The sequence below is a fragment of the Actinomadura nitritigenes genome (genome assembly GCF_017573545.1).
GTDB classification, from domain to species: Bacteria; Actinomycetota; Actinomycetes; order Streptosporangiales; family Streptosporangiaceae; genus Spirillospora; species Spirillospora nitritigenes.
Genome location: NZ_JAGEOK010000021.1, coordinates 1 through 57132 on the forward strand (window position 1 = coordinate 1; position 57132 = coordinate 57132).

General features: G+C 72.4%; 51 protein-coding genes and 2 pseudogenes (1 of these 53 only partly in view). 27 read left to right on the forward strand and 26 right to left on the reverse strand.

Annotated elements, in window-relative coordinates; genetic code table 11:
- From J4557_RS29545 to J4557_RS29560, 4 genes are all read right to left on the reverse strand, one after another.
- Nucleotides 1-1281, reverse strand: a 1281-nt coding sequence (locus J4557_RS29545; protein WP_208270031.1) for an ABC transporter ATP-binding protein, incomplete at its 3' end; no start/stop codon positions are given.
- Nucleotides 1282-1301: 20 nt separating this feature from the next.
- Nucleotides 1302-2132 (reverse strand): carbohydrate ABC transporter permease, encoded by an 831-nt coding sequence (locus tag J4557_RS29550; RefSeq protein ID WP_208270032.1) that lies wholly within the window; start codon nt 2130-2132, stop codon nt 1302-1304.
- The gene (locus J4557_RS29555) at nt 2132-3085 is read right to left on the reverse strand and encodes a carbohydrate ABC transporter permease (RefSeq protein ID WP_208270033.1); all 954 of its coding nucleotides are present in this window, start codon (nt 3083-3085) and stop codon (nt 2132-2134) included. The genes J4557_RS29550 and J4557_RS29555 overlap by 1 nt, the downstream gene beginning before the upstream one ends.
- An 11-nt stretch (nt 3086-3096) precedes the next feature.
- A complete protein-coding gene (locus J4557_RS29560; protein WP_208270034.1) occupies nt 3097-4410 on the reverse strand; it encodes an extracellular solute-binding protein in 1314 nt (437 codons plus the stop codon).
- 236 nt (nt 4411-4646) lie between these two features.
- Here J4557_RS29560 and J4557_RS29565 point away from each other — a divergent pair, with 236 nt between their 5' ends.
- Nucleotides 4647-5960: an ammonium transporter gene (locus J4557_RS29565; RefSeq protein ID WP_307800280.1), complete on the forward strand. Its 1314-nt coding sequence runs from the start codon at nt 4647-4649 to the stop codon at nt 5958-5960.
- Nucleotides 5961-6071: 111 nt separating this feature from the next.
- Here the strand turns inward: J4557_RS29565 and J4557_RS29570 are convergent, their stop codons facing one another.
- Nucleotides 6072-7073, reverse strand: a complete 1002-nt coding sequence (locus J4557_RS29570; protein WP_208270035.1) for an SCO0930 family lipoprotein — start codon at nt 7071-7073, stop codon at nt 6072-6074.
- Between the two features lie 175 nt (nt 7074-7248).
- Here J4557_RS29570 and J4557_RS29575 point away from each other — a divergent pair, with 175 nt between their 5' ends.
- The 4 genes from J4557_RS29575 (at nt 7249) to J4557_RS29590 (ending at nt 11101) form a co-directional block, all read left to right on the forward strand.
- The gene (locus J4557_RS29575; protein ID WP_208270036.1) at nt 7249-8232 is read left to right on the forward strand and encodes a hypothetical protein; all 984 of its coding nucleotides are present in this window, start codon (nt 7249-7251) and stop codon (nt 8230-8232) included.
- Nucleotides 8233-8255: 23 nt separating this feature from the next.
- Nucleotides 8256-8597, forward strand: coding sequence for a PASTA domain-containing protein (locus J4557_RS29580; protein WP_208270037.1), 342 nt, complete (start codon nt 8256-8258; stop codon nt 8595-8597).
- Between the two features lie 59 nt (nt 8598-8656).
- Nucleotides 8657-9733: a quinone-dependent dihydroorotate dehydrogenase gene (locus J4557_RS29585; protein ID WP_208270038.1), complete on the forward strand. Its 1077-nt coding sequence runs from the start codon at nt 8657-8659 to the stop codon at nt 9731-9733.
- A 105-nt stretch (nt 9734-9838) separates the two neighbouring features.
- Nucleotides 9839-11101, forward strand: coding sequence for a calcium:cation antiporter family protein (locus tag J4557_RS29590; protein WP_208270039.1), 1263 nt, complete (start codon nt 9839-9841; stop codon nt 11099-11101).
- Nucleotides 11102-11110: 9 nt separating this feature from the next.
- On the opposite strand, the gene J4557_RS29595 is transcribed toward J4557_RS29590, so the two are convergent.
- Together J4557_RS29595 and J4557_RS29600 are read right to left on the reverse strand one after the other, a co-directional pair.
- Nucleotides 11111-12583 carry a DUF7059 domain-containing protein gene (locus J4557_RS29595; RefSeq protein ID WP_208270040.1) on the reverse strand — a complete coding sequence of 491 codons (1473 nt, stop codon included), beginning with the start codon at nt 12581-12583 and terminating at the stop codon, nt 11111-11113.
- A 200-nt stretch (nt 12584-12783) separates the two neighbouring features.
- Nucleotides 12784-13158, reverse strand: a complete 375-nt coding sequence (locus J4557_RS29600) for an ArsR/SmtB family transcription factor (RefSeq protein WP_208270041.1) — start codon at nt 13156-13158, stop codon at nt 12784-12786.
- Nucleotides 13159-13246: 88 nt separating this feature from the next.
- On the opposite strand from J4557_RS29600, the gene J4557_RS29605 reads away from it, so the two are divergent.
- The gene (locus tag J4557_RS29605) at nt 13247-14491 is read left to right on the forward strand and encodes an MFS transporter (RefSeq protein ID WP_208270042.1); all 1245 of its coding nucleotides are present in this window, start codon (nt 13247-13249) and stop codon (nt 14489-14491) included.
- Here the strand turns inward: J4557_RS29605 and J4557_RS29610 are convergent.
- The 3 genes from J4557_RS29610 to J4557_RS29620 all read right to left on the reverse strand — a co-directional run bounded on the left by J4557_RS29610 (nt 14479) and on the right by J4557_RS29620 (nt 17197).
- Nucleotides 14479-15321, reverse strand: a complete 843-nt coding sequence (locus J4557_RS29610) for an N-acetylmuramoyl-L-alanine amidase (protein ID WP_307800281.1) — start codon at nt 15319-15321, stop codon at nt 14479-14481. The genes J4557_RS29605 and J4557_RS29610 overlap by 13 nt on opposite strands.
- A gap of 169 nt (nt 15322-15490) precedes the next feature.
- Entirely contained in the window at nt 15491-15727 is a 237-nt protein-coding gene (locus J4557_RS29615) for a hypothetical protein (protein ID WP_151542608.1), read from the reverse strand.
- Between the two features lie 354 nt (nt 15728-16081).
- Complete coding sequence (locus J4557_RS29620; protein WP_243776556.1) at nt 16082-17197, reverse strand: LacI family DNA-binding transcriptional regulator; 1116 nt, start codon at nt 17195-17197, stop codon at nt 16082-16084.
- A 290-nt stretch (nt 17198-17487) separates the two neighbouring features.
- Between J4557_RS29620 and J4557_RS29625 the strand changes: the two genes are divergently transcribed.
- Nucleotides 17488-18177 (forward strand): TetR/AcrR family transcriptional regulator, encoded by a 690-nt coding sequence (locus J4557_RS29625; protein WP_307800282.1) that lies wholly within the window; start codon nt 17488-17490, stop codon nt 18175-18177.
- Nucleotides 18178-18638: 461 nt separating this feature from the next.
- Here the strand turns inward: J4557_RS29625 and bldC are convergent, their stop codons facing one another.
- A complete protein-coding gene (gene bldC / locus J4557_RS29630; RefSeq protein WP_012850682.1) occupies nt 18639-18842 on the reverse strand; it encodes a developmental transcriptional regulator BldC in 204 nt (67 codons plus the stop codon).
- A 273-nt stretch (nt 18843-19115) separates the two neighbouring features.
- Complete coding sequence (locus J4557_RS29635) at nt 19116-20036, reverse strand: DUF8083 family protein (protein ID WP_486303375.1); 921 nt, start codon at nt 20034-20036, stop codon at nt 19116-19118.
- Between the two features lie 92 nt (nt 20037-20128).
- Between J4557_RS29635 and J4557_RS29640 the strand changes: the two genes are divergently transcribed.
- Both J4557_RS29640 and J4557_RS29645 read left to right on the forward strand, forming a co-directional pair.
- Nucleotides 20129-21211 (forward strand): Leu/Phe/Val dehydrogenase, encoded by a 1083-nt coding sequence (locus J4557_RS29640; RefSeq protein ID WP_208270044.1) that lies wholly within the window; start codon nt 20129-20131, stop codon nt 21209-21211.
- Between the two features lie 316 nt (nt 21212-21527).
- Nucleotides 21528-21734, forward strand: a complete 207-nt coding sequence (locus J4557_RS29645) for a DUF3073 domain-containing protein (protein WP_208270045.1) — start codon at nt 21528-21530, stop codon at nt 21732-21734.
- A 273-nt stretch (nt 21735-22007) separates the two neighbouring features.
- Here J4557_RS29645 and purM read toward each other — a convergent pair whose 3' ends face one another.
- Nucleotides 22008-23033 (reverse strand): phosphoribosylformylglycinamidine cyclo-ligase, encoded by a 1026-nt coding sequence (gene purM / locus J4557_RS29650; protein ID WP_208270046.1) that lies wholly within the window; start codon nt 23031-23033, stop codon nt 22008-22010.
- The gene (gene purF / locus J4557_RS29655; protein WP_208270047.1) at nt 23030-24481 is read right to left on the reverse strand and encodes an amidophosphoribosyltransferase; all 1452 of its coding nucleotides are present in this window, start codon (nt 24479-24481) and stop codon (nt 23030-23032) included. The genes purM and purF overlap by 4 nt, the downstream gene beginning before the upstream one ends.
- 127 nt (nt 24482-24608) lie before the next feature.
- Here purF and J4557_RS29660 point away from each other — a divergent pair, with 127 nt between their 5' ends.
- Nucleotides 24609-24980, forward strand: coding sequence for a DUF4190 domain-containing protein (locus tag J4557_RS29660; RefSeq protein WP_208270048.1), 372 nt, complete (start codon nt 24609-24611; stop codon nt 24978-24980).
- A gap of 13 nt (nt 24981-24993) precedes the next feature.
- Here the strand turns inward: J4557_RS29660 and J4557_RS29665 are convergent, their stop codons facing one another.
- Nucleotides 24994-25632 (reverse strand): LamG domain-containing protein, encoded by a 639-nt coding sequence (locus J4557_RS29665; RefSeq protein ID WP_208270049.1) that lies wholly within the window; start codon nt 25630-25632, stop codon nt 24994-24996.
- A gap of 137 nt (nt 25633-25769) precedes the next feature.
- Nucleotides 25770-26222 carry a sterol carrier family protein gene (locus J4557_RS29670; protein ID WP_208270050.1) on the reverse strand — a complete coding sequence of 151 codons (453 nt, stop codon included), beginning with the start codon at nt 26220-26222 and terminating at the stop codon, nt 25770-25772.
- A 239-nt stretch (nt 26223-26461) separates the two neighbouring features.
- Between J4557_RS29670 and J4557_RS29675 the strand changes: the two genes are divergently transcribed.
- From J4557_RS29675 to J4557_RS29690, 4 genes are all read left to right on the forward strand, one after another.
- The gene (locus tag J4557_RS29675; RefSeq protein WP_208270051.1) at nt 26462-28621 is read left to right on the forward strand and encodes a serine/threonine protein kinase; all 2160 of its coding nucleotides are present in this window, start codon (nt 26462-26464) and stop codon (nt 28619-28621) included.
- 166 nt (nt 28622-28787) lie between these two features.
- On the forward strand, nt 28788-29954 hold the full coding sequence (locus tag J4557_RS29680) for a S8 family peptidase (protein WP_208270052.1): 1167 nt from the start codon (nt 28788-28790) through the stop codon (nt 29952-29954).
- 163 nt (nt 29955-30117) lie between these two features.
- Entirely contained in the window at nt 30118-31074 is a 957-nt protein-coding gene (locus tag J4557_RS29685; protein ID WP_208270053.1) for a coiled-coil domain-containing protein, read from the forward strand.
- 7 nt (nt 31075-31081) lie between these two features.
- Nucleotides 31082-31690 carry a hypothetical protein gene (locus J4557_RS29690; RefSeq protein WP_208270054.1) on the forward strand — a complete coding sequence of 203 codons (609 nt, stop codon included), beginning with the start codon at nt 31082-31084 and terminating at the stop codon, nt 31688-31690.
- Between the two features lie 12 nt (nt 31691-31702).
- Here J4557_RS29690 and J4557_RS29695 read toward each other — a convergent pair whose 3' ends face one another.
- The 6 genes and pseudogenes from J4557_RS29695 to purS form a co-directional block, all read right to left on the reverse strand.
- Nucleotides 31703-32224 (reverse strand): hypothetical protein, encoded by a 522-nt coding sequence (locus J4557_RS29695; protein ID WP_208270055.1) that lies wholly within the window; start codon nt 32222-32224, stop codon nt 31703-31705.
- The gene (locus J4557_RS29700) at nt 32221-32739 is read right to left on the reverse strand and encodes a GNAT family N-acetyltransferase (protein ID WP_208270056.1); all 519 of its coding nucleotides are present in this window, start codon (nt 32737-32739) and stop codon (nt 32221-32223) included. The genes J4557_RS29695 and J4557_RS29700 overlap by 4 nt, the downstream gene beginning before the upstream one ends.
- A gap of 58 nt (nt 32740-32797) precedes the next feature.
- Nucleotides 32798-35092 carry a phosphoribosylformylglycinamidine synthase subunit PurL gene (gene purL / locus J4557_RS29705; RefSeq protein WP_208270188.1) on the reverse strand — a complete coding sequence of 765 codons (2295 nt, stop codon included), beginning with the start codon at nt 35090-35092 and terminating at the stop codon, nt 32798-32800.
- A gap of 1013 nt (nt 35093-36105) precedes the next feature.
- Entirely contained in the window at nt 36106-36786 is a 681-nt protein-coding gene (gene purQ / locus J4557_RS29710; protein ID WP_173097141.1) for a phosphoribosylformylglycinamidine synthase subunit PurQ, read from the reverse strand.
- Between the two features lie 100 nt (nt 36787-36886).
- Entirely contained in the window at nt 36887-37327 is a 441-nt protein-coding gene (locus J4557_RS29715; protein WP_243776571.1) for an ATP-binding protein, read from the reverse strand.
- 251 nt (nt 37328-37578) lie between these two features.
- Nucleotides 37579-37815: pseudogene (purS, locus tag J4557_RS29720) on the reverse strand (phosphoribosylformylglycinamidine synthase subunit PurS); the annotation flags it as partial.
- A 120-nt stretch (nt 37816-37935) separates the two neighbouring features.
- On the opposite strand from purS, the gene J4557_RS29725 reads away from it, so the two are divergent.
- From J4557_RS29725 to J4557_RS29745, 5 genes are all read left to right on the forward strand, one after another.
- Nucleotides 37936-39555: a hypothetical protein gene (locus J4557_RS29725; RefSeq protein WP_208270058.1), complete on the forward strand. Its 1620-nt coding sequence runs from the start codon at nt 37936-37938 to the stop codon at nt 39553-39555.
- 212 nt (nt 39556-39767) lie between these two features.
- A complete protein-coding gene (gene pdhA, locus J4557_RS29730; protein WP_208270059.1) occupies nt 39768-40901 on the forward strand; it encodes a pyruvate dehydrogenase (acetyl-transferring) E1 component subunit alpha in 1134 nt (377 codons plus the stop codon).
- Nucleotides 40898-41887 (forward strand): alpha-ketoacid dehydrogenase subunit beta, encoded by a 990-nt coding sequence (locus J4557_RS29735; RefSeq protein ID WP_208270060.1) that lies wholly within the window; start codon nt 40898-40900, stop codon nt 41885-41887. The genes pdhA and J4557_RS29735 overlap by 4 nt, the downstream gene beginning before the upstream one ends.
- Nucleotides 41888-41892: 5 nt before the next feature.
- Nucleotides 41893-43338, forward strand: a complete 1446-nt coding sequence (locus tag J4557_RS29740) for a dihydrolipoamide acetyltransferase family protein (protein WP_307800284.1) — start codon at nt 41893-41895, stop codon at nt 43336-43338.
- A 188-nt stretch (nt 43339-43526) separates the two neighbouring features.
- Nucleotides 43527-43820 (forward strand): hypothetical protein, encoded by a 294-nt coding sequence (locus J4557_RS29745; RefSeq protein WP_208270062.1) that lies wholly within the window; start codon nt 43527-43529, stop codon nt 43818-43820.
- Between the two features lie 9 nt (nt 43821-43829).
- On the opposite strand, the gene J4557_RS29750 is transcribed toward J4557_RS29745, so the two are convergent.
- Nucleotides 43830-44117, reverse strand: coding sequence for a DUF6458 family protein (locus J4557_RS29750; protein ID WP_208270063.1), 288 nt, complete (start codon nt 44115-44117; stop codon nt 43830-43832).
- Between the two features lie 174 nt (nt 44118-44291).
- On the opposite strand from J4557_RS29750, the pseudogene J4557_RS29755 reads away from it, so the two are divergent.
- The 4 genes and pseudogenes from J4557_RS29755 to J4557_RS29770 form a co-directional block, all read left to right on the forward strand.
- Nucleotides 44292-44405, forward strand: a pseudogene (locus J4557_RS29755) (2-oxo acid dehydrogenase subunit E2); the annotation flags it as partial.
- A gap of 155 nt (nt 44406-44560) precedes the next feature.
- Entirely contained in the window at nt 44561-45907 is a 1347-nt protein-coding gene (locus J4557_RS29760) for a lipase family protein (protein WP_208270064.1), read from the forward strand.
- A gap of 202 nt (nt 45908-46109) precedes the next feature.
- Entirely contained in the window at nt 46110-46568 is a 459-nt protein-coding gene (locus tag J4557_RS29765; protein ID WP_208270065.1) for a nuclear transport factor 2 family protein, read from the forward strand.
- Nucleotides 46569-46634: 66 nt separating this feature from the next.
- Nucleotides 46635-47120: a GNAT family N-acetyltransferase gene (locus J4557_RS29770; protein WP_208270066.1), complete on the forward strand. Its 486-nt coding sequence runs from the start codon at nt 46635-46637 to the stop codon at nt 47118-47120.
- Between the two features lie 74 nt (nt 47121-47194).
- On the opposite strand, the gene J4557_RS29775 is transcribed toward J4557_RS29770, so the two are convergent.
- Complete coding sequence (locus tag J4557_RS29775) at nt 47195-48226, reverse strand: glycoside hydrolase family 113 protein (protein ID WP_208270067.1); 1032 nt, start codon at nt 48224-48226, stop codon at nt 47195-47197.
- Nucleotides 48227-48346: 120 nt separating this feature from the next.
- Here J4557_RS29775 and J4557_RS29780 point away from each other — a divergent pair, with 120 nt between their 5' ends.
- Nucleotides 48347-48934 carry a TetR/AcrR family transcriptional regulator gene (locus J4557_RS29780; protein ID WP_208270068.1) on the forward strand — a complete coding sequence of 196 codons (588 nt, stop codon included), beginning with the start codon at nt 48347-48349 and terminating at the stop codon, nt 48932-48934.
- A 239-nt stretch (nt 48935-49173) separates the two neighbouring features.
- Nucleotides 49174-51054 (forward strand): serine/threonine-protein kinase, encoded by a 1881-nt coding sequence (locus J4557_RS29785; protein ID WP_208270069.1) that lies wholly within the window; start codon nt 49174-49176, stop codon nt 51052-51054.
- A gap of 12 nt (nt 51055-51066) precedes the next feature.
- Here the strand turns inward: J4557_RS29785 and J4557_RS29790 are convergent, their stop codons facing one another.
- On the reverse strand, nt 51067-52500 hold the full coding sequence (locus J4557_RS29790; RefSeq protein WP_307800299.1) for an OmpA family protein: 1434 nt from the start codon (nt 52498-52500) through the stop codon (nt 51067-51069).
- Nucleotides 52501-52703: 203 nt separating this feature from the next.
- Nucleotides 52704-54539, reverse strand: coding sequence for an acyl-CoA dehydrogenase (locus tag J4557_RS29795; protein ID WP_208270071.1), 1836 nt, complete (start codon nt 54537-54539; stop codon nt 52704-52706).
- A 501-nt stretch (nt 54540-55040) separates the two neighbouring features.
- On the opposite strand from J4557_RS29795, the gene J4557_RS29800 reads away from it, so the two are divergent.
- Nucleotides 55041-56309, forward strand: a complete 1269-nt coding sequence (locus J4557_RS29800; RefSeq protein WP_208270072.1) for a glycosyltransferase family 2 protein — start codon at nt 55041-55043, stop codon at nt 56307-56309.
- A gap of 1 nt (nt 56310) precedes the next feature.
- Nucleotides 56311-57132: the 5' end (the start) of a right-handed parallel beta-helix repeat-containing protein gene (locus J4557_RS29805; RefSeq protein ID WP_208270073.1), read on the forward strand. 1410 nt of this gene lie beyond the right edge of the window; the window shows 822 of its 2232 coding nt (coding positions 1-822); the start codon lies at nt 56311-56313; the stop codon falls past the right edge of the window.

Genomic DNA, 57132 nt, shown 5'->3' on the forward strand with positions numbered 1-57132 from the left:
CGCGTGCGTTGTGGGGCGGCCGTCCGGTCTCGCGCCGGCGCCCTCGCCGGGGCGCTGCGCCCGGCGCTGGGCCTCGCGGGCGCGCTCGGCCACCCGCGCCAGCTCCGCGACCCGCGCCTCGTCGCGGGTGAGGTTCTCGCCGCTCGCCGGATCGAAGATGTGGATCTTCGAGGTGTCGATCCACAGCTCCGCCTCGTCGCCCGGCGCGATCCCGCTGGACGCGTCCAGCGCCACCACCGCCTGCGTGCGCAGCTGGTCGCTGTCCAGCTCGCGGGACAGGTCGCGGAGCTGCGCGGCGAGGTCGGCCGGCGCCTCGTACGGGACGTAGGCGTACAGCTCGTTGCCGAGCCACTCGGTGACGTCGACGCGCGCGCTGACCGTGCTGCCGCGCGCCTTCTTCTCGGCGCCGACCAGCGCGGCGTCCTCGAAGTGCTCGGGGCGGATGCCGACGAGCACGACGTCGCGGCCCTCCACCGCGGCGGCCTTGCGCGCGTCGCCGACCTCGAAGCGGCCGAGCGGGGTGTCGAGCGCCGTGCCGTCGACGGACGCGGGCAGGAAGTTCATCGACGGCGAGCCGATGAACCCGGCGACGAACAGGTTGACCGGCTCCTCGTACAGCTCGCGCGGGCTGCCGACCTGCTGCAGGACGCCCTTGCGCAGCACCGCGACGCGGTCGCCGAGCGTCATCGCCTCCGTCTGGTCGTGCGTGACGTACACGGTGGTGACGCCGAGCCGGCGCTGGAGCCGGGAGATCTCCGTGCGCATCTGCCCGCGCAGCTTGGCGTCCAGGTTCGACAGCGGCTCGTCGAACAGGAACGCGTTCGCCTGCCGGATGATCGCGCGGCCCATCGCGACGCGCTGCCGCTGCCCGCCGGACAGGTTCGCCGGCTTGCGGTCCAGATGCTCGGTCAGCTCGAGCAGCTCGGCGGTCTCGCGGACGCGCCGGTCGACCTCCTCGCGCGGCACCTTCGCCAGCCGCAGCGGGAACGCGATGTTCTCGAACACCGTGAGGTGCGGGTACAGGGCGTAGTTCTGGAACACCATCGACAGGTTCCGCTGCCGCGGCGCGATCGTGTTGACGACCCGCTCGCCGATGCGCATCTCACCGCCGGTGATGTCCTCCAGCCCGACGATCATCCGCAGCAGGGTGGACTTGCCGCAGCCGGACGGCCCGACCAGGATCATGAACTCGCCGTCCCGCACGTCCAGGGACACCTCGTTCACGGCCGGGAACCCGTCGCCGTACCGCTTGACGATGTTCTTCATGGTGATGGCGGCCATGCTTCAACCCCCTCGGGCCCTCAGCCCTTGACTGCGCCGGACGTCAGCCCGGCCACGATGCGGCGCTGGAACGCCAGGACGATGACGACGATCGGGACGGTCACCACGACCGCCGCCGCGCAGATGGCGGTCGTCGGCTGCTGGAACTCCGACGCGCCGGTGAAGAACGCGAGCGCGGCGGGCACGACCCGGGCCCGGTCCGACGACGTCAGCGAGATCCCGAAGACGAAGTCGTTCCAGCAGAAGAAGAAGGTGAGGATCGCGGCGGTGAACACGCCGGGCGCGGCCAGCGGGACGATCACCTTGCGGAACGCCTGCCAGGTCGTCGCGCCGTCCACCTGCGCGGCCTGCTCCATCTCCCACGGGATCTCGCGGAAGAACGCCGACAGCGTCCAGATCGCGAGAGGCAGGGCGAACGAGATGTACGGGATGATCAGCCCCGGCCAGGTGTCGTACAGGCCGACGTCGCGCCACAGGTCGAACAGCGGCCCGACCAGCGACACGACCGGGAACATCGCGATCGCGAGGGCGAACGACAGGATCGCCTTCTTGCCGGGGAACTCCAGCCGGGCGATCGCGTACGCGACGAGCGTGGCGAACACGACGCCGATCACGGTCGCGATCAGCGAGATGCCGATCGAGTTGATCAGCGCGGCGGTGAACAGGTCGGTCTTGAAGACCGTCCGGTAGTTGTCCCAGGTCCAGTGGTGCGGCAGGAAGCCCTTCTGGTTGCCGATCTCGCCGGGCTGCTTGAACGACAGCATCACGATCCACAGGATCGGGAACACCGTCCACACGAGGATCAGCAGGGACGCGGCGGCCCACAGCCATTTGGAACGGGCGGTCTCCATCACTTCTCGCCTCCCCCGCGCTCGCCGCGCGCCTGCGCCAGGTCGACGCGGAACCCCTTGATGAACACGACCGCGATGAGGACCACCGACAGGAACAGCAGCACGCCGACCGCGTCGCCGAGCCCGATCGCGGTCCGGGTGATCGTCTGCCGGTAGGTGAGGAACGACAGCGTCTCGGTCTTCTGCTGGCCGGACGTCATGACGAAGACGTTGTCGAAGATCCGCCACGCGTCGAGCGTGCGGAACAGCACCGCGACGAGGATCGCGGCCTTCATGTTGGGGATCGTCACCCGGCGCAGCCGCTGCCACGCCGTCGCGCCGTCCACGGTCGCGGCCTCGCCGAGGTCGCCCGGCACCTGCGCCAGCCCGGCGAGGAGCAGCAGCGACACGAACGGCGTCGTCTTCCAGATCTCCGACAGGACGATCACGGTCATCGAGGACCAGCGGCCGGAGAACCAGGCGTAGTCGCCGAGCCCGAACCAGGAGTTCACGAACCCCGACTGGAGGTCGAACGCGTACTTCCAGGCGAACGCGGAGATCACCGTGACGATCCCGTAGGGCAGCAGGATCGCGGTGCGGACGGTCCGCCGCGCGAAGACCGCCCGGTGCATCACCATCGCGAGCGCGAACCCGATGACGAGCTCCACCGCGACGGTGACGAAGGTGATGACGAAGGTGGTGAGGACGTCCTGCCAGAACAGCGGGTCGGACAGCGCCGTCCCGTAGTTGGCGAGGCCGACGAAGCGGCGGTCGTCCGGCGCGGTGATCCGGTAGCTGAACAGCGACAGGTACAGCGCGTTGACCAGCGGGTACGCGGTCACGACCAGCATGACGATCACGGCCGGGGCGGACAGGAGGAGGCCGAGCCGGCGTTCGGCGCGGCCGCGGTCGGAGATCTCCGCCGTGGGCGCCGCGGGTCTTCCGGCGGCGGGGGCGGTGTGCACTGCGGTCATCGTCGGTCCCTTCAGAGCAGGCGCTGGTCGCGCAGGACCTGGTGGACGAACGTGGCGGACTCGCGCGGCGTCGAGTTCGGGTTCACCGACGCCGGCGGGTGCCAGCGGCTCTGGATCGCGCCGGACACGTCGGTGTAGTACGGCGTGATCGGGCGCGGCGCCGCCGCGTTGATCGAGTCGCGGATCAGCCCCGCCATCGGGAACTGCTTCCGGATCTCCGGATCGTCGTAGACGGCCGGGCGCGCCGCCGGGTTGCCCTCGGCGAGCATGTACTCCTTCTGGTGCTCGGTGGAGGTGATGCACGTGACCGCGTCCACCGCGAGGGTGTCCTTGTGCTTGCCGTAGGCGCCGATCGCGACCTCGATGCCGCCGAACGGCGGCTTGGAGTCCTGGCCCGCCGTCACCTTCGGGTAGCGGGCCCAGCCGATGTCGGACGGGACCGCCTTGCCGATGACGCCGGCCTTGGCGTCGCTGGCGTCGGCGGCCCAGATGTAGGGCCAGTTGACCATGAAGCCGCCGCGCGCGCCGTTGAACAGGGCGCGGGACTGCTCCTCGATGTCGGTGGAGAGCGTCGGGCTGGCGGCCCTGGAGTTCGCCAGCCGGCGGATGATCGCCGCCGCGGCCCGCCCGGCCGGGGAGTCGATGTCGATCCGCGCGTTGTCGCCCTTCTGCGCCTCGCTGACCACCTGCCCGCCGGCGGACGCGACGAGGGCGTTGATCCACACCATGTAGCCCTCGTACTTGTTGGCCTGCACGCCGACCGTGGTGCCGGTGCGCAGCGCCGCGTCGATCATCTTGTCCCAGGTGAAGTCGGGCGCGTTCGGATCGACGCCGGCCTTCTTCACGGCGGACTTGCGGTACCAGAGCAGCTGCGTGTTCGCCCAGAACGGCGCGGCGTACAGCTTCCCGTCCCAGGTGGAGCTCTGCACCGCCACCGGGAACACGCCCTGCGTGAACCGGGCCGCCTGGCTCGCCGGGAACGGCCGCAGGAAGCCGGCGTTCGCGGCCTCCGCGACGAACACCGGGTCCAGGCTCATCAGGTCGAGCCCGCTGTCCTTGGCGGCCAGCCGCCGGACGAGCTGCTCGCGCTGCTGCGTGGCGTCGTCCGGCATCAGCGAGGTCTTGATCCTGTACTTGCCGCCGGACGCCTTGGAGCAGGCGGCGGCGAGCTTGACCTGCCCGCCGTTGTCGGGGTTGATGTACCAGTTCAGGGTGGGTGTTCCGCCGCCTCCGCAGGCGGCGAGGCAGCTCGCCGGCAGCGCCAGCGCGACCGCGGCTCTCAGTGCGGTACCGGTTCTGCGTGCTCGTCCGACTCCCTCGACCATCGGGCCTCCCGAAGCCACCCACCATGTGCGGGCGCTTCGCCGGAACGCATCCATGGCGGGTCCGATTTCATGAGAACACCGGAATGCGTAACTGTCGAGATGCGAAGAGTGAGGTGGTGAGCGGAACGCAACGCACCGGCAACACGAAACACAGCCGAAACAAAGCGGCATAAGACGCGAAACGGACGCGGGTGATTCTCGATGGCGGACACCGGATCCGCGAAGGGGGAGACGCCGTGCCCAGAGGAACCGATGCGGGCGACACCGCGTGGCTGCTCGCCAGCACCGCGCTCGTCCTGCTGATGACGCCGGGACTCGCGCTGTTCTACGGCGGGATGGTCCGCGCCAAGAGCACCCTCAACATGATCATGATGAGCCTGGTCTCGGTCGCGCTGGTGACCGTCTCCTGGCTCGTCGCCGGCTACAGCCTCGCGTTCGGCCACGATCTCGGCGGCCTCGGGCTGCTCGGCGGATTCGAGCACGTGGGCCTTAAAGGCATCACCCCGACGACACCCCATGGTCACGTCCCGGCGCTGCTGTTCGTCACCTTCCAGCTCACCTTCGCGATCCTCACCACCGCGCTCATCAGCGGCGCCATCGCCGACCGCGCCAAGTTCTCCGCCTGGATGGTGTTCGTCCCGGTCTGGGCCCTCGCCGTCTACGCGCCGATCGCCCACTGGGTGTGGGGCGGCGGCTGGATCTCCCACCTCGGCGCCCTCGACTACGCGGGCGGCCTCGTCGTCGAGATCGCCTCCGGCGCGTCCGGGCTCGCGATGGCGCTCGTCCTCGGCCCTCGCATCGGGTTCCGCAAGGAGGCGATGCGGCCGCACAACCTGCCGATGGTGCTGCTCGGCGTCGGGCTGCTCTGGTTCGGCTGGTTCGGCTTCAACGCCGGGTCCGCGCTCGCCGCGAACGGGACCGCCGCCGCCGTCTTCCTCAACACCCTCGTCGCCGGCTGCACCGGCCTGCTCGGCTGGCTGCTCGTCGAGCAGCGCCGCGACGGCCGCCCCACCACGTTCGGCGCCGCGTCCGGCGTCGTCGCCGGGCTCGTCGCGATCACCCCGTCCTGCGGGTCGGTGAACGTGCTCGGCGCGCTCGCCGTCGGGCTCGTCGCGGGCGTCGTCTGCTCCTACGCGGTCGGCTGGAAGCACCGGCTCGGCTACGACGACTCCCTCGACGTCGTCGGCGTCCACCTCGTCGGAGGCGTCATCGGGACGCTGCTGATCGGGCTGCTCGCCGTGCGCTCGATGACCGGCGGCGCGGCCGGGCTGATCGCCGGCGGCAGCGGCGTCCAGCTCGGCAAGCAGGCCATCGCGGTCCCGGTCGTCGGGCTGTTCGCGTTCACCGTCACGTTCGCGGTCGGGAAGCTGATCGACAAGGTGATGGGGTTCCGGGTGTCCGCCGAGGACGAGACCAGCGGCGTCGACCTCGCCCTGCACGCCGAGACCGCCTACGAGCACGGCGTCAACGGCCACGCCAACCCGCTCGGCAAGGTCGCCGCCCACCCCTCCCCGCTCGGCCTCGCCAAGCAGCAGGAGCAGGGCGCCTGAGCCGCCCCGCCCCGGACAGCGCGCAACGGCGAAGAAGGCGCGGAAGGCTCGCGGACCCCGACCGACCCGCGATCCTCCCGCGCCTTCGCCCATGGGGACGGCGCCAGGGGCTCAGTAACCGCCGCCCGTCCCGTAACCGGAGCCGCCGCCGGACCCGGTGCCCGAGCCGCCGCCCGCGCCGCCGGAGCCCGCGCCGGTCATGATCTTCGCGCCGCTCGGCCGGGTCAGCCACCACACCCCGCCGACGCCCTGGCCCTTGGTGTCACCCGGCCGCTTGTCCTTCTCGTAGAAGTACATCGGCCAGCCGTTGACGGTGAGCTGGCACTTGCCGTCGTCCTTGCGCTCGATGAAGTTGACGACCTTCCGGCTGACGCCTTCGAGCTTGAGGTGCTTCCAGCCGTTGAACACCGCCGGCGGCCACGCCTTCTTGCACGCGCCGAAGCACGTGGAGTTCGGCGGCTTGCTGGTGTCCTTGTCGTAGCGGTACAGCGTGCGACCGTTCCCGTCGGTCAGGATCATCCCGAACTTCGGGTCGTTCTTCGCCCTGACGACCGTCCAGCCCTTCCACCTGTTCGCGGTCTTGGCCGCCGCGAGCGCCTTCTTGCCGGTCGGCGCCGCCGCGTACCACTTCTTCCCGACGCCCTGCCCGCGCACGTCGCCCGGGCTCTGGTCCTTCACGTAGCGGTACAGCGGCCAGCCTCCGAGGGTGACCTGCCACTTGCCGTCCGGCCGCCGCACCTTCCCGACCAGCGCCGCCTCGACGCCCTTGACCTGCGTGGCGGCGCCGTTCGCCCACACCGGCGGCCACGCCTTCGCGCACGCGCCCGCGCAGGTCGACGCGGGCGGCTTCGCCGTGTCGTCGTCGAACCGGTACAGCGTCCTGCCCTGGCCGTCCGTCACCACCTTGCCGAGCCTGGTGACGCTCGCGACCTCCAGCGTCGTCGGCGCGGCGGACGGCGACGGCGACGCCGGCGGGTCCGCCTGGGCCCTGCTCCCGGCGGCGGCGTTCCGCTGCCCCTTCCCGTTCCCGCTCTCCTGCCCGCACGCCGACAGCACCATCCCGGACGCGATGAGGGCGGCCGCGGCGGGGAACGCCCAACGTGGGAAATGCATCTCGTGTCCTCCATGTGTTGTGGGCCCCGGCTCGGTCCGGGCGCCGCACGCCGATCGAGGAGGCGGCCGCACCGCTCGTCCTGATCGAGGAGCAGTACGGTGAACGGCGCGGAACGGGTTCAACCTCGGACACGTCCCAGGAAAAGCCCACGAACACCGCGATCGAGGTATGCAGGTGCCGACCCCCGACCGTCCGAGCCGCCCGTCCCCCGACACGGCCGGCCTCTTCGCCAAGCCGCCGCCGCCCGAGCCCGACCCGCCGGCCGGTCCGGCCTGGCTCGTCTTCCCGGCGCGGGTGGTCGCGCTGATCGTCGTCGTGCCGTTCCGGCTCCTGTACGACCTGCTCAGGGTGATCGGGCGCGGCGTCGCGGCGTGCTGGCGGTTCCTGATCCGCGTCCCGGTGGCGATCGCCGTCGCGCTGTACCGGTGGGTGCTGCGGCCGCTCGGCCTCGTCCTGTGGTGGCCGCTGCGCATGCTCGGCCTCGGCATCGCTGCCGCCGCACGCTGGCTCTACCGGTACGTTCTGACGCCGATCGGGCACTTCCTCGACCTGGTCCTGCTCGGGCCCCTCCGCGCCCTCGGGCGGGGCCTCGCCTGGCTCGGCAGGTGGATCGGGCGCGGGCTCGCGTGGCTATTCCGGGGCGTCGGATGGCTCCTCACCGTGCTCATCGTCCTGCCCCTCGGCCTGCTCTGGCGGTACCTGCTGCTGCCGCCGCTGCTCGGGCTCGCCTGGGTCGCGCGCTGGATCGGGCGCGGCCTCGCCGCCGCATGGCGGGCCTTCGCCACCGCCGCCGTATGGGCATGGCGGCAGACCGGGCGCTGTCTCGGGTGGCTGCTGCGCGTCCTCGTCGTCATTCCGGCGCGCGCGCTGTGGCGGTACGTGCTGGCGCCTATCGGCGCAGGCATCGCCGGGACGTGGCAGCTCTCCGCCCGCGTCCTGTTGTGGCTGTGGCGCACCCTGGTGGTCGCGCCCGTCCGCGTGCTGGTGGTGATCCCGCTCCGCTGGTTCGGGACGAACGTGCTGGCCCCCGCCGGGCGCGGGATCGCCGCGGCGTGGCGTGTCACCGTCCGCGACCCGCTGCGGGCCGTCCGCCGGACGCTGCGCGAGGCGGGCCGCGACGTCCGCAGGACGCTGCGCCGCACGTTCCTCGGCCGCTGACAGCAGAAGAGAGAGCGGGAGCCATGAAGAAGCACACCACCACCGCCGCACTGCTCCTCGCGGCGGCGGCCCTCCTGACCGGCTGCGGCGACGCCGGAAGGACGCACCCCGCGCGGACCGGCAGCGTCATCATGCCGAAGGAGGTGGGCAAGCGGGGCGATGCCGCCGAGGACGACCTCCACCGCCTCGGGTTCGCCGACGACCGGATCAAGCTCCGTCCCGAGATGCACGTGTTCGTCGGCATGCCCTCCCATTGGGTGGTGGACGAGCAGTCGGTCAAGGCGGGCGCGCGGGTGGACCTCCGCGCGAAGATCGTGCTGACCGTGCACAGGATGAACCACCCCTGGCGGCATCACGACTACTGACGGGCGCGCACCGCCCCGGGCGGGCGGGGCGGCACCGCCGGGCTGCGATACTGGCGGCGATGTATCGACTCCTGTTCTCACTGGTCATCGCCCGGATCTCCGCGGAGACCGTGCACCACCTGACGCTGCGGGCGCTGCGCGTCGTCCAGGGCGTCCCGGGCGCGGCGCCGCTGCTGCGGCGGGTCCTCGCACCGCGCGACCCGGCGCTCCGCGTCCACGCGCTCGGCCTGGACTTCCCGAGCCCGCTCGGGCTCGCCGCCGGGTTCGACAAGGACGCCGTCGCCTACGAGGCGCTCGGCGCGTTCGGGTTCGGCCATGTCGAGATCGGCACCGTGACCGGACGGCCGCAGCCCGGCAACCCGCGCCCCCGGCTGTTCCGCCTCGTCCGCGACCGGGCGGTCATCAACCGGATGGGGTTCAACAACGCCGGCTCCGAGGCCGCCGCCGCCCGGCTGCGGAACCGCCGTCCCGGGACGATCGTCGGGGTCAACATCGGCAAGACCAAGGTCGTCCCGGAGGCCGAGGCCGCCGCCGACTACGTCGCGAGCACCGAACGGCTCGCCCCCTACGCCGACTACCTCGTGGTCAACGTCAGCTCCCCGAACACGCCGGGGCTGCGGAACCTGCAGGCCGTCGAGCACCTGCGGCCGCTACTCACCGCCGTCCGCGAGGCCGCCGACCGGTCCGCGCCGCGCCGCGTCCCGCTGCTGGTCAAGATCGCGCCGGACCTCGCCGACGACGACGTCGACGCGGTCGCCGACCTCGCCCTCGACCTCGGCCTCGACGGGATCATCGCGACCAACACCACCATCGAGCGCTCCGGCCTGCGCAGCGACGCCGCGCTGGCGAAGGAGGCCGGCGGGCTGTCCGGCGCGCCGCTGAAGGACCGGTCCCTGGACGTCCTGCGCCGGCTGCGCGACCGCGCCGGCGACCGGCTCGTCCTGATCTCGGTCGGCGGCGTCGAGTCCGCCGACGACGTGTGGGAACGCGTCCGCGCCGGCGCCACCCTCGTCCAGGGCTACACCGGCATGATCTACGGCGGCCCGCTGTGGGCCCACCGCGTCCACCGCGACCTGGCGCGCCGCCTCAGGACCAGCGCCTTCCCCACCATCACCGCCGCCCGCCACCCCGGCTGAGTCGCGGCGCCCGCCCCTGCGCGGCGGACGAGGGCGGCCCGCCGCGACCCAACGGAGATCACGGCTTTGCCGTGAGCTGAGCATCGCGCGGGCACGAGTGCAGGTATGCCCGGCGACCTGGTGCCCCGTGAGACGCTGCTCGTCCGCATCGGCGCCGCGCTGGCCGTCGGCATGCCCGCCGTCGTGACGCGGGTCGCCGGGCTGCACCCGCCCTCCGTCGCCGCCGCGGTGATCTACGGCGCCGGGGTGCTGGCCGCCGCCGTCCTGCTGATGTGGGCCGCCGAGACGGCGCGCGCCGACATGTCGGGAGCGCTCGCCCTCGCGCTGCTCGCCCTCATCGCCGTGCTCCCCGAGTACGCCGTGGACGTGTACTACGCGTTCGCGGCCGGCACGAGACCGCAGTACGCGGGCTATGCGGCGGCCAACATGACGGGCGCGAACCGGCTCCTCGTCGGCGTCGGGTGGGCGCTGGTCGTGCTCGCGTTCACGCTCGGCGCGCGGCGGGCGGCGCGGCGGCGCCGGCGGCACGGCAGGCGGCCCGGCGGACGGCCGGGGACGCCGCCGCCCGGCGAGCGGCGGGACGTGCGGCTCGCCCCGCACCACCGGATGGAGCTGGGCTTCCTCGCGCTCGCGACCGTGCTCGGCTTCGTCCCCGCGCTCACCGCCGAGATCGGGTGGTACATCGCGATCGTCCTGATCGCCGTGTACGTGGTCTACCTCGGCCGGATCGCCCGGGGCGGCGGCGAGGACGTGGAGAACCTCGCCGGCGTGCCCGCCTGGCTCGTCACGCTGCCGCGCCGGATGCGCCGCACCGCCACCGCGGCCGGGTTCGCGGTCGGCGCGGTCCTCGTGTTCATCTCCGCCGAGCCGTTCGCGAACTCGCTGGTGGACGCCGGGTCCGCGCTCGGCGTCGACGAGTTCCTGCTGGTCCAGTGGCTCGCGCCGCTGGCGTCCGAGGCGCCGGAGCTGATCGTCGCGGTGATGTTCGCGTGGCGGCTGCGCGACGCCGACGCGATCGGCGCGCTGCTGTCCAGCAAGGTCAACCAGTGGACGCTGCTGATCGGCAGCCTGCCCCTCGCCTACAAGGCGGGCGGCGGCGCCTGGTCGCTGCCGCTCGACTCGCGGCAGCTGGAGGAGGTGCTGCTGACCGCCGCGCAGACCGTCCTCGGGCTCGGCCTGCTCATCGACCTGGTGCTGCGGCGATGGGAGGCCGCGCTGCTGTTCGCGCTGTTCGCGATCCAGTTCGCGCTGCCGGGCGAGCAGGCCCGGCTGGTGCTCTCCGGGATCTACCTCGCGATCGGCTTCACCGTCCTGATCAACCGGTACCGCGATCTCGGCCGCGCGATGGAGACCGTCCTCAGGCGGTAGCCGACACGGCTAGACCGTCTCGAAGAAGCCGTCGGCGATCAGCTCGGGCAGCACGGCCTCGGCGTGCGCCCGGACCTGGCCCGCGTCCATGCCGGTGAGCTGGGCGATCGCGTCGAGGAGGGGGTCGATCGGGAGGCTGCCGTCGCAGACCCCGGCGAGGGCCGCCTCCACCGTGCCGACCCCGGCGGCCCGGCGCAGCCCGGCGGTCTGCCGCAGGACGATCCGCTCGGGGTCCTCGGCGCCCGGCGGGCCGACCTGTTCCTGGACGAGCCCGGCCGCGGCCCGCACCCGCGATCCACAGCCTGTGGAAAACTTTTCGGCGTTCCGGAACCCGTCCAGGACGCTTTCCACATAGGCGCCGACCGGTTGGTCGACGGCCTGCCTCAGCTCCTCGATCCGGACGGAGGGGCGGTCGCTGCGGCGCAACGTGATCCACCCGAACCCGATGCCGGTGACCCCCTGCCGCTCGAAGTGGTCGAGCCACGCGTCGTAGCGCGCCCGGTGTTCGGGCGTTCCCGCCTCGCACGAATCGCGCAGCCACAACTCGGCGTACTCGGCGGGGTCCTGGACGTCCCGCTGGACGATCCACGCGTCGCAGCCCGCCGTCCACGCGCCGACGCGCTCCTCCCACGGCACGCCGTCGACGTGCAGCCAGTTGGCCAGGAGCTGGCAGTACCCGCCGTCCTCCAGCATCTCCGGCGCGGCGGCGACGAGCCGCCGGCAGAAGTCGTCGCCGGGCATCCCGGACTCCCGGTAGGTGAACCGGCGGTCGCCGGACGGCGCGACCACGAACGGCGGGTTCGACACGATCAGGTCGAAGCGGCGGCCCCGCACCGGCTCCAGGAGCGACCCCTCCAGCAGTTCGACACCGTCCGTTCCGGACAGCGCGAAACTCATCGCGGCGAGCTCCAGGGCGCGCGGGTTCACGTCCGTCGCGGTGATCCGGCCGGGGCGCAGCCGGTCGTGCAGATGCACCGCCTGGACGCCGCAGCCGGTACCGAGATCGAGGACGTTATCCACAGCCTTGTGGACAACGAGCCGGGCCAGATTCCCCGACGCGCCGCCCGCCCCCACGACGTGGTCGTCCGCCGGCACGGCGCCGGAGCCTGGCCGCACCTTGAGATCGGAGACGGCGTAGCCGGCGTGCCCCTCGCCGCCCACCGACTCCAGCGGCTCGGCGTGCAGCAGCGGCCGCACCTCGGCGCCGGACGGCTCGGCCAGCCCCGCCGCGAGGAGGTCGCGGGCGTCCAGGCCCGCCGCGGCGAGCGCGGACGCGTCCACCGGCACCTGAAGCCAGAACAGCCGGGTCAGCAGCTCCAGCGGCGACCCGCCGCGCGTCGCCCGCAGCGCCGGGACGACCTCGTCGCGGGCCAGCGCGCCGCCCGCGACCGCGCCGAGCAGCCCGCGCACGCCGCCGACGGTGTAGCCCGCGTCCTCGAACGCGGCACGGACGCGGCGCAGGGGCTCCCGAAGATCACGCATCCGCCCATCCTGCCCGACCGCTCTCCGGCATGTGCGAACCCGCGCTGCACCGCCCGGCCCCACAGGAACCGCAGGCGTCGCGATCGCGAGCGAAGCCGGATCCGAGGGAAGCGAGAATCCGATCGCGCAGCGAGTCCCTGGGCGAGTCGGAGCGATGCGGCGATCGCACACGCACACGTCGCCCGTTGAAGGAAGGCCGTCTAGCGGCCTGACGCCGAGGACGACGCGATCAGATCCAGCAGGCCGGGGAAGCGGGCGTTGAGGTCGTCGATGCGGACCTCGCTGCGGCGCTCCAGGCCGTACTGGCGCTGCCGCAGGACACCGGCCTCGCGCAGCGCCTTGAAGTGGTGGGTCAGCGACGACTTCGGCCGGTCGAACCCGAACCAGCCGCAGGGATGGTCGAACTCCTCGCGTTCGAGCAGCAGCCTGCGCACGATCTCCAGCCGCAGCGGCCCGCTGAGCGCGCCGAACACCGTCTCCAGCCGGAGGTCCTCGACGGCCGGCTCCGGCAGGGGCTCGGGCAGTCCGGGCGGTTCGGCCATCACCCGGATCGCCGGTCGCACGGTCGTCGCCATGTCGCGTCCCCTCTCCCGCTTGTACGAATTTCATCGTACTGCATGCTAGGTTCGAAAAAAGTCGTACTGCTTCGGCGAAGGGACCCCCATGCCGCACGCCCGGACGATCCGCACCCCCGAGAGCGCCCCCGAGGACGCCCCGCCCGCGGGCATCCCCACCCGCTGGATCTGGCTCGCCGCCTGGCCCGTCACCGCCGTCTTCGTGCTGTCGAACGCCGCCACGCCGCTCTACGTGCTCTGGCAGCGCGACATCGGCTTCTCCAGGGGCACGCTCACCGTCGTCTTCGCCTTCTACATCGTCGGGCTGCTCGGCTCCCTGCTCGTCTCCGGCGTGCTCTCCGACCGGCTCGGCCGCCGTCCCGTGCTGCTGCCCGCGCTCGCCCTCGCGCTCATCGCCTGCGGCGTGTTCGCGACCGCCGGCACCGTCGCCGCGCTCATCGCCGCCCGGCTGCTGACCGGCGTCGCCGTCGGCGCGGCCGTCTCCGCCGGCATGGCCGCCGTCACCGACGTCGCCGGGCCGTCCCGCCGCCGCCTCGCCGCGCTCCTCGCCTCGTCCGCGATGGTCTTCGGCGCCGGGCTCGGGCCGCTCCTGTCCGGCGTCCTGTCCGAGACGCTGCCCGCCCCGACCGTCACCGTGTTCGCCGTCGAGGCCGCCCTGCTGGCCACCGCGGTCCTCGTCGTGCTGCGCATGCCGGTGGGTCGCCCGTCCGGCCCCGCCGCGCGGTCGTGGATCCGGGTACCGGGCGTGCCGCGCGGGAGCGCCATGCGGCTCGTCGCCGGCATCGCGGTCTTCGCGCCCGGCATCACCGCGACGTCGTTCGTGCTGTCGCTCGGCCCGTCACTGCTGTCCGGGCTGCTCGGCACCGGTGACCGGATCGTCGCCGGCGGCATGGCGTTCGTCATGTTCGCCGCCGCCACCGGCGTGCAGTTCGCCGTCCAGCGGCTGCCCCGGCGCGCCGTCCTCCTCGCCGGCGCCGCCGCCACGACCGCCGCGATGGCCGCGCTGGTCGCCGCCGTGCACGGCGGGTCGGTCGCGGCGCTCGCCGCGTCCGCCGTGCTCGCGGGCGCCGGGCAGGGGATGGGCCAGCTCGGCGGCCTGTCCCTGCTGAACTCCGCCGTCCCGCCGCGCCGCCTCGCCGAGGCCAACGCCGCGTTCAACATCGGCGGCTACGTCCCCGCCGGCCTCCTGCCGGTCACCGCCGGCTACCTCAGCGACGCCGTCGGCCTCACCGCGGGCGCCACCCTGTTCGCCGCCGCGCTGGCCGCCCTCGCCGTGACCGGCGGCCTCGTCGTCCTGGCGGCCCGCCGCCACGCCGACGATCAGGCCAGGTAGTTCTGGAAGCCCTTCGCGAGGGACTCCGCCATGCGCTGCCGGAACGAGGCGCTGGTCATCTTGGCCGCGTCGCCCTTGTTGCGCATGTTGCCGCACTCGATGAAGACCTTCGGGACCGTCGACATGTTCAGCCCGCCGAGGTCGCTGCGCTTGTCGATCGCCTTCGTGCCGAGATACGTGGAGTAGGAGATGCCGGTGCCGGAGTGGTACGCGTCGCGCAGCGCCGTGCCGAGCCGGGCGGACGGCGCGACGATCTTGGCGTTCCTGCCGACCGCCAGCGGCTCGATGATGTGGAACCCGTGCCCGGACGCGGCGGCGCCGTCGCCGTGGATGGAGATGGCGGCGTCGGCGTGCGCGGCGTTGCCGACCGCCGCCCGCTGGTCCACGCACGGCCCGACGCCCGTGTCGCTCCTGCGGGTCAGCGTCACCTTCGCGCCCTCGGCGCGCAGGATCTTCGCCAGCCGGTTCGACACGTCCCAGGTGAAGGCGTGCTCGGAGTACCCGGAGACGGTGTCGGTGCCGGTGGTGTCGCACTCCTTGGTGCCGTTGCCGACGTACACCTGCTTGGCGATCTCGCGCGGGTGCGAGGCGTTCCCGCCGTTGTGGCCCGGGTCGATCACGATGACCTTGCCCGCCAGCGGGTGGCCGCCGGCCCCCTTGGTCGAGACGGGGCCGCCCGCCGAGGTGCCCGTCGTCGCGCCGGTGGTCGGCGGCGCCGCGGTGTCACCGGCCGGCGACGCCTTCCCACCGGACGATCCGCCGCACGCGACCAGTGCGCCGAGGCACAGCGCGAGACCGGCGACCGCGGGGCCTCCTCGTTGGATGCGCACAGACCGTCCTCCGTGATGACTTCGTTACCGACCCTGACAGTCTGCACACGCGCGGGAGTTCGTCAAACGAAGTCGGAGAAACGGGTAGGGCGAGTTCCGGCCGTACCCGGTCAACGAGGACGGCCGTACGCGGCCCTGGCGCGCCCGTACGGGCGCGGGGAGGCACCGGTCAAAGGAGCGGGTCCTCCTTGCCCAGCAGCGCCGCCAGCGCGCGCGCCTCGTCCGCGTCCAGGCCGAGGACCACGCGGGGCCGCCCCCAGGGGTGGTCGATCGAATGGGCGACGTAACTGGCGACCGACTCCGAGACCTGCTCGGCCAGGCCGCGCGCGTGCCGCCACTGCGACCACGCCTGCTCCAGTTCGCTCGCCGCGCGCTGCGCGCACGACACCAGTTCCGGATCACGCACGAGCTGAACCCCCTTGGGTGAACACGACCCTTGCCCATGTCCGCCCGGCCGCGCGGGCGGCCCCATACAGGAGCCGCCCGCGCGCCACGCCGAACGGTGAGTCCATTAAGGCGCCGCCGGGGGAACGGAGGCCGGTGAATGCGGCAGGCTTGGCCAGCCCCTTACCCGCACCACACCACTTCGAGGAACACGGGCCGTCCGGAGCCCCGGACGGACGCGAGGGGAGCGCGCGCGGGCAGGTGCGTAGAGAACCCGGGCGGGCGCGAGGGAGCCCCAGGCAGGTGCCAGGAGAGTCCGCGGGCAAGGGGAGAGGGGAGCGCCCGCGGGCCGTGCGCGCCGCACGGCGTTGCCGCGCTAGACGGCGGGAGCGGGGCCGGTCGTCGAACGGATCACCAGATGCGGGACGACGAGGTTCTGCTTGGCCGCCCGGGACGGGTCGCCGATCCGCGCGGTGAGCAGCTCCGCGGCCACCCTGCCCATGTCCCGGCGCGGCTGATCCACGCTGGTCAGCGAGATGTGCCGGATCGCGGCGAGATGCGTGTTGTCGTAGCCGACGATCGACAGCTCCCCGGGCACCGACATGTCCAGCTCGTCCGCCGCCGACAGCGCGCCGGTGGCGACCAGGTCGTTCGGCGCGAAGATCGCGGTGGGCCGCTGCTCGCGGCGCAGCAGCTCCAGGGTCGCCCGGTAGCCGCCGTCCTCGGTGAAGTCGCCGGGCTCGACCACGATCTCGTCGCTCAGCCCGTGCCGGCGCATCGCCTTCTCGTAGCCCGCCCGCCGGTACCGCGCGGTCGTCGAGCGCGCCCCCTCGATGTGCGCGATCCGCCGGTGCCCCAGGCCGACCAGGTGGTCGACGGCCAGGCTCGCACCCAGCTCGTCGTCGTCCACCACGATGTCGACCCCGACGACGTCGCGCTCGCCGACGACCACCACCGGGACGCTCGCCGCGGCCTCCTTCAGCGACTCCGGGACGACGCTGAGCAGGACGAGGCCGTCCACCCGCATCTCCAGGAACGCCTCGACGGCCTCCGCCTCGAACAGCGGGTCCCAGCGGCCGCTGCCGACCAGCATCCGCAGCCCGGCGCCGTGCAGGCTCTCCTGCAGGCCGTCCAGGAACTCGGCGAAGAACGGGTTGTGCAGGTCGGCGACGATCGCCCCAATCAGCCGGGTGCGGCCCTCGACCAGGCTGCGCGCCACCGCGTTCGGCCGGTAGCCGAGCTCGCGCGCCGCCTGCAGCACCGCCTGCCGGCGCCGCTCGCTCACGTGCGGTGACCCCCGCATCACCAGCGACACGAGCGACTTGGACACGCCGGCGCGCTCGGCGACGTTGCGGATGGTCGGTTTCGGCGCGGGCACCGGTCTCCCCTCGTCGCTGCCGCGCGCCGCGGAGGCGGGCTCGCGCGGCGGGGGCACCGCGCCCTCCCCCGCCACCGGCGTCTCGTGCGGGGGGCTTGCTTCACCAGCTGACATGGCACTCCGTCCAGGGGGGCCTAGGCATGCCTCATGGGTCTTGGCGGACCTGCCGCGGCGGCGCGCCGCGGGGGTCGGCGCACCTCCTGCGCCGCGGAGGAGATGCCATGATGCCTCTCCTTCGCCCCATATCGTCGCAACAGTGAGTAACGGGCATACGACAATGGCAGTTGCGGCCTGTGGTGTTCCGGATCACAGCGGTGTCGGCGGGTGATCACGAGGCGGTGAAAAGCCCGCCCCGCGGGACGCGCTCGCGACCCGCCCCGGCCGCCCTCGGATACGCTGCCCAGGTGGCAGAACGTGCGGTGGCCGGCGGTAAGGCGCGGAGCCGGCAGGGCGGCGGGCAAGGACGCCGCAGGCTCAGCGTGGACGAACGGCGAGAGGAACTGATCGAGGCGGCGCTGCAGCTGTTCAGCACGCGCTCGCCCGAGGACATCTCGATCGACGACGTCGCGGCCGCCGCGGGCGCCTCGCGCGCGCTGGTCTACCACTACTTCGGCGGCAAGTACGAGCTGTACCTCGCGGCGCTCGGCAGCGCCGCCAAGCAGCTGTCGGTGCTGCTGGAGCCGCCGGCGGAGGGCAAGCCGCTGGAGCGGCTGCGGGTGTCGCTGGAGCGCTACTTCGACTTCGTGGAGAGCCACGCGGCCGGTTACACGGCGCTGCTGCGCGGCGGGCCCGCGGACCGCTCCGGCGAGGTCGGGGAGATCGTCGACGGCATCCGGCAGCTCCTGCTGGACCGGATCCTGCACTCGCTGGACGTGGAGACCCCGCCGCCGATCCTGCGCATCACGCTGCGCTCGTGGATGGCGGCCGTGGAGACCGCGGGACTGGACTGGCTGGACAACCGCGACGTGTCCCGCCCCGAGCTGGAGGCCCTCGTGGTGGACCAGCTCGTGGTGATGCTGAACGTGGCCGGCAAGCACGACCCGTCGACCGGCGCCCTGTTCGACCGTCTCGCCCAGGAAGAGATGAGCGTCTGACCGGTCCCCCGTCCTGCCACAACGGGAAGACCCGGTGACCTGATCCGGTCACGCCCTGTGCAACCGAACCGTCACGCGAGCGCGCCAACCGACCGGTGGGGGCGAAGCCGGAGGCGAGCCCCCACCGGGAAGCTCGCGAAGCGAGTTCGCGCTCGCCCGAGCACGGTCAAGGGCCGAGCCGCCAGGCGAGGCTCTGCCGCCAGGCGAGGCCCTTGGGCCGGGGTCGAAAAAGGATTGCCCCGCTCGCGGTTGCGAGCGGGACATCCAGATCGGACGGTGATCGGCCCGGGACCGCGATTCTCGGATGACCGTGGTCCCGGCCCGTTCGTCCAGGAGGCCGCTGCGGCGTCCTCGCGCGTAATCGACGTGCGAGGCCGTCGAGGGGCCCCCTGACCGCCCCCCCAGTTGTTCGGCCGGGTGCTTCCGGCAGGGCTCGGCTCGAGCCCGGCCGGCCGGAGCGGCTACTCCGACCGCTGCTGCGGAATGCCCGCCAGCAGCGCGCGCACCTCCGCCTCGCGGTAGCGCCGATGCCCCCCGAGCGTGCGGATGGACGTGAGCTTCCCCGCCTTCGCCCACCGCGTGACGGTCTTGGGGTCGACGCGGAACATCGTCGCCACCTCCGCCGGCGTCAGCAGGGGCTCGGCCTCTGGCGTACGTGCTGACATGTTTGCGGCCTCTCCTCCGTGGACCGATGACAGCGATCCTGCGATTGATCCTCGCGCGGTCACTGATGTCCCCTATGGCCCGAAAGAGCCACTATGACATCACAACGTGTAACCTTGCCACCACTCAGCGCAACAAGCAAGTTCCTGGCGGTAGTTGCGTGCAAACATCCCCGCCGGGGCCGGGAGCTGCGCGTGTCCGGTGATGACTGAGTCACGCTGCGTGATTCTAGCGACACGTATAGTCGTATCGCGCGCGGATTCGGGAAATTTGTTTTAGTTCGCCGATTCCAGGGCCCGCACGGGCCTCCAGCGCGCGAGGAGACGCTTGTACATCGCCACGGTCAGCTCGACCTCACCGCGCTCCATCCCGGTGAGCGCGACGGCCATCTCCGCGACGGACTCGTCCCCCTGCAGCGTCCGGTCGTCCAGCAGGTGGACGAGGCCGCCGTAGTCCAGCTCGACCAGCGCCTGCGGATGGAACTCCCCGAGCCACCGGGCGAGCGTGTCCAGCCGGCCCGCCGACAGCAGGAAGACCTCTCCCGTCCCGTCGCCGAGGTTCTCGCGCACCACCGGGAGGGCGGCGGCGACCCGGCGGCGCGCCTCCCCCATCGAGGTGACGTAGATGAGGGTACGCGCAGGAGCCGCCGTTGCAGGGCCATGACCTGCTTGTTCTTGGGACGCGTCCTCCTCCGGGCCGTATCCGGCGCCCGGCGCGCCCAGCATCAGGCACCGCTCCCCGCGGGCGAACGGCACGAACCAGTCCAGTGGCACGTGCCACGTACTGGTGAGGATGTGCGGCCGCAGCGAGCGGCCGGCCCGCTTCCACTGATCGAACTCGCGCACGGCCCGCTCGGCGAGCGGCGGCGGGACGAACGCGGCCGCGAGCGCCGCCGCGTGCTCCCCGCGGAACCGCTCGAACGCCAGCCAGGACCGCAGCCTCGTCTCCCACGGGCAGACGTAGATCGTGTCGCCGACACGCCGGACGTAGGCGTCCCGGCTCTCCCGTTCCGGCACGACCTCCGGCGGCGCGCCGACGAGCCGGCGCGCCGCGTCGTCGTGCTCGGCGCCGAGCGCGTGGAGCCTCCGGGGCCGCCGCCTGGAGTCGGCATAGGCCGTCCACAGGGTCCGCGCGGGCTCCGGGAAGGCGGTCACCGGTTCATATATCCGTAGGTACGCCGCGTACGGAAACACCACCGCATCGTGACATGAGACCGGACGAACGCTGCCGTGAACACGCCATACCGCGCCCCTTAGTCTGATCTACAGACAGAGAGGAGGGCACTACCGTGCCTAATGTCTTCGGGTCGCCCCACAAGGGCACAGAGCCCCGACACGAGCAGGTCGTCTTCTGCCAGGACGAGGCCAGCGGCCTGCGCGCGATCATCGCGATCTACTCCACCGCGCTCGGCCCCTCGCTGGGCGGCACCCGCTTCTACCCCTACGGGTCGGAGGAGGAGGCGCTCACCGACGTGCTGAACCTGTCCCGCGGCATGGCCTACAAGAACGCCATGGCGGGGCTGGACCTCGGCGGCGGCAAGGCCGTCATCATCGGTGACCCCGCCCAGGACAAGTCGGAGGCGCTGCTGAGGGCGTACGGACGGTTCGTCCAGTCGCTCAACGGCCGCTACTACACGGCGTGCGACGTCGGTACGTACAGCGAGGACATGGACGTGGTGGCGCGGGAGTGCCGGTTCGTGACCGGGCGGACGGTCGCGCACGGCGGCGCGGGCGACTCGTCGATCCTGACCGCGTACGGCGTGTTCCAGGGCATGCGCGCCGCGGCGGAGACGGTGTGGGGCACGCCGTCCCTGCGGGGCAGGAGGGTCGGCGTGGAGGGCGTCGGGAAGGTCGGCCACAGGCTGGTGGAGCACCTGCGCGAGGACGGCGCGGACGTGGTCATCTGCGACGTCAGCGAAGCGGCGGTCGAGCGCGTCCAGGCGCTGCACCCCGAGGTGGACGTCGTCGCGGACAAGGACGAGATGGTCCGTACGGAGCTGGACGTGTACGCACCGTGCGCGCTCGGCGGTTCCCTCAACGACGACACGGTGCCGGTGCTGAGCGCGAAGGTGGTGTGCGGGGCGGCCAACAACCAGCTCGCCCACTCCGGCATCGAGAAGCGCCTCGCCGACCGCGACGTGCTGTACGCCCCCGACTACGTGGTGAACTCCGGCGGCGTGATCCAGGTGGCGGACGAGATCGAGGGCTTCAACTTCGACCGGGCGAAGGCGCGCGCGACGGGGATCTACGACACGACCCGGAAGATCTTCGCGCTGGCCGCCGACGAGGGCGTCCCGCCGGCGGTGGCCGCCGACCGGCTCGCCGAGCGGCGGATGTCCGAGATCGGACGCCTGCGCGGCATTCTCCTCTGAGCGGACGGCGCTCCGGGCCGCCACGGGGCCGTATGTCCGGTTCCGTGGCGGCCCGCCGCGTTTGCGCCGATGGCGACCGCTCTCGCCGCGTGTCGCGGCGCCGTGCGGCCGCCCTGGAGGACCGGCCTGACCACCGGATACACTGGAGTCCGCAGCAACAAGAGCGCCACCACGTACCGTCGATGTACCGAGCCGGGCGCAAAACGGGTACGGTTGTACCCGTGACTGACGCATGGCTCATCAGGCACCGGTTCGTGTGGTACACGCGCGCGTTGATGGGCCCACGAAAGCCCTGACCATCGAGGGGGTCGAGCCAATGGGTCGCGGCCGAGCCAAGGCCAAGCAGGTGAAGGTTGCCCGCCAGCTCAAGTACAACAGCGGCGGTACAGACCTCGACCGCCTGAAGCACGAACTCGGGGTCAACGACTCCGGTGACGACTCCTACGATGAGCTCGCCGAGAAGTACGCGGACTTCGCCGATGACTACGGGACCGAGGACCGCAAGGACGGCACCTCCGGTTGACCGGCCGACAACACGCCACTGCCCGCTCGCGCGGGCGGTGGCGTTTGTTCGGTTTCGGGCATGCGGTCCCCGGCGTCCCTGAAAGCCGCCCCGCACGACTGAGAGCCGCCTAGGGGCGCGTTCGGCGTCTCGGGCGCATCAGCGGACCCGCGGGTCTCCCGGGCGTCCCAGCGTCGCGCTCAGCGCCTCGCCGTCCCACCCGGAGGCCCGGGCGGGACGGATCGGAGGGTCGGTCGGTTCATCGGCGGATCGGACGGTCGCTTCCCGGACGGGTCAGGCGACGTCGGCCCGGCCGCTCCCCTCGGTGACCTCGCCGAGGACCCAGGACGGCACGCCGCGCGACGCCAGCAGCCGCAGCGCCTCGTCAGCGGTCTCCGGGGCGACGATGGCGGCCATGCCCACGCCCAGGTTGAACGTCTTGTCCATCTCCGCCTGCGGCACGCCGCCGTGGCCCTGCAGGACCCGGAACAGCGCGGGCACCTCCCACGACGAGCGGCGCAGCACGGCGTCCGCGGTCGGCGGCAGGGACCGCGCCAGGTTCGCCGCGAGCCCGCCGCCCGTGATGTGAGCGAACGCACGGACGCCCCCGGCCCGGGTCAGGGCCAGGCAGTCCTGCGCGTAGATGCGGGTCGGTGTGAGCAGTTCCTCACCCAGCGGGCGGTCCAGCTCCGGCGGCTGCGACTCCAGCGTGAGATCGGTCGTGGCCAGGATGTGGCGGACGAGCGAGTACCCGTTGGAGTGGATGCCGGACGACGCCATGGCGATGACCGCGTCCCCGGGGCGGACACGGTCCGGCCCGAGCAGCTCTCCGGCCTCCACCACGCCCGTCCCGGCGCCGGCGATGTCGAACTCGTCCGCCTCCAGCAGGCCGGGGTGCTCGGCGGTCTCGCCGCCGACCAGGGCGCAGCCCGCGAGGGCGCAGCCGTCCGCGATGCCGCCGACGATGTCGGCGATGCGCTCCGGCACGACCTTGCCGCAGGCGATGTAGTCGGTCATGAACAGCGGTTCGGCGCCGCAGACGGCGAGGTCGTCGATGACCATGCCGACGAGGTCGTGCCCCACCGTGTCGTAGACGCCGAGGCGCCGCGCCAGGTCGACCTTGGTGCCGACGCCGTCCGTGGACGTCGCCAGCAGGGGCCGCTTGTAGCGCAGGAAGGCGGACGCGTCGAAGAGGCCCGCGAAACCGCTGGCGTCGTCCACGACCTCGGGACGCCGCGAGCGCGCCACCCGCGACTTCATCAGCTCGACGGCGCGCTCGCCCGCGGCGATGTCCACACCGGCGGCCTCGTACGAGGTCATCGGGTGACCTCCAGCAGGTGCTTGCCGCGGGCGGCGTCCTCCACCGGGATGGGGTAGACGCCGTCGAAGCAGGCCCGGCACAGGTTGTCCTTGGGGATCCGCGACGCGGAGATCAGCTCGTCCAGCGAGATGTAGCCGAGCGAGTCGGCGCCGATGGAGTCGCGGATCTCCTCCACCGACAGGTTCCCGGCGATCAGCTCGGCCCGCGTGGCGAAGTCGATGCCGTAGAAGCACGGCCACGACACGGGCGGGCTGGAGATGCGCACGTGCACCTCCCTGGCGCCCGCGTCCCGCAGCATCCCCACGATCGCGCGCTGGGTGTTGCCGCGGACGATCGAGTCGTCCACCACCACCAGGCGCTTGCCCTCGATCGCCTCGCGCAGCGGGTTCAGCTTCAGCCGGATGCCGAGCTGGCGGATCGTCTGCGACGGCTGGATGAACGTCCGGCCGACGTAGGAGTTCTTCACCAGGCCCTGGCCGTAGGGGATCCCGGACGCCTCGGCGTAGCCGATCGCGGCCGGGGTTCCCGACTCCGGCGTCGGGATGACCAGGTCGGCCTCGACGGGGTGCTCGCGGGCCAGCCGGCGGCCGACCTCGACCCGGGTCGCCTGGACGCTGCGCCCGGCGATCGTGGTGTCCGGCCTGGCCAGGTACACGTACTCGAACAGGCAGCCCTTCGGCCGCGGCTCGGCGAACCGCTCGGAGCGGACGCCCTCGCCGTCGATCGCGATCAGCTCGCCGGGCTCGATCTCCCGGACGAACCGGGCGCCGACGATGTCGAGACCGGCGGTCTCGGACGCGACCACCCAGCCGCCGTCCTCCAGCGAGCCCAGCACCAGCGGGCGGATCCCCTCGGGGTCGCGGGCGGCGTACAGGACGCCCTCGTCCATGAAGACCAGGGAGTACGCGCCGCGCGTCACCGGGAGGATCTCGCGCGCCGCCGCGAGCGGGCCGCCGTCGCGGGTGGCCAGCAGCGCGGTCAGGACCTCGGTGTCGGTGGTGGCGGTCAGCACCCCCGGCTCCAGCCGGGCGGCCAGGTCCGGGGTGTTGATCAGGTTGCCGTTGTGGACCAGCGCCAGCCCGCCCGTGTCGGTCGAGCGGAACGTGGGCTGCGCGTTCTCCCACGTCGGCGAGCCGGTCGTGGAGTAGCGGCAGTGGCCCACGGCGATGTGGCCGCGCAGGGTGTTCAGCACCGACTCGTCGAAGACCTGGGCGACCAGGCCCATGTCCTTGTAGACGACGATCCGGGAGCCGTCGCTTACCGCGATGCCCGCCGACTCCTGCCCGCGGTGCTGGAGCGCGTACAGGCCGTAGTAGGTGAGCTTGCTCACTTCCGCCCGTGGCGCCTGGTCCGCGGGGACCCAGACGCCGAAGACCCCGCAGGCGTCCTGCGGGGGGCGGTCGGAGGGATCGATGTCGTGGCTCAGACGTCCGTCACGGAGAGGCACATCAGCCAGTCTAGATGCCCCCTTCACCTGCTCGGATCGGTGGATCTCCTTAAGCGACCTTTACTCCCCGCGAGCACGGCTTTCAGCGTCCGCACGCAAATCTGGTGGCCGACACGTGGAGGGACGCATGACGCTGCCTGGGTACCGGACCTATTCGCCTCCCGCTCCGCCCAGGCGGAGCGGGCTGGCACGGGCCTCCCTGGTGCTCGGCATCGTCGGGCTCCTAGGGCTCGCCCTCTGCCTCCTGGGGCTGATCCCGGCGCTCGTGGGGCTTGTCCTGGGGACGATCGCTCTCGTCCGCGGGCAGTCCGAGCGGTGGCCCGCAGTGGCGGGGGTCGTGTGCTCCGGGATAGCCGTCGTGGTGGGCGCCCTCGCGCTGTCCTGGTTGCTGAGCAAGGCGGCGACGTGCGGGGACACGTCCCGCTACCCGGACGACGCGGCGCGCCAAGAGTGCGTGGAGCATGAGTTCCCGTTCATCCGCGATACTCCGGCCCCCTGAGCCGGGTCCCTTGTCAGCCCGCTTCCTGGGCGGCGAGGGCGGCCACCGCCTCGGCGGTCAGGGGCGACGCGTAGACCCGGAAATCGTCCATCAGGCCCCCGAAACCGGGCTTGGTGGGTTCGCTGCCCAGGTAGATGGGCCCGGCCGGCGTCACGACGGCGTGCTCCAGGGACATGCCCGTGTCGAGACGGCCGTTGATGTAGAGGAACATGCCTTCCTGATCCACGACGAAGGCGACGTGGGTCCAGTCCCCCAGGGTCAGCCTCGCGTGGCTGTCCACGTACTCAGGCCCCTTGATGGTGAACAGCTGCACACGCATGCGCATGGCGTCCGGGTAGAGCCACATGCCGAGCGCGCGCGCATCGCTCTCCGCCACCGGCTTGTAGAGCAGGCTCCGCCACTCGCCGGTCGGCTCCTCCACCACCCGGACGAAGAACGCCACGCTGAACCCGAACACCTGGCTCAGCACCAGCTGCGGCATCGCGGGGATCAGCGCCCGGCCGCGGCCGTCCAGGCTCAGCGCCTCCCCGTGCCGCCCCGGGACGATCTGCGCGGACTCGTTCAGCTCCGCGACCGGCCCGCCCCCGGCGGCGTCCGCCACCCGGCGGCCGTCGACGGTCTCGACGTCGAACGTCCAATGCGCAACGAGCACGGGTCCACCTCCTGCACGGCGTCTCGCCGATGCGGTGCCCCGACGGTCGGCCCCCACGCTCGCAGCGCCCGGCGCGCCAGGCAAGGCACGAATCGGACACGGCGCCCGGCGGCGCAGGTCAGGCCCGGTAAACCCGATCAGCCGAGCGGCAGCGGGACCTGCGCGGACAGGTCCGCGCGCGCGCCACTGGCCCTCACCCGGTTGGCGGTGACGGCGTCCTCCCAGCTCAGCCGTCCCGTCGCCAGCGCGATCCAGGTCCCGGCGTCCATCTCCACCACATTCGGCGGGGTTCCCCGGGTATGGTGCGGGCCGGCGATGCACTGCACGGCGGCGTGCGGAGGGACGCGCACCTCGACCGACCGGCCCGGCGCCAGCTCCGCGAGCCGGTCGAGCAGGAACCGGACGGCGCCGCGGACGACCGGGCGGGACACGTCCCCGGCCAGGTCCTTGCCCGCGTCCAGGGCCGCCAGAACGGTCTCCAGGGCCGCGCGGCGCAGCGCGGCGGCCTCGTCCGGGCCGGGGAAGGGCGGCAGGCCCAGGGCGGCGCGCTGCTCGTTCAGCACGGCGGTGGAGAGGGGTGTTCGCGGCACCGTCCCGACGCTACCGGGTCGCCGCCGGCGGAAGGGAGCGGGAGACCGCCGGGCGGCGGGTGCCTGAGGGCCGCCGGACGAGGGTGTTCGGCGGCGGCAGGGCGGGGCGCTCCGCCGTCGATGGCACCCGAACGCCTCACACACGGTAAAAATGGACCCCGGTAGCAGGCACGCATGGGGACTCGAAAGGAACGGGGAAGCCGGGGACGCGGTCCCCGGAGGACACGGAGGTTCGTCAGATGCCCGAGGCGCTGCCCCTGCAGCCCGGTGACCCGCGACGGCTCGGCTCGTACGAGGTCACGGGCCGGCTGGGCGTCGGCGAGCAGGGCGCCGTCTTCCTCGGCCGGGACCCTGCGGGCGGCCTCGTCGCCGTGAAGCTCCTGCACGTCCGGCTGAGCGGCGAGCCCGTGGCGCGCTCCCGGTTCGCCAACGCCTTCGCGTCCGCCCAGAAGGTCTCAGGCTTCTGCACGGCGGCGATCCTCAGCGCCGATGTGGAGGGCGACCGTCCCTACGTGGTGAGCGAGTGGGTGGACGGGCCTTCCCTGCAGCAGCTCGTGGACGAGGAGGGGAAGCGCGGCGGCGCCGTGGTGGAACGCGTGGCCGTCGGTGCGGCGGTCGCGCTGGCCGCCGTCCACCGGGCGGGCGCCGTCCACCACGGCCTGAAGCCGGGGAACATCCTGCTCGGCAGGAACGGCCCCCGGATGTCGGACTTCGGGATAGCGCGCGCGCTGGAGGCCGTTAACGCCGCGCCCACCGGACGCATCACCGAAGACCCCGCCTACAAGGCGCCCGAGCAACTCAGCGGCAGCGGCATAGGCCCCGCCGCCGACGTCTTCGCCTGGGCCGCCACCATGCTCTTCGCGGCGACGGGCAAGGCGCCCTTCGGGGACGGCTCCCCGTCGGAGGTGATGCAGCACATCATCTACGAGGAGCCGGACCTGTCGGAGGCACCGCCGTCCCTGCGAGACGTGATGCGCGACGCGTTCGCCAAGGACCCCGCCGCGCGTCCCACCGCCAAGCAGGTACTCGAACGGCTCCTGGGGGAGAGCAGCGCGCTCGCTGGGCGCCTGCCCGCATCGATGCTGGACGAGGGCCGTGCGCTCGCCACGAGCGCCGTACCGGCCGCGCAGGCCACCCCGCCGCCCCCTCAGCCTCCGGCGCAGCCGCCGGTCCAAGCGCCGCCGCTCGCCGGCCTGGGGCAGCCCCTCAGGTCGCCCTCACCGCAAGGGCCCTCCGCACAGGTGCCGCCACCACCGCAAGGGCCGCCGCCGCAGGGGCCGCCACCCGGCGCCGGGCCGGCGCCCATGCCGCCGGGGCCGCCACGCTCGCCTATGGGCGTCCCCATGGGGACATCGCCTTCTCCTGTGGGCGGTCCCGTCGGCGCACCCATGGTCGCCCCTCAGGGTCCGCCGCCCCAGCAGGAATTCATGCCCCCGCCTCCCGGCAACGCGCCCGGGACGCAGCCGCCGCCCACGACGGCCCGGCACGCGTTCCAGCCGCCGCCGTCACGTCCCTTCCGGAAGCTCTCACAGTTCCTGTCCTCTACTTCGCTGGGGAAGGACAAGCAGAAGCCCGAGCCGGAAGGCCCCGCCGGTTCCGGCGGCCCGGCGCCGTCCGTGCCTGATCTGGACCCGGCCGCCTTCGAGGCGACCACCACGTTCAACGTGGTCGCCCCGTCGGCGGACGCCACGGCCACGTTGAGCGCCGTCCCCGAGCCCCCCGGCCGGCACGACCCCGCCCCGACCGCCATGTTCGACCCCCTCGACATGCCGGACGCGCCGGACGCGCCGGACTCGACGACGGCGTCGCACCTGATCCCCGGCCTGCGGGCCGAGCAGGGCGGCGGTGGCGACCGGAAGGGGTCGGCGCTCCTGGCCCTCGGCCGGATGCGCCGTCCCAGCAACCACGTCCTGGGCGTGGCGCTGTCGCTCGTCATCGGCGTCGGCGTGGGCATCGCCATCATCGTGCTCGTGCTGTGGCCGCAGCTGAAGGACGACGGCGACCCGCCCACCAACCAGACCAACGCGTCCGCCAACCAGCCGGTGAGCACGGTCCCCGGCCCGTTCGCGGGGACCTGGAAGGGCACGGTGGTGAACGCCGGCCAGCACGCGTCCTTCCCCGTCGAGGTGACGTTCCAGACCGGGGCCACCACCGCGCGCGGTGTACCCGCGGGAGCGCTGCACCGGGACGCTCACGCTCAAGAGCGGCACGCAGAGCAACCTGACCATGGACCTCGCCATCCCGGCGCCCTGCACGTCCGGGACCGTCCAGATCAAGCGGATGCCGGACGGGACGCTCCAGTACGCGTGGAGCAGGCCCGGCACGAAGCTCGCCTACTCCGGGAAGCTGTCGCGCGGCTGACCCCGCCCGCGCGCGACCGGATCGGAACCGTCTCTTGAGGTGGCCTTCCGGTTGACGGCCGACTCCGGCCGCCGCGCGACCCGTCCAACCCGTCCGCTTTGCGGCCTATTTCGGGATAGTTCCGCTAGGGTTTCCCCTCGATCGAATTCCCGATCTTCTGACGGGCCGCCGAGAGCGCGGCCCCCCGGCAGAAGGAGACACGCCTTGCGGGCTGTCCACCGGAGGCTCCTGTTGGCCGGCGTCGTCGCGGCGTGCGTCGGCGGCGCGGCGGCCTTCCCCGTCCTCGCGGACTCCTCTTCCCCCTCCCTCGTCAAGGTGACCGCCGCCGAGGGCACCCCCGTGCCCGGCCGCTACATCGTCACCCTGAAGAAGGGCGCGTCCGCCGAGTCGGCCGTCAACAAGGTGAAGGCCACCGGCGCCCAGCGCTTCGACGGCGTCCTCAACGGCTTCGCCGCGAAGCTGACCGGCGCCCAGCTCGACAAGCTCCGCCGCGACAGCCGCGTCGCCGCCATCGAGCAGGACCAGGTCATGAAGGCCCAGGGGACGCAGGGCTCCGCGCCCTGGGGCCTCGACCGCATCGACCAGCGCAAGCGGCCGCTGTCGAAGAGCTACCACTACACCTCGCTGGCCAAGAACGTCACCGCCTACGTCATCGACTCCGGCCTCGACGTCACCCACACGCAGTTCGGCGGCCGCGCCGCCATCGCCTGGGTCGCTCCCACCTACAACGGCAACGGCGCCGACTGCAACGGCCACGGCACCCACGTCGCCGGCATCATCGGGTCGTCCACCTACGGCGTCGCCAAGGGCGTCAAGCTGCGCGCGCTCCGCGTCCTCGACTGCGACGGCACGGGCTACGTGTCCGACCTCGTGTCCGCCGCGCAGTGGCTGCGCACGCACGCCGCCAAGCCGGCCGTGGCGAACATCTCGATCGGCGCGCCCAAGTCCGCCGCCCTGAACACCGCCGTGGAGAACCTGTCCCGGTCCGGCGTCTTCGTCTCCGTCGCGGCGGGCAACGACAACGCCGACGCGTGCAAGTCCTCGCCGTCCGGCGCGGGCTGGGTCATGGCCGTCGGCGCCACCACGTCCTACGACAACCGCGCCACCTTCTCCAACTGGGGCAAGTGCGTGGACATCAACGCCCCCGGCTACGACATCCGGTCGACGCTGCCCGGCAACAAGACCGGCCTGGAGAGCGGCACGTCCATGGCCTCGCCGTTCGTCGCCGGCACCGCCGCCCTCTACCTGCAGACGCACCCCAACGCGTCCTTCCCCACGGTGCAGAAGTGGCTGAACGACAACTCCACCAAGAACGTCCTCGGCCGCATGCGCAGCCAGGCCAACCGGCTGCTCTACAAGAGCAACCTCTGACCCTCCCGTAGGATGGCCCGGCCCCCCATGGGGGCCGGGCTTCTGGGCGTTGAACCGTCCCACCCGTCACAGCCGTTTAACCTTGGCGAGGACAAGGACGGCCCCCTCGCCGTCCGTTGGCATTCGGCCGGGCGCCCCCGGGTCCGGCCGGAGAGGAGCAGACGTGGAGTCCCCCACCTCCACCCTCCGGAGACGAACCCGGCGCGCGGCCCTGGCCCTCATCGCCGTCGCCCTGCCGCTGGCCGGCACCGCCGCCCCCTCCTCCGCCGCGCCGCGCACCCCCGCCGCACTGCCGTCCGACCCCGGCGACAGCGGCAAGTTCGCCAGGATGAACGCCCAGATCGCCAAGCTCGACAAGGCCTACGGCGGCGACCTCGCCAAGCTGAAGGACGCCCAGTACGCCGCGAAGAAGGCGCTGCAGAAGTCCGAGAGCCTGCAGGGCGACCTCAACGACGCCCGCTCCCTCGTCGCCCAGATGGCCGCCACCCAGTACATGACGGACGGCCAGGGCCCCACCATCTCCATGCTCGCCGCCGGCAACCCGTCCGACATGCTGAGCGGCTACACCCTCATCGAGCACCTCTCGCAGAACAAGACGGCGAAGGTCGCGCAGATCGGCAAGCTCGTCGACGAGCAGGCCAAGGCGCACACCCAGGCCCAGCAGAAGATCACCGAGCTGCAGAAGGAGATCAAGGACCTCCTCGGCCAGAAGAAGCGCGTCGAGGCCCTGGTCAAGAAGTACAAGCCGCAGTCACCGAGCGTCGGCATGGGCGGCGTCACCCCGCGCATGATGAACGTCAAGACCGTCATCGACCAGGAAGAGGGCCCCTTCCCCACGATCGGCTGCGTCCGCACCACCGGCGACCCGCAGGACCACGGCACCGGCCACGCCTGCGACTTCATGGTCACCACCGGCGGTGTCATGGCCACCGGCGCCGCCAAGGCCCACGGCGACGCCACGGCCGCCTACGCCATCGCCCACGCGAGCGCCCTCGGCATCAAGTACATCATCTGGCGCCAGCGCATCTACGACCTCCGCAGCCCCGGCTGGCGCATGATGGAGAACCGCGGCGGCGTGACCGCCAACCACTTCGACCACGTCCACATTTCGGTCTTCTGACCGCCGAATGGGCTTCTGGGGCACCCTCGCCTTCGTCCGATCCCCTCGTCCCGCGGGGACGCTGGACGCGCTGTCCTCTTGGGCCGCCCTCGGCATGGCCTCCTGGCAGCACGGGGACGGCTGGCAATGCGTCCAGTTCCGCCACGACCAATACCTCGATTGGCGCACGGTGCTCATCGAGGTGATGCACGAGACCGCCCGGCCCGTGCTCGGCGCCTTCGTCCTCGACAGCGACGGCGCGTGCGTCCTCGGCGCCGACCCCGTGAACGGCCCCTGGTCGGCGGTGCTCGAGATGGAAGGCGTCCTGGCGCACCTGGTCGTTCCGGTCATCGAGTGGGTGGACGGCGAGGAGACCCCTCGCATGCTCGACGACGATCCGGAGTACCTGCGGGAACGCGAACGTTTGCGCACGGCGCTCACCGACATGTGCGGCCCGGTCGAGGACATCGCCCGCCGCGCTATCCGTTGGTCCGCAGAGGCGGGGTACCGCGCCGAAGCCGAACCCGTCGTGCGGGCCCTCAGCGCCACGGGCGGCTTTGTCGAAGAGGTCTTCGAGGAGCTCTGCAAAGCCCTCGGAATCCCCGCCGCCCGGCAGGACCCCGCCCGTCCGGGATGAAGGGCGACCGCCTCAGGCGCGGGCGGGGGGCGAGGCGATCAGGTTCGTTCGCCTTCTTCGGTCTTGAAGGTGCGGAAGCCTCGGCGGTGGTAGTTGGGGAGGGCGCTGGGGTGGTCGAAGGACGAGGTGTGGAGCCACACCCGGGCGGCCGTCGGGGACAGTTCCCACGCGTGCTGAATTCCCAGGGTCAGCGCGTAGCCGCCGAGGCCCTTGCCGACGAAGTCGGGGAGCAGGCCCGAAGCTCTTGATCTCGACCTCGTGGTCCTGGGGGTCGTAGGCGACGATGCCGGCGTGGTCGTCGGTGAAGGACAGCAGGCCGAACGCCCGGCGGGGGTTCTCGTCGAACCAGGCCCGCCATTCGTCGGGGGTGCGGCGGGAGCTTCTCCAGCCGTACGGGGCGCCGACGCGGGCGAGGACGTCCGGGACGAGGGGCGAGGTCCGGTCCAGGGGTTCCAGGACCAGGCCGGGGACGGGGGCGGCCGCGACCAGCTGCGCGCGGTCGGTCATCTCGACGTACGTCACGATCTCCTTCACACCCGCAGGCTACGGCGCGGACGCAGTTCGCGGCGGTAGCGGAGTTCGTCGACGGCGGTGCCGCGGACGGTCCGGCGGCGGGTCTCGCCGGTGAAGGCCCAGCCGGCGGCCTCGTAGAAGGCGCAGGCGCGCCGGTTGCCGTCGAGGACCCAGAGGACGGCGCTTTCGTAGCCAAGGCCGGAAAGGGCGTTGAGGGCGTGCGCGTGGAGTGCGCCGCCGATCCCTTGCCGCCAATGTGACTCGGCCACGTGCAGGGCCAGCAGTTCGCCCGTGTGAGGGACGTCGTGTGACGGGCCGGTCTCGGCGAAGGCCACCATGGCGGGCGTGGTGACGAACGTGGTGCGGGACGGGTCGCGGAGCCTTTCGCGCCACCGGTGCTCGCGTTCGGCGGGGTCGTAGGCGGCGAGGAAGCCGTCCGGGAGGAGGCCGCGGTAGGCGGCACGGTACGAGGACAGGTGCAGGCGGGCGATCGCGGGAGCGTCGGCCTCAGTGGCAGTTCGGATCGCGCGGGACATGCCTCACGAAAATACGAGAAGGGCGCCCCCTTGGGGCGCCCTTCCGTGGTCGTGCGGGTCAGTTCGCGTAGCTGGGGAGCATGCGCTCGTTGGCCTCGCGGAGTTCGGCGAGGGGGATGGAGAACAGCTCCTGCTGGTCGCCCTCCGGGCCGCGCCCCGCGACGTTCAGCGCGTCGCCGCCGGCGACGCCGATCTGGGTGACCGGGACGCCCGCCGACTCGCAGAGGGCCGCCAGGCGGGCCTCGCCGCCGGGACGGACCGCGACCATGGCGCGGGCCACCGACTCGCTGAACAGCGTGACGAACGGGTCGCCGGGCAGGGTGATCCGGGCGCCGAGGCCGCCGCGCAGGCAGGACTCCACCAGGGTCTGCGACAGGCCGCCGTCCGACAGGTCGTGGACGGCCGTCAGGAGGCCCTCGCGGATCGCGGTGACCATGACGGACGCCAGGGCCGCCTCCGCCTTCAGGTCGACCAGCGGCGGCAGGCCGCCGAGGTGGTTGTAGACGACGTGCGCCCATTCGGAGCCGCCGAACTCCTCGCGGGTCTCGCCGAGCAGCGCGATCGTGGCGCCGTCGGAGGTGAGCGCCATGTCCACGCGGCGGCGGACGTCGTCGTGGACGCCGAGGACGCCGATGACCGGGGTCGGGTTGATCGGCGTGGTGCCGGTCTGGTTGTAGAAGCTGACGTTGCCGCCGGTCACCGGGATGCCGAGGTACTGGCAGGCGTCCGCGAGGCCCTCGACGGCGCGGGCGAACTGCCACATGACGCCCGGGTCCTCCGGGGAGCCGAAGTTCAGGCAGTTCGTCACGGCGAGGGGGCGGGCGCCGGTGGCGGCCACGTTGCGGTACGCCTCGGACAGCGCGAGCTGCGCGCCCGAGTACGGGTCGAGCCGGGTGTAGCGGCCGTTGCCGTCCAGGGACAGCGAGATGCCGAGGCCCGACTCGTCGTCGATCCGGACGACGCCCGCGTTGTCCGGCATGGCGAGGACGGTGTTGCCCAGCACGTACCGGTCGTACTGCGAGGTCACCCACGTCTTGCTCGCCAGGTTCGGCGAGCCCGCGAGCCACAGCACGGTGCGGCGCAGCTCGTCGCCGTTGGACGGGCGGGTCAGCCGGCCCGGGGTGTCGGACTGGAGGGAGCCCAGGTCGTGCGGGGGCTCCAGGGGACGCTCGTAGACGGGGCCCTCGTCGGCGGCGGTGACCGGCGGGATGTCGACGATCGTCTCGCCGCGCCACGTCATGACGAGGCGGCGGGTGTCGGTGACCTGGCCGATGACGGTGGCGGGGATCTCCCAGCGGGCGCAGATCTCCATGAAGCGGTCGACCTTGTCGGGCGACACGACCGCCATCATGCGCTCCTGCGACTCGCTCATGAGGATCTCCTCAGGGCGCAGGGTCGCGTCGCGCAGCGGGACGGCGTCGAGGTCGACGTACATGCCGCCGGTGCCGGCGGCGGCCAGCTCCGTCGTCGCGCAGGAGACGCCGGCGGCGCCGAGGTCCTGGATGCCGACCACGAGGTCCTCGCGGAACAGCTCCAGGCAGCACTCGATGAGCAGCTTCTCCATGAACGGGTCGCCGACCTGGACCGACGGCCGCTTGGTGTGCGACTCCTCGTCGAAGGTCGCGGACGCGAGGACGGACGCGCCGCCGATGCCGTCCGGGCCGGTGAGGGCGCCGAACAGGATCACCTTGTTGCCGGGGCCGGGGGCCACGGCGCGCTTGATGTCCTCGTGCTTCATCACGCCGACGCAGAGGGCGTTGACCAGCGGGTTGCCCTCGTAGCAGGCGTCGAAGACGGTCTCGCCGCCGATGTTGGGCAGGCCGAGGGAGTTGCCGTAGCCGCCGACGCCGGCGACGACGCCGGGCAGCACGCGCTGGGTGTCGGGGGCGTCGGCCGGGCCGAAGCGGAGCGAGTCCATGACGGCGATCGGGCGGGCGCCCATCGACATGATGTCGCGGACGATCCCGCCGACGCCGGTCGCGGCGCCCTGGTACGGCTCGACGTAGGACGGGTGGTTGTGGGACTCGACCTTGAAGGTGACCGCCCAGCCCTGGCCGATGTCGACGACGCCGGCGTTCTCCCCCATGCCGACGAGCAGCTTGTCGGTCTTGGGGGCCTTGTCGCCGAACTGGCGCAGATGGACCTTGGAGCTCTTGTAGGAGCAGTGCTCGCTCCACATCACCGAGTAGATCGCCAGCTCGGCGGAGGTGGGGCGGCGGCCGAGGATGTGCCGGACGCGCTGGTACTCCTCGTCGTTCATGCCCAGCTCGACGTACGGCTGCGGGCGGTCCGGCGAGGCGGCGGCGATGGCGACGGTGTCGGTGCCGGGGTCGGCCTTGACGGACGACTCGATCGCGAGCCGGGCGCCCCCGCCGATGGCGGGCTGCGGGCCCGTCCCGGACCCGACGGCGTGCTGGGGCCCGGTGTTCGGGCCGCCGACCGCGGGCTGCGGGCCGGTGTTCGGGCCGCCGACGGCGGGCTGCGGGCCGGTGCCGGAGCCCACGGCGGGCTGCGGGCCGGTGCCCGACCCGATCGCGGGCAGCGGACCGGTCGCCGGGCCGACGGGCGGCAGCGGCCCCGTCCCGGAGCCGACGGCCGGGAACTGGCCGGTGCCGGACGGGAACGGGCCGCTGGTGGACGGGCCGACGGCCGGGAACTGGCCGGTGTTCGATCCCACGGCGGGCTGCGGGCCCGTCCCGGAACCGATCGCGGGCAGCGGACCGGTCGCCGGGCCGACGGGCGGCAGCGGGCCGGTGTTCGGGTTCACGGCGGGCAGCGGGCCCGTCGCGGGACCGGGGACGGCCTGCGGGCTCGCGCCGGGACCCGCCCAGGGGCCGGACTGCCCCTGCGGCCCGACGGCGGGCTGCGGGCCCGTGCCGGAGCCGATGGCGGGCTGCGGGCCGGTCCCGGGGCCGGCGACGCGCTGCGGCGCGGCGGGCGGAGGCGGCGGGAACGCGGCGTACTCGCTCAGGTCAGGGGTGGTGAGCGTGGGGTCGGTGTGCGGCGGCAGGGGGACGGCGACGCCCTCCTCTGCCAGCGCGCGCGCGAGGTCGTCCGAGGGGGCGCTCGTGTCCGGCGTGGTGCGTCCCGTCGCGGCCGCGTCGTCGTTCAGCACGGGTAGCGGCCCGGTGAACGGCCCCTGCGGGGCGGGCGGGGCCGGCGGTCCCTGCGGCGTCGGCGACGCGGCGGGCGAGTTGGACCGGTCCTCCTCCAGGATCGCCTCGAAGGCCTGCGTCACCGACGGGTCGACGGGCTGCAGCTCGGGGTCGTCGGCGTCGGACTTCAGCTCGTCCAGCCAGTCCAGCGACGGCTCGTCGTGCGCGGCGTCGCGCGCCGCGCGGCCGGAAGCGTTGGGCCGTTGCTCGCTCATGCGTTGACCAGTCTCTTGACGATCGAGGTGAAGAAGCCGAGCCCGTCGGTGGACGGGCCGGTCAGCGACTCCGCGGCGTGCTCGGGATGCGGCATGAGACCGACCACGTTGCCGGCCTCGTTGCAGATCCCGGCGATGTCGTCGAGGGAGCCGTTGGGGTTCAGGTCGAGGTAGCGGGCGACGATCCGGCCGGAGTCGGCCAGTTCGGCCAGGGTCTCGCGGTCGGCGGTGTAGCGGCCGTCCGCGTTCTTGACCGGGATCACCAGCTCCTGGCCCTCGGTGTACTCCGAGGTCCAGGCGGTGCCGGCGTTCTCGACGCGCAGCCGCTGGTCGCGGCAGACGAAGTGCAGCCCCGCGTTGGGCAGCAGCGCGCCCGGGAGCAGGTGCGACTCGCAGAGCACCTGGAAGCCGTTGCAGATGCCGAGGACCGGCAGCCCTGCCTTGGCGGCCGCGACCAGTTCGGTCATCAGCGGAGCGAACCGGGCGATCGCGCCGGCCCGCAGGTAGTCCCCGTAGGAGAACCCTCCGGGCAGCACGACCGCGTCGACCCCTTGCAGGTCGTGGTCGGCGTGCCAGAGGGCGACCGGCTCGGCGCCGGCGAGCCGCACGGCGCGCGCGGCGTCCTTGTCGTCCAGGGAACCAGGGAAGGTGATGACCCCCACCCGGGCAGCGTCCATCTGTTCTGTTCCTCCGAAATGAGGTGCGGCCGGGACGGTCGGGTCTCATCCGCCGATCACCGCTGCGCGCGTCGCACATTCCCCCCGCGCGTGTACCAATCTACCCGGCCGTGTGCATGAGCCGGCGGGCGAGGCCGCCCACCAGTGCCCCGTCCCGCCAGGTCAGGCGCTTCCGCAGGTGGACGATGGTGCCCCGGTCGGACGTGCGGTCGATGTCCAGATCGTCCACCAGCGCCCGCATGATTTTAAGCCCGCGCCCGGATTCGCTCAAAACCCCCCGGTCCGCCGGGACGGGACGCGGCCCGTGGCCGCCGTCCTCGATCTCCAGCAGGCAGGTGCCGTCGTCGACGCGCCCGGCGACGCGGTAGTCCCCGGTGGCGCGGGCGTGCTGGACCGCGTTGGTGCACGCCTCGGAGGCGGCGACCAGGATGTCGGCGACGCAGTCCTCGGCGACGCCCAGCCCCCGCAGCGCGTCCCCCACCACCCGGCGTACCACCGGAATGCTCGGCGCCTCGCGCGGCAGCGCGAGCGCGAACTCCATATCCACCCCGGACACCTCGTGTCATGCCCCGGGCGTCCCGGCAAGGCCCCCGGACCCGGAGCGTGCTCGACGACTCGACGCAGGTAAGACTTCCCCGCCGGAATCTTCCGTAACCGCTATACTGTCGGGTCTTTCGCCTCGCCCTGGAGCCCCTCGGACGGGACCTGCTGCCCTTCGACCTGCGGCGCCTCGGCCGGTGCGCCCTCGGGAAGGCCCTCCGGAGCCTCGGGTTCGAGCCCTTCGGGCTGCAGGACCCGCACCTCGAAGTTCTCGATCACCGGGTTGGCGAGCAGGGTCTCGGCGATCCGGCGGACCCGCTCCAGCGCGGCCTCGTCGGCCGGCCCCTCGAGCTCGACCTCGAACCGCTTGCCCTGCCGGACGGCCACGACGCCGTCGAACCCCATCTGCGGCAGCTTCCGGGCGATCGCCTGGCCCTGCGGGTCGAGGATCTCCGGCTTGAGCATGACGTCGACGACGACACGCGCCACGGTCGCCCCCTCACTGATCTGCGCTTTTGCTTACGGACCTGAAGCGTACGGCACCATTGGCACTCGCGACCCACGCATCCCCCTTGTCCGCACCCCGCCCGCACCACCCGGAGCCGTCCGATGAACATCGAGGACCTCACCCCATCGGAGCGCCGCCTGTGGGAGGCGTTCCCGAGCGGCGAATCCGTGGACCTGTCGACCGGCGACCCGGCGCACGACGATCCCGGGTCCGCGACGCACTGGGGGCATGACCGGATGGTCAGGGCCGAGGTGCTGGTCGCGCTGCTGGTGGGCGCGGTGGAGCCGGAGCCGGGACGGGTCGCCGCCGTCCGGCTGAGCGGCGCCCGGATCACCGGCTCGCTGAACCTCGGGCACGCCGAGGTCCGCGTGCCGCTGGCGCTGACCGGCTGCTCGTTCGACGCGGCGCCGCACCTGTACTGGGCCAGCATGAACAGCGTCCACCTGATGGGGTGCCGGCTGCCGGGGCTGGTCGCGTCCGGCACCCGGGTGGACGGCCACCTGTGGCTGGAGGGCAGCCGGATCTCCGGCGGCCTCTGGCTGGACGGGGCGAACATCACCGGCATCCTGAACATGTCGGGCGTCCAGCTGTCCAACCCGGGCGGGGACGCGCTGCTCGCCGACCGGCTGACGGTGGAGGCGAACGTCTACTGCGACCAGGGGTTCGCGGCGAACGGCGAGGTCCGGCTGCCCGGCGCGCGGGTCGGCGGCCAGCTGATCTTCCGGAAGGCGCGGCTGCACAACCCGTCCGGCGCCGCGCTCTACGCGAGCCGGCTGGACGTGGCGGCGAACGTGTTCTGCGACGGCGGGTTCGTCGCGGAGGGCGAGGTCCGGCTGCGCGGCGCCCGCGTCGGCGGCTACCTGTCGTTCGTCGGCGCGCACCTGTCGGCGCCCGAGCGGACCGCGCTGAACGCCGACGACCTCACCGTCGAGACCGACGTGTACTGCTCGGACGGGTTCACCGCGCACGGCTCGGTCAGCTTCTCCGGGGCGCACGTCACGGGGCAGCTCAGCCTGCGCGGCGCGCACCTGCGGCACGAGCAGGGGACCGCGCTGAGCCTGCAGCGCGTCCAGGCGGAGGAGCTGCTGCTGCGCCCGGCGGACAAGATCGCCGGGATCACCGACCTGTCGTACGCGCGGATCAACCTGCTGCGGGACGAGGCGGCGACGTGGCCGGACCGGCTGCAGCTCGACGGCCTCCAGTACGAGACGCTCGACCCGCCGCTCAGCGCCCGCGAGCGGCTGGCCTGGCTGCGCCGCGACACCGACGGCTACGCGCCGCAGCCGTACGAGCGCCTCGCGCAGACGTACCGGTCCCTCGGCCTGGACGCCGACGGGCGCTCGGTCCTGCTCGCCAAGGCCCGCGACCGGCGCCGCACGCAGGGCATCCCCCTGAAGGTCGTCGGCTTCCTGCAGGACGTCCTGGTCGGCTACGGGTACCGGCCGTTCCGGGCGGCGAGCTGGCTGATCGGGCTGCTCGCGTTCGGCACGATCGTCTTCTCCATCCACCGGCCGGACGTCCTGGACACCGGCCACAAGCCGCATTTCAACGCCTTCTTCTACACGCTCGACCTGCTGCTCCCCATCGGCAGCCTCGGCCAGGAGGTCGAGTTCGCGCCGAGCGGGATCTACCAGTGGGTGGCCAACCTCATCGTGGCCGCCGGGCTGGTCCTCGGCCTGACCGTCGCGGCGGGCGCGACCCGGGCCCTGTCCCGCGAGTAGCCGGGGGCGCGCGGGCGCGTGCCGTGGCGCGGATCACGGCGGATCAGGGCTCCGGAGCGGGGTAGGAGATAGGCGGCGGCACTTGCATCTCCGGGTGTGACGTCTGCCACGATGTCTTTGGTGGGTTTTGTCCCTTACCGGGGACGGGGCCGCTGACATCGGCCGGCTGTGCGGCGATCCCGCGTACCGGCCCCGAACGAGGAGTGCCATCAATGACGATCGACTCCGTGCGCGGCGCGCCAGGCGCCTCCGAGCTCGCCGAACCCGAGCTCATCAGGCTGCTGACCCCCGAGGGGGAGCGCGTCGAGCATCCCGACTACCCGCTGGACCTGAGCGCCGGCGAGGTCCGCGGGCTGTACCGCGACCTGGTGATCGTCCGCCGGATCGACCGGGAGGCCGTGGCGCTGACCCGGCAGGGCGAGCTCGGCCTGTGGGCGTCGCTGCTCGGCCAGGAGGCCGCGCAGATCGGCTCGGGACGCGCGCTGTCCGAGCACGACATGGTCTTCCCCACCTACCGCGAGCACGGCGTCGCGTGGTGCCGGGACGTCCCGCCGCTGAACCTGCTCGGCCTGTTCCGCGGCGTGAACCACGGCGGCTGGGACCCCGCCGAGCACGGCTTCCACCTGTACACCGTCGTGATCGGCAGCCAGACGCTGCACGCGACGGGCTACGCGATGGGCGTGCAGCGCGACGGGGTGCTGGGCACGCCGTCCGCCGGCGCCACGATCGCCTACTTCGGCGACGGCGCGACGTCGCAGGGCGACGTGAACGAGGCGTTCGTGTTCGCCTCGGTGTTCAACGCGCCGATCGTGTTCTTCTGCCAGAACAACCAGTGGGCCATCTCCGAGCCGCTGGAGAAGCAGACGCGCATCCCGCTGTACAGGCGCGCGCAGGGCTACGGGTTCCCCGGGCTGCGGGTGGACGGCAACGACGTGTTCGCGTGCCTCGCCGTCACCAGGAAGGCGCTGGAGAACGCGCGGACGGGCCAGGGCCCCACGCTGATCGAGGCGTACACGTACCGGATGGGCGCCCACACCACCACCGACGACCCCACGCGCTACCGGCTGAAGGCCGAAGAGGAGGCGTGGAAGCTCAAGGACCCGATCGAGCGGGTGAAGGCGTACCTGATCCGCAACGACCTCGCCGACACCGCGTTCCTGGACGACGTCGAGGCAGAGGCCAAGCAGGTCGCCAAGGAGCTGCGGGAGGGCTGCCTGGCCCTGCCCGACCCTGCGCCGCTGTCGATGTTCGAGCACGTCTACGCAGAAGACCATCCGCTGATGACCGAGGAGCAGGAGCAGTTCGCCGCCTACCTGGCGTCCTTCGAGGAAGAGGTGCCGTCGTGACCGCGGAGACCCTGACGCTCGGCAAGGCGCTGAACGCCGGCCTGCGCAAGGCCATGGAGGACGACCCGAAGGTCCTGGTCATGGGCGAGGACGTCGGGAAGCTCGGCGGCGTGTTCCGGATCACCGACGGGCTGCAGAAGGACTTCGGCGAGGAGCGGGTGATCGACACCCCGCTGGCCGAGTCCGGCATCGTCGGCACCGCGATCGGGCTCGCGCTGCGCGGGTACCGCCCGGTCTGCGAGATCCAGTTCGACGGGTTCGTGTTCCCCGCGGCCGACCAGATCATCACGCAGCTCGCCAAGATGGGCATGCGGTCGCTGGGCGCGCTGTCGCTGCCGGTCGTCGTCCGCATCCCGTGCGGCGGCGGCATCGGCGCGGTCGAGCACCACTCGGAGTCGCCCGAGGCGTACTTCACCCACACCGCCGGGCTGCGCGTCGTCGCCTGCTCCAACCCGGCGGACGCGTTCACGATGATCCAGCAGTCGATCGCCTCGCCCGACCCGGTGATCTTCTTCGAGCCGAAGCGCCGGTACTGGGACAAGGCCGAGGTCGACGTCGACGCCGCGCCGGACGCGTGGGCGCCGCTGCACGGCGCGAAGGTCGTCCGGCCCGGCGAGCACGTGACGCTGCTGGCCTACGGGCCGCAGGTGAAGACCTGCCTGGAGGCCGCCGCGGCCGCCGCCGAGGAGGGGCGGTCCCTGGAGGTCATCGACCTGCGCTCGCTCAACCCCCTCGACATCGACGCGATCACGGACTCGGTGAACCGCACCGGACGCTGCGTCGTCGTCCACGAGGCCCCGGTGTTCAGCGGGTTCGGCGCCGAGCTGGCCGCGCGGATCACCGAGAGGTGCTTCTACCGGCTGGAGTCGCCGGTGCTGCGCGTCGGCGGGTTCTCCACCCCGTACCCGCCGTCCCGCCTCGAGGACCACTACCTGCCCGACCTGGACCGCATCCTCGACGCGGTCGACCGGACCTTCGCGTGGTGACGCCAGTGAGCCCGAAACTGTTCAAGCTGCCGGATGTCGGCGAGGGGCTGACCGAGGCGGAGATCGTCAAGTGGCACGTCCAGCCGGGCGACACCGTCGAGGTCAACCAGACGATCGTGGAGATCGAGACGGCCAAGGCGATCGTGGAGCTGCCCTGCCCGTTCGAGGGCGTGGTCGCCGAGCTGCTGGTCACCGAGGGCCAGACCGTGGACGTCGGGGTGCCGATCATCGCGGTGAGCACCGAGGCCGAGGGCGGCGTCGCGACGCCGGTCTCCGAGCCCCCGGCGCAGGCCGCGGCGATGCGCGAGGAGGGCGTCCCGTCCGCCGGCGAACCCGGCATGACGGCCCCCGACCAGCCGAAACGGCAGCCCGTCCTGGTCGGCTACGGGGTCAAGGAGGGGACGACCAAGCGCCGTCCCCGCAAGGCGGCGGGCGGCGCGGCGCCGGTGCCCGCCCCGTCCCCCGCGCCACCGCGGGCCGCACCGCAGGCGGCGCCCCCGGCGCCGCCGGCACCGGCCGTCCGGCCGCCCGCGCCGCCCGTTCGTCCACAGCCTGTGGAAAACGGGCTTCCGCTGGCCAAGCCGCCCGTCCGGAAGATGGCCAAGGACCTCGGCGTCGACCTGACGACGGTCACCGGCTCGGGCCCGAACGGCTCGATCACCCGCGACGACGTCCTCGCCGCCCAGGCGGGACCGGCCGCGGCGCAGGCCGCCGGGGCGGTGCCGGCGCAGCGCGCCGCCGCCGAACGCGAGGAGCGGATCGCGGTCAAGGGCGTCCGCAAGGCGACCGCCGCCGCGGTCTCGGGATCGGCGTTCACCGCACCGCACGTCACCGAGTTCCTCCAGGTCGACGTGACCCGCACGATGGAGGCGGTGGCCCGGCTCCGCGAACTCCCCGACTTCGCCGGGGTCAAGGTCTCCCCGCTCCTGCTCGTCGCGCGCGCGCTGCTCACCGCCGTGGCACGCCACCCGATGGTGAACTCCACCTGGGCGGACGGGCCGTCCGGCGCGGAGATCGTCGTCAAGCGCTACGTCAACCTCGGCATCGCCGCCGCCACCGAGCGGGGACTGATCGTCCCGAAGATCAAGGACGCGCAGGACATGTCCCTGCCCGACCTGGCGCGCGCGCTGACCGAGCTGGCGGAGAAGGCCCGCGCGGGCAAGGCGTCCCCCGCCGACCTGTCCGACGGCACCATCACCATCACCAACGTCGGCGTGTTCGGCGTGGACACCGGGACCCCGATCCTCACCCCCGGCGAGGTCGCGATCCTGGCCTTCGGCCAGATCCGCGACATGCCCTGGGTGCACGAGGGCGAGCTGGCGATCCGCAAGGTCACCACGCTCGCGCTGTCGTTCGACCACCGCATCGTCGACGGCGAGCTCGGCTCCCGCGTCCTCCGCGACGTCGGCGACATGCTCGAAGACCCCCTGCGCATGCTCGCCTGGGGCTGAGAGACCCCGTCGAAGGCGCGCGCCGTCCCGGCGCGCGCCTCCGGCATGTGCCGGGCGCCGTCCCTCAGGGCCCCGCGCCTTTCTCACGACCCTCGACCTGCATCGAGCCCGGCCCGTCGCTCCGGCCGCCCTCGGGCGGATGGCCCGCGGGGACGGCCTTCCTGAGCGTCGACGCTCGACTGCTCGACATGGCGGCCGACCGCCTGCTCGAGGGCAGGACCTTCTCCGGCCACTGGTCGCACACGATCAAGCCCGGAATCGGGCAGAGCACCGTCGAGGTCGACTTCAGCGGCACGCTCGGCGAGATCGAGATCGAGATCGAGATCGAGATCGAGCTCGCGCTGATCGAGGGTGCCGACGCGCAGTTGCGCGGCACCGCGTCGGTCCGCGTCGACCTGCGGGTCAATGCCAAGAACATCGGTTCCTGCAGCGCGGCCGTCAGCAGCGCGCCGAACCCAACCGTCACGTTCGAGCCGCGTTGACCTGCGGCGTCACGGGCGGTGGCCCTCTTCACCGTGGAGGTGGCCACCGGGGGAGCGGTCCTCCTCGAAGTACTCCTCGTGGAAGGGGTCGGAGTGGCCGTCGGGGCCGTGCTCCTCGTCCCTCGCCGACGGCCGCAGCATCAGGACCAGCTGCAGAGCGAGCATCAACCCGCCGACGATGACGAGGATGACGCCGATGACGTGCACGTCGACCGGATCGGTCAGCGCGTCCGCGTTGACGGCGAACTTGAGGATCAGACCAAGGGTGATCAGGAAGATGCTGACGCCGATGCCCATCGATGACCTCCGCCGGACGGCTCGCGCTGTTCAAGTGTCAGTCGAATTGTGTCCGCCCACTCGACCCGGCACACGGGACGAAGGTCATAAAACTGGGACATCGAAGACCCCTTGGCGAAGGGGCGGCGCCTCGCGGCCACCGTCGCGGTGGACAACGGCGCCGCGCGGCACCCGATGGTCACCACGCTCGCGCTGTCGTTCGACCACCACATCGTCGACGGCGAGCTCGGCTCCCGCGTCCTGCGCGACATGCTCGAGGACCCGCTCCGCATGCTCACCTGGTCCTGACGAATCGCTCCGGAGGCGCGCCGGTCCGGCGCGCGCCTCCGGCATGTCAGCCGGAGGTGGGTTGGAGCGCTCCGATTGCGCACCCCGCTTATAGGACGCGGCGTCAACAGGTGGCAGAGTAAGCGCGTCCTTATCGGCCGTCCCCTGGAGCGAGCATGAGGAGAACCGGATCCCTGGCGCGCAGGGTGCTGGCCGTGTCGTCGGCGGGCGCCCTCGCGGCGACCGTCCAGGCCGGACCGGGCCTGGCGGCGACCCCGGGCCCGGCGCCCGTGGTGTCCCGGGGAGTCACGATCCCGGTCTTCTACAACCCGCCCGCCGTGCTGCCGCGCGCCAACGGCACGCTCGTCCGCACCGAGCCGCTGCCGCTCGGGCTGAGCCTGCCGGGGCTGGACGGCCGCCCGCTGCCCGGCAAGGCGACGCGGCTGATGTACAGGTCCACCGACTCCAACGGGAAGCCCGTCGCGGTGACGGGCGCCTACATCGAGCCCTCGGCGGCCTGGAACGGCGGCGGCCCCCGGCCGCTGGTCGCGCTGGCCTCCGGGACGATGGGGCAGGGCGACCAGTGCGCCCCCTCGTACGGCCTGCAGAACCCGCTGACGCTGACCGGCGACACCATGTCCGTGGCCTACGAGGACCTGGCGATCTACCGGCTGCTGTCCAGCGGCGCGGCGGTGGTCGTCACCGACTACGTCGGCCTCGGCGCCACCGACCGGCTCCACACCTACGTGAACCGCGCCGACGAGGGGCACGCCCTCCTCGACGCCGCCCGCGCCGCGCACGCCGTGCCGGGGGCGTCCATCACGGCGACGTCGAAGGTCGGGCTCTACGGCTACAGCCAGGGCGGCGGCGCCAGCGCCGCGGCGGCCGAACTCCAGCCGTCCTACGCGCCCGACGTCCACCTGGCCGGCACCTACGCCGGGGCGCCGCCCGCCGACCTGACCGCCGTCATGAAGGGCATCGACGGCAGCGCGCTCGTCGGGGCACTCGGCTGGTCGATCAACGGCTTCGCCCAGTCCGACCCCGCCCTGCGCCGCCTCGTCGACGACAACATCAACGCGGCGGGCAAGGCGGCGCTCAAGGACATGTCCACCATGTGCGTGGGCGACGTGCTGTTCAAGTACGGCTTCACCTCCAGCACCAAGTGGAGCGTCAGCGGGAAGCCCATCGGCGACATCATCCCCGCCATCCCGGAGGCGCGGGCCGTCCTGGACAAGCAGCGCATCGGCACGCTCAAGCCCGCCGGGCCCGTCCGGCTGACGACGGGGGTCAAGGACGACATCGTCCCGCACGCGCAGGCGCGGCAGCTCGCCGTCGACTGGTGCCGGCGGGGCGGCAACGTCAGCTACGTCCCCGTCGACCTGCCCGACCTCGGCGACAAGACGCTCCTGAACCACTTCGCGCCGCTGCTCCTCGACCAGGGTGACGCGGTCTCCTGGCTCACCGACCGCCTCACCGGCAAGCCGAGCCCCTCCACCTGCAAGACCCTGCCCACCCAGCCGTAGTCCCGGACAGGACGAGGGCGCGCGCCGACCGGGCGCGCGCCCTCGTCGCGCTCGCCGGCCCCGAGCCACGTCGGCGATGCCAGATAGTTCGTTGACGAATAATTCTCCAACGAACTACTGTGCTCCATGCCCGACCTCCGCACCGGCCGTCCTGCCGCGCGGCCATCACCGACGGCAGGTGGGCTCTAGTGGGAGAAGCCTCATGCCCGAACCCCTGACTCCACGCGAGGTCTTTCTGAAGCTCGTCCACGGCGTCTGCGAGGAACGCTGGGAAGAGGTGATCGACCTGTACGCCGAACGGCTCCACGTCGAGCACCCCTTCCATCCGCTCGCGCCGCCGCCGATGCGATCCCTCGACGACCTGCGCGCGCACTTCGGGGTCACCGCGCCGCCCGGCGCCCCTCCAGGGCGCACCCTGCGCCGCCGGCCGGCCGGAATCACCGTCCACGAGACGGCGGACCCCGAGGTCATCGTCGCCGAGTTCCGGTACGAGGGAACCGTGGTGGAGACCGGCGAGCCGTTCACCATCCCCGGGATCTTCGTCCTCCGGGTCCGGGACGGGAAGATCGTCGAATCCCGCGACTACCTGGATCACCTGCGCTCCGCACAGGCCCGCGGCCACCTCGCCGAAGTCCTCGACGCCATCAAGCGCCGACCATGAACAAGCCACCGCCCCTCCGCCATCGAAGGCGACATGAGACCTTCTCCAACCCGAATCCGCACGGCCATGCCAGGAGACCTCGATGCGGTCGCCGGGCTGCACACCCGGGCCCGTTCCGACTACTACCGAGGATTCGTCGAAGAGGCCGAACTCACCGATCCGGCCAAGGCCGTGGCCCGACGCGACTACTGGGGCCGAATCCTCGGCTCTGACGATCACACGGTCTTTCTCGCTCACCGAGCGGACCGTCCCGTGGGATTCGCGATGATCGGGGCGTGCGCCCATCCCGACCCCGATCCGCGCGTGAGCAGCGAGATGCACCTTTACGTTGATCCCGGCAGCTTCCGGCAAGGCATCGGCACCGACCTGCACAGGGCTTGTGTTCGGGCATGGCAGGCGGCGTCCGTGAGCACGGCCCGCCTGTGGGTTCAAGACTTCAACCAGCGCGCCCAGGCCTTCTACCGCTCCCAGGGTTGGGCGCCCGACGGACATCACCGGCCCGATTCCGTTGGTCTGCTCGGTTACATCCTGGGGATTCCTGCGGCTGACTAGCACGCCCCGGCCGGGCACGGTTGCGGCCGTTGCACCCGACCGGCACCCACGCCTGCCGCATGGTGGGCGTCGGCTCAACGGGGGGCGGGGCGGGTGCGGGGGTAGGTGGCGAGGGCGTGGAAGGCGGCCTTGCGCTCCCAGGGGAGCCCGTCGGGCGGCAGGGCGGCGCCGGGCTCGAGGATCTTCACGATGCCGTAGCTGGCCTTGTCGAAGTCGCGTTCGGGGTCGGACGACGCGGGGAGGTCGCGGCGGGCGAACGTGTTGACGAAGGCCGCGTCGACGCCGCCCCCGTCGTAGACCTCGAGGAGTTCGCGGATGTAGTCCGCCTGCTCCTGCTCGTCGCGGACGAGCGGCTTCGTCATGCGGACGGGGCGGGCGCGCTCGTCGTATTCGAGCACGGACTCGCCGTGCCCGCCGAGGTCGGCGGAGCCGCGGTGGGTGGTGCAGCCGAACTCGGTGACCGCGAACGGCTTGCCCTGCGACGTCTGCCCGGCGAGGCACTCGCCGAAGGCGGGGGCGGTGTTCGCGTCGCGGTATCCGGCGTCGGTGGCGATGACGTCGAACGGGGCCCAGTCGACGCCTTCGAACGGCAGTGACGCGTAGCCGACGGGGCCGGCGAAGCGCTCGCGGACGGCGGCGACGGCCCGGCCGAGGAAGGCGTTCACGCGGGGGTGCAGATCGGGGAGCAGCGCGCGGAAGCGGACGGGGTCCGCCATCAGGGCCACCCGGGCCCGAAGGTCGTCGCCCGGCAGGAAACCGTGCGTGAACAGGGTGATCTCGGAGCCGGTGAGGAAGACGACGGACGCGCCGGAACGGCGGATGCGCTCGGCGCGCTCGGCGCCGTCGAGGATGAACGCCGTCAGCTCGTCCTGGGTGAGGCCGTTGGTGAACGGCGAGTACCAGACCTCCAGGCCGGCGTCGGCGGCGTGACGCGAGGCGGTCTCCAGGCGGTCCTGGAGACCGCCGGTGATCCGGACGGCGTCGCAGCGCAGCTCGTCCCGGATGATCCGCATCTCGCGGCGGACCAGGTCCGGGTCGAAGGGCTCGTGGGTGGTGGTCCCGGCGGACGTGAAGCCGGTGTCGTAGGTGATGCCGTAGGCGCGCATGCTTCTCCGATCAGTCGCCTCTTACGGTACGTAAGGTACCTTATGTTCAGGAGGCGATTATCGCTCTGGCTTGGCTCGCGGGGGTCATGGCGTACGGTTCGTACTCTGGAGGTGGGCGCGATGCCGGGGACGAGGCGGCGGGGTGCGGCTCTCGAGGAGGCGATCCTGGAGGCGGCGGCCGACGAGATGCGCGAGTCCGGCTACGCGGCGATGACCATGGACAACGTCGCCCGGCGCGCCGCCACCAACAAGAACGCCATCTACCGGCGCTGGCCGAACCGGGCGGCGCTCGGCGTCGCCGCGTACGGGCGGCTCGCGCGCGCGCACCTGACCGTGCCGGACACCGGGACGTTGCGGGGCGACGCGCTGGAGCTGCTCCGGCGGGCGAACGCGACATGGTCGTCGCCGCAGGGCGCCGTGTTGCGGGAACTGCTCACGGCCGCCGGGGACGATCCGCAATTGCTGGGGCTGCTGCGTGAGCGGTCCGGCGACGGCACCATGGACAACGCGTGGCTGGCGCTGCTCGGCCGCGCGGTGGCGCGGGGCGAGGCCCCGCCGGAGGCGGTGCACCCGCGCGTGGCCTCACTTCCCATGACGATGCTGCGCGGCGAGTACGCGGTGCGCGGCCTGCCCGAGGTCCCGGACACGGTGCTGACCGAGATCGTGGACGAGGTGTTCCTGCCCCTGGTGCGGGGGCGGGCCGGGTAGGCGGACCCGTTTTTCGGTCGGGTACTTGACCCGGCCGCGATGATCTCTATATCGCGGGCCGGAAATGGCCGGACGAAAGAGCCGCACATCGACGTCGGCGGATACGGTTCGCGGGCGCGCCTTTTTCGGATATGGCGGCGAGAATAGGATCTCCGCAGTGCGCGCGGGCGGGAGTCCCGGCGGCGGAGGCATGGGCCGGGTCCGCCTCTCTTCACTCCCGGACGAACAGGCGGGGAAGCATGAACGGCTGGCACGTCGACGGGTACACCGAGGTCCGCGAACTCGGGCGCGGAGGTCAGGGGCGGGTCGTCCTGGCGCGGAACGACGCGTCCGGCGCGCCCGTGGCGATCAAGTATCTGGCCGGTGGCGCGGACGAGGCGGACCGGGAGCGGATGCGCCACGAGGCGCGCATGCTCGCGCGGGCCGACAGCCCCCACGTCGCCCGCCTGTACCGCCTGGTGGAGCGCGCGGACGGCGTCGCGATCATCATGGAGGCGGTCGACGGCGTGTCGCTGAAGGAGCTTCTCGCGCGGAACGGGGCGCTCGGGCCCGAGGCGTCCCTGGCCGTGTTGAAGGGCTCGCTGCTGGGCCTGGCGGCGGCGCATGCGCTGGGCGTCGTCCACCGCGACTACAAGCCCGCGAACGTCGTCGTCCCGGCGGACGGCACGAGCCGGCTGGTCGACTTCGGCATCGCCGTCCCGGCCGGGCGGGAGGCGGGCGGCTCGGGCACCGCGTCCTACATGGCGCCCGAGCAGTGGGACCGGCACGTCGCCCGGCCCGCCGGCGACGTGTACTCGGCCACCTGCGTGTTCGTGGAATGCGTCAGCGGGCGGCGGCCCTACGGCGGTGACCGGCGGGAGCTGATGCGGGCGCACCTCACGGCGCCGGTGCCGGTCGAGACCGTCCCCGAGCCGCTGCGTCCGCTGGTCGCGGCCGGGATGGCCAAGTCGCCGGACGACCGGCCGGCCGGCGCCGCCGCCTTCGTCGCGGACCTGGAACGGGTCGCCCGGGAGGCGTACGGGCCGGATTGGGAGGAACGGGGCGTCCGCGGGCTCGCGGGGGCGGCCGCGGCACTCGCCGCGCTGTTCCCGCTCGCCGCCTGGCTGCTCCCCGGCGGGCAGGCCGCGGGTCACGCGGCCGGTCAGGCCGCGGGCCAAGCCGCCGGGCAGGCCGCAGGCCATGCGGCGGGCCAAGCCGCCTCGCAGGGCGCCGGCCAGGCATCGAGCGGGACGGCCGGCCACATCACCGCGCACGGCGCCCAGCACGGCGCGGGCCAGGCCGCGGCGAAGGCCGGGGGGACGGCCGTGAAGGGAGCCGCCGGCGGGGCGAAGGGCCTCTTGGCGGCAGCGGCCGGGACGGCGGCGGTCGTCGCCGCCGGCGCCGTCGTCGTCGTGACCACGGCCGGGCACGGGTCGGGCGGGAAGCACGACACCGGCGCGCCGTCCGCCCTCACCGTCGCCGCCGTCCGGAACTGCACCACCACCACCTACGCCGGCCCGACGAGAACGACGATGACGCCGTCCCCCGGGCCCGCGAAGGTGCGCCTGCCCGAGCAGGTCAGGCTCCCGAAGGGCGCGGCCGTCTTCCGCAGCCAGACCGGGCAGTACCTGATCGCCCCCGCCGCCGAGCGGTGCGCGGGGGCGCTGGGCGTGGACGGCGGCGGGGAGACGGACATCCCGGCCCGCACCGGGACCGGGGGCGCGGGGCCGACCGGGTCGATCGTCCAGGTCCTGCCGGGAGGGGTCGGCTCGAGGTACCAGATGGACTGCGACTACTTCCCCGACTCTCCGGAGGGGCGGAAGCAGGGCGAATGCCGGCCCGTGCTGCCCGTGCAGGCCATCCCGACCGGAGTGCCGTCGGTGCGGGCGTCCATCCGGAAGGACGAGGTGACGAACGGCGGCCCGCCGAGCCCCTACGTGGCCGTGTCCCTCGCGACGATGGATCCCAACGGGTGGCCGACGGTGGTCGGCTGCACCAAGCCGTGGGCGCAGGCCGACCTCTGCACGGCCGCGCTCACCTACGCGTTCGTGCAGGCGGCCGGAGGGGCGCACGCGGCCAAGGCCGACCTGGACCGGGCGGCCCGGAGCATCGCGGCGTTCGTGGCGTCCGCCAAGCGGTGACGCGGAGCGCGGTCACGAGACGGGGACGTTGAGGACCTTCCCGAACGGCCCGCCGTCGAAGACCACCGACGAGATGTTCCCCGGCGGGGCCGGGACGTAGATGAACCCGCGCTGAGGCTGGTTCACGGCGGTGAGGAAGGTGGCGCGGCCCGGGTCGACGTAGGCGGCGGGCTTGCCGGGGTCGCCGGGGCCGATCCGGACGGCCCGGTACACGTCCTTGCCTCCCTGCGCGAGGACGGAGAACGACGTGAACGCGCCGCCCGGGTAGTCCTTGTGCGCGTAGTTCGCGTCGGGCGGGGTGGTCCCTGGGCCTTCGTCGGTGATGGTGAAGACGCAGACGATGTACGCGCCGTCCCGGTAGAACGGCTTCACGTCCAGGCGGCGCTTGTCGGCGCCGAACCGCCCGTACCGGCTGGCGACGGTGTTGCCGTCCTGGCCGTGGAAGGCGGCGGGCGCGACCGTGCCGCCGCGCCCGCCGGCGGCCGCGGTGCTGGAGCCGGTGGCGCCGTCGGCCTGCTGCCGGACGACGTAGGAGATCTCGACGCGCCGGTTGCGGGCGCGGGCCTGCGCGTCGTCCTTGCCGCCCTCCTTCGCGACGGGCTCGGCCTCGCCCTTGCCGTGCGCGGAGTACGTGAACGCGTTGCCGAGCCGCTTCTTCATCTCGCCCATGACGGCTTCGGCGCGCTGGCGGGACAGCTTGAGGTTGTAGGAGTCGCCGCCCTTGCTGTCGGTGTGGCCGTCGAAGGTCAGCGGCCGCTTGTCCGGGTCGGCCTTCGCCTTGATCTCCTGCGCGGCCTCGTCCAGGACGGACTTGGCGCGGCCGGACAGCTTGGCCGAGTTGAACGCGAACAGCACGTCGGTGCGCAGGTTCATCGTGACGTCGGTGCCGCTGGACGTGACGTCCTTGATCTCGCCCTCGGTGATGTCGTACAGCTCCGCCGGGTTGCCGCCGGACGCCCCGGACCCCGTCGCGGGCGAGTCCCCCGTGCCCGTCACCGGGATTCCGGTGTACTCCCCCGCCGTGCCCGGGGTGATCGCGGTGACCTTCTGGACGGTCTGCGGGATCGCCGGGTACTCGGCCTGCATCTGCCGGGTGGCGTTGGGCGCGAGCTGCGCGGCGCTGGTCGTCGCGGTCGGCTTGTACAGCTTCCCGGCGACCGGGTCGAGCAGGGCGATCTCGACCGGCACCGACTTCGGAGCCTGGTCGAGCGAGGTGAGGCTGTACTTCAGGACGGACTTGGCGCCCTGCCGCTCGACGCCGGTGATCTGGAGCCGGGCGTGCAGGCCGTCCGCGCCGCCGAACCAGCCCTCCTTGCTGAACCCGGCCGCCGCGGTGGTCGCCGCGGGCGTGGCGGGGCCGCCGCCCTTGGCCGTCGGCGGGTCGCTCTTGCTCGCCTTGCCGGAGTCGGAGCAGCCCGCGGCGACCAGCACCCCGGCGAGGGACACGGCCAAGGGGACGCCGAAGGAGAGGCGCTGTCGGCTTCGGCGATCCCGCGGGCGGCTTAACGGCATCGGCTTCTCCGGTTCGGTTCGGGGGGAGGGGCGGGGACGGCGCCCACAGTAGTGACCCCGGCGCCGGAACGGCAGCGGCCCCCGCCACACGGGGTGGCGGGGGCCGCTGTTCCCTGTCCGCGGGGAGGCGGAGGGTCTCAGAAGGCCTCTTCGGGCAGCTCCATCACGTCCAGGGTGGTGGCCTCGGTGACGGCGCGGTCGGACGCCAGGCGCGGCAGCACGGTCTGGCAGAAGAACTGCGCGGCGGCGACCTTGCCGGTGTAGAACGCCTTGTCGGCGTCGGAGACGTCGCCGCCGCCGAGCGCGGTCAGGGCGACCTCGGCCTGCCGGCACAGCAGCCACGCGACGATCAGGTCGCCGAGGGCGAGCAGCAGCCGGGAGGTGTTGAGGCCGACCCGGTACAGCTCCTTCGGGTTCTCCATCGAGCCGAGCGCCCACCCGATCATCGGGTTCAGGATGCCCTGCACGTCCTCCAGCGCCTTGCCGAGCAGGGCCCGCTCGTTCTTCAGCCGGCCGTTGCCGGCGTCGGACTCGGCGAACGCCTGGACCTGCCCGGCGAGCACCTTGAGGGCCTCGCCGTTGTCCCGGAGGATCTTGCGGAAGAACAGGTCCTGGCCCTGGATCGCGGTGGTGCCCTCGTACAGGGTGTCGATCTTGGAGTCGCGGATGTACTGCTCGACCGGGTACTCCTGCAGGAAGCCGGAGCCGCCGAAGGTCTGCAGGGACTCCGCGCCGAGCAGCGCGTAGGCCCGCTCGGAGCCGAAGCCCTTGACGATCGGGAGCAGCAGGTCGTTGACCTTCTCGGCCTGCTCGTCCTTGCGGCCCTCGAACTCGGCGATCTGCACCGCGTCCTGGTAGGTGGCGGTGAGCTGCACCAGCGCCCGCATGCCCTCGGCGTACGCCTTCTGGGTCATCAGGCTGCGGCGGACGTCCGGGTGGTGGGTGATCGTGACGCGCGGGGCCGCCTTGTCGGTCATCTGCGTCATGTCGGCGCCCTGGACGCGCTCCTTGGCGTACTCCAGCGCGTTCAGGTAGCCGGTGGACAGGGTGGCGATCGCCTTGGTGCCGACCATCATCCGGGCGTACTCGATGACGAGGAACATCTGCTTGATGCCCTGGTGCACGTCGCCGACGAGGTAGCCGACCGCGGGGTGCTTCTCGCCGAGGGTGAGCTCGCAGGTCGTGGAGACCTTGAGGCCCATCTTCTTCTCGACGTTGGTGACGTAGGCGCCGTTGCGCTCGCCGAGCTCACCGGTCTCCAGGTCCACCAGGTACTTGGGGACGAGGAACATCGACAGGCCCTTGGTGCCGGGGCCGGCGCCCTCGGGGCGGGCGAGCACCAGGTGGAAGATGTTCTCGGCCATGTCGTGCTCGGCCGAGGTGATGAAGCGCTTGACGCCCTCGATGTGCCAGGTGCCGTCGGGCTGCTGGACGGCCTTGGTGCGGCCGGCGCCGACGTCGGAGCCGGCGTCCGGCTCGGTCAGCACCATCGTGGCGCCCCACTGCCGCTCGAGCGCCAGCTCGGCGAACCTCTTCTGCTCCGGGGTGCCGATGTGCCACAGGATCTGGGCGAACCCGGGGCCGGAGGCGAACATGTAGACCGCCGGGTTGGCGCCGAGCACCTGCTCCGCGACGGCCCAGGTCAGCGAGCGGGGGGCGCCGCTGCCGCCGAACTCGGGGGCGAGGTCGAGGCGGTACCACTCGGCGTCCATCCACGCCTTGAACGACTTCTTGAAGCTCTCCGGCATCGCGACGCTGCCGGTGGCGGGGTCGAACGTGGGCGGGTGGCGGTCGGCGTCCTCGAAGGATTCGGCCAGCGGGCCCTCGGCGAGCCGGTTCACCTCGTCGAGGATGCTGCGCACCGTGTCCTCGTCCAGGTCGGCGTACGGCCCGCTGCCGAGGAGGTCCTGGCGCTTGAACACCTCGAAGAGGTTGAACTCCAGGTCCCGGAGGTTGCTCTTGTAGTGCCCCATTCGAGACTCCGTCTGGTCCGGCGGCGCCGGCCGGCCCCGCACGTCTACTGGTCAGTAACTCGCCATCATGCTACCCGCTGGTAACCAGTGGCAACCACCCCGAACCGGACGGATCCCGGGACGCAGGCCACATCGAGGCCCGGCGCGGCCGCTAAACGTGACGCGAATCACACGCCCTGTACCGGCACGGAGCAATAAACGGACGAATAGGCAGCATTCGGATCCCGATCCCTATACACGACCACTGACTTCCAGTCGGGTGTTTCCGAATCATGGCGTTCGCACGTCCGGCTCCTGACGAACACCTCGATCGACGAACGAATTCCGAAAGGTCCTTGACAGATGATCAAGCGGCACGATAAAGGGCCCGACACAAGGGGCATGCGTGGCCGCATCTGGCAAATGTGAACCATTTGCTGGTCTGCTCACTCTTACTGGAGGTGGCACGGGGTCGCAAGAGTCGGCGGATCCGCCGATGCCACGGGAGAGAGAGGACCTGTTTTGTCGTCTGTCACGGGGTGGCTGAGTGACGCCTGGAGTTCGGTCGCGGGGGCGACGGCCGGAGGCGACTGGCGGAAGTTCGTCCCGCTGGGCTTCGCCGGACTGCTGGTCTGGGGGCTCTGGCTCTACCGGGTGATCCTGTCCCGCATGGACAAGCCGGTCGTCAACAACTTCCGGACGACCGTCTCGGTCGTGGTCCCCTCCTACCGCGAGGACCCCGAGATCCTCATCCGCTGCCTGGAGAGCTGGCTCGCCCAGAACCCCAGCGAGGTCATCATCGTGATCGACGTCGGCGACACCGAGGGGCACCGGCGGCTCGCCCAGGTCACCGACCCGCGGCTGCACGTGCTCGTCTACGAGCACTCCGGCAAGCGCTCGGCGCTCGGCGTCGGCATCCGCGCCGCCCGCGGCGAGGTCATCGTGTTCGCCGACTCCGACACCTGGTGGCAGCCCGGCCTGCTGGACGCCGTGCAGATGCCGTTCGAGGACCCGCAGGTCGGCGGCGTCGGCACCCAGCAGAACGTCTTCCAGCGCACGACCAGCGTGTGGCGCCGCATCGCCGACTGGCTGGTCAACCTGCGCTACTACGACTACGTCCCCGCGATGGGCTCCAAGGGCGGCGTCGCCTGCCTGTCCGGCCGCACCGCCGCCTACCGCCGCTCGGTGATCCTCCCCGTCGTGGAGAACCTGGAGAACGAGTTCTTCCTCGGCCGCCGCTGCATCGCCGGCGACGACGGCCGGCTCACCTGGCTCACCCTGTCGCAGGGCTACAAGACCGTGCACCAGTCGTCGGCGCGCGCGATCTCGATGTTCCCCGACTCGTTCCGGGCCTTCTTCAAGCAGCGCATCCGGTGGAGCCGCAACTCCTACCGCTGCTACCTCACCGCCCTGTGGAAGGGGTGGCTGTGGAAGACGCCGTTCGTCACCAAGGTGACCGTCCTGCAGATCCTGCTGACCCCGGTCACCATGGCCGTCACCCTCGGCTACCTGATCTTCAGCCGGCTGGCCGACAACTTCAACCCGCTCGGCATCACGCTCGCGCTCGGCTGGGTCCTGCTCGGCCGCGGCATCCGCGGCTGGTCGCACCTCAAGCGGCACCCCGGCGAGATCCTGCTGCTGCCGCTGACCGTGTTCGTCGTCATCGGCATCTCGCTGCCGATCAAGCTGTACGCGTTCGTCACGATGAACAAGCAGGGCTGGCTGACCCGCACCTCCGACCAGGTCGGCGGCGCCGGGCAGAGCGCGAGCTCGCTCCAGGGAGTGGGCTGAGGTGACACGACCGAACCGCCGCCCGCGCCTGCCGAGCGCTCCGGGGCGGGGCCTCGCCGCGGCCGCCGTCGCGCTCGGCCTGGGGCTCGTCCCGCTCGGGCTGCTGCCCGGGACGCCCGCGACGCGCGCGCACGCCGACCCGGTCGCCGACGCCAACCGGCAGGCCGCGCTGGTCGACCAGGAGGACCAGCGGATCATGCAGACGCGGTCCGTGCTCTCCGCGATCCTGATGATCGGCGGGCAGGCGACCGCGCAGTGGAAGCGGCCGCAGATCTTCGGCTCCGCGCAGGGCAAGACGCTGGTCCTGCCGGCGACGGCCACCGGACGCCCCTACACCGTCGCCGACCTCGCCAAGTACGGCGGGCAGTACTTCCGCCGCCAGGGCGACGGCTCGTTCCTGCTCGGCATCCACGTGTTCGTGGCCGACGGCGCGAAGCTGCTGCTGGCCAGCGGGACGAGCCCGCTCGTCCTGCGGATGGGCAGCCTGCCGGGCGCGTTCAGCTCCATCGTCAGCTTCGGCGGCACCGTCCAGATCAAGGGCACCCAGCGCAACCCGGTGCAGATCACCAGCTGGAACCCGCGCGTCAACGCCCCGGACCGGCAGGTCGCCGACGGCCGCGCCTACATCCGCGCCGTCGGCGGCGAGTTCCGGATGGACTACACCCGGGTCAGCGACCTCGGCTTCTGGAGCGGCCGGACCGGCGGCATCGCGCTGACCGGCACCGACCGCCCGTCCAGCGCCACCAAGCACCTGAACAAGCAGCAGCGGCACGAGGCGAAGAAGAAGCGCCAGCAACAGCAGCAGGACGGCGGCAACACCGGC

Bases quoted from the DNA above. Each gene is read 5' to 3' on its own strand.
- J4557_RS29745 (WP_208270062.1), top strand. From the start codon at position 43,527: ATGGCGGCCGACCGCCTGCTCGAGGGCAGGACCTTCTCCGGCCACTGG.
- J4557_RS29560 (WP_208270034.1), bottom strand. From the start codon at position 4,410: ATGGTCGAGGGAGTCGGACGAGCACGCAGAACCGGTACCGCACTGAGA.
- J4557_RS29750 (WP_208270063.1), bottom strand. From the start codon at position 44,117: ATGGGCATCGGCGTCAGCATCTTCCTGATCACCCTTGGTCTGATCCTC.
- purM (WP_208270046.1), bottom strand. From the start codon at position 23,033: ATGACCTCGTACGAGGCCGCCGGTGTGGACATCGCCGCGGGCGAGCGC.
- J4557_RS29675 (WP_208270051.1), top strand. From the start codon at position 26,462: ATGCCCGAGGCGCTGCCCCTGCAGCCCGGTGACCCGCGACGGCTCGGC.
- J4557_RS29725 (WP_208270058.1), top strand. From the start codon at position 37,936: ATGAACATCGAGGACCTCACCCCATCGGAGCGCCGCCTGTGGGAGGCG.
- bldC (WP_012850682.1), bottom strand. From the start codon at position 18,842: ATGTCAGCACGTACGCCAGAGGCCGAGCCCCTGCTGACGCCGGCGGAG.
- J4557_RS29660 (WP_208270048.1), top strand. From the start codon at position 24,609: ATGACGCTGCCTGGGTACCGGACCTATTCGCCTCCCGCTCCGCCCAGG.
- J4557_RS29605 (WP_208270042.1), top strand. From the start codon at position 13,247: ATGCCGCACGCCCGGACGATCCGCACCCCCGAGAGCGCCCCCGAGGAC.
- J4557_RS29590 (WP_208270039.1), top strand. From the start codon at position 9,839: ATGCCCGGCGACCTGGTGCCCCGTGAGACGCTGCTCGTCCGCATCGGC.
- J4557_RS29765 (WP_208270065.1), top strand. From the start codon at position 46,110: ATGCCCGAACCCCTGACTCCACGCGAGGTCTTTCTGAAGCTCGTCCAC.
- purQ (WP_173097141.1), bottom strand. From the start codon at position 36,786: ATGGACGCTGCCCGGGTGGGGGTCATCACCTTCCCTGGTTCCCTGGAC.
- J4557_RS29715 (WP_243776571.1), bottom strand. From the start codon at position 37,327: ATGGAGTTCGCGCTCGCGCTGCCGCGCGAGGCGCCGAGCATTCCGGTG.
- J4557_RS29585 (WP_208270038.1), top strand. From the start codon at position 8,657: ATGTATCGACTCCTGTTCTCACTGGTCATCGCCCGGATCTCCGCGGAG.
- J4557_RS29555 (WP_208270033.1), bottom strand. From the start codon at position 3,085: ATGACCGCAGTGCACACCGCCCCCGCCGCCGGAAGACCCGCGGCGCCC.
- J4557_RS29570 (WP_208270035.1), bottom strand. From the start codon at position 7,073: ATGCATTTCCCACGTTGGGCGTTCCCCGCCGCGGCCGCCCTCATCGCG.
- J4557_RS29775 (WP_208270067.1), bottom strand. From the start codon at position 48,226: ATGCGCGCCTACGGCATCACCTACGACACCGGCTTCACGTCCGCCGGG.
- J4557_RS29645 (WP_208270045.1), top strand. From the start codon at position 21,528: ATGGGTCGCGGCCGAGCCAAGGCCAAGCAGGTGAAGGTTGCCCGCCAG.
- J4557_RS29700 (WP_208270056.1), bottom strand. From the start codon at position 32,739: ATGTCCCGCGCGATCCGAACTGCCACTGAGGCCGACGCTCCCGCGATC.
- J4557_RS29785 (WP_208270069.1), top strand. From the start codon at position 49,174: ATGAACGGCTGGCACGTCGACGGGTACACCGAGGTCCGCGAACTCGGG.
- J4557_RS29550 (WP_208270032.1), bottom strand. From the start codon at position 2,132: ATGGAGACCGCCCGTTCCAAATGGCTGTGGGCCGCCGCGTCCCTGCTG.
- J4557_RS29760 (WP_208270064.1), top strand. From the start codon at position 44,561: ATGAGGAGAACCGGATCCCTGGCGCGCAGGGTGCTGGCCGTGTCGTCG.
- J4557_RS29795 (WP_208270071.1), bottom strand. From the start codon at position 54,539: ATGGGGCACTACAAGAGCAACCTCCGGGACCTGGAGTTCAACCTCTTC.
- J4557_RS29580 (WP_208270037.1), top strand. From the start codon at position 8,256: ATGAAGAAGCACACCACCACCGCCGCACTGCTCCTCGCGGCGGCGGCC.
- J4557_RS29600 (WP_208270041.1), bottom strand. From the start codon at position 13,158: ATGGCGACGACCGTGCGACCGGCGATCCGGGTGATGGCCGAACCGCCC.
- J4557_RS29620 (WP_243776556.1), bottom strand. From the start codon at position 17,197: ATGTCAGCTGGTGAAGCAAGCCCCCCGCACGAGACGCCGGTGGCGGGG.
- J4557_RS29770 (WP_208270066.1), top strand. From the start codon at position 46,635: ATGCCAGGAGACCTCGATGCGGTCGCCGGGCTGCACACCCGGGCCCGT.
- pdhA (WP_208270059.1), top strand. From the start codon at position 39,768: ATGACGATCGACTCCGTGCGCGGCGCGCCAGGCGCCTCCGAGCTCGCC.
- J4557_RS29780 (WP_208270068.1), top strand. From the start codon at position 48,347: ATGCCGGGGACGAGGCGGCGGGGTGCGGCTCTCGAGGAGGCGATCCTG.
- J4557_RS29690 (WP_208270054.1), top strand. From the start codon at position 31,082: ATGGGCTTCTGGGGCACCCTCGCCTTCGTCCGATCCCCTCGTCCCGCG.
- J4557_RS29595 (WP_208270040.1), bottom strand. From the start codon at position 12,583: ATGCGTGATCTTCGGGAGCCCCTGCGCCGCGTCCGTGCCGCGTTCGAG.